The organism is Pseudomonas sp. NPDC090233 (assembly GCF_044772285.1).
In the GTDB taxonomy this organism is placed as follows: Bacteria; Pseudomonadota; Gammaproteobacteria; order Pseudomonadales; family Pseudomonadaceae; genus Aquipseudomonas.
Map to the genome: position 1 here is coordinate 1 of NZ_JBIVYQ010000008.1, position 57,451 is coordinate 57,451.

The following is a 57,451-nucleotide window of genomic DNA, read 5'->3' on the forward strand; positions in this document are numbered from 1 at the left end:
AAGCGTTTATTTTGAAGTTTTTTGCGAGAAACTCGTTTAGCTTCAAACACTTGGCTCGCTGCGATCTCTCGTAGCGGGAGGCGAATTCTACAGCGCTTAGAAGCGCTGTCAACCACCTTCAACCGCTTGCGATCATTCGATCGTAGCCCTTCCAGCACCTTCCGAACTACTTAACTCATTGAATCTCAAGGAGTTTGTTGTTCCGATGTCGCTGGAAGTGGGCGCATTATAAGGGGATTCGAAAGTGCGTCAACCTTTATTTCAAGAATATTTCAAATCGCCCTACCCCGCCCGATTACTCGGGGTACACGCTTGGCGACGGCGGGAATCCGCAACCCCATCAGGACGGAACCAATAGCGGCATAGATCGCCCACTCGCGCAGGTCTGAACGAACGATCCAGAGGAAGTGCAGCAGACCTAAACCAAGAATCACATACACCAGCTTATGCAGCTTCTTCCAGCGCGCCCCCAAGCGGCGCTGACTGTAACGATTGGAGGTCACCGCCAACGCCAGTAAGCCAAGGAAACCTAATGCACCCACAATAATGTACGGCCGCTTGCGCAGCTCGACAGCGAATTGCCCCCAGTCCAGCCCCAGGATGAAGAACAGGTAGCAAAGGATGTGCAGCACTATATAAGCAAAGCACCACAACCCCAGTTGCCGACGCACCACGATCCAGCCCGACCACCCCGACAGCTTTTGCAGCGGAGTCATGCTTAACGTGACTAAAAGGAAGGTCAACGCGCCCAGGCCCAATCGATCCATCAGGATCTTCCCTGGGTCCGGCCCTAGCAGGCTCATCGCCGCCTCATATAGCCACCAGAGCGGAAACAGACAGCCCACGATAAAAATAGCCAAACGCAGCCAGGGATAACGCATCAGTAGTTCTTCCGGAGATCGAGACCGGCGTACAGCGACGCCACTTCATCAGCGTAGCCATTGAACATCTGTGTCTGCCGCACATTCGGACTGAACAGGCCGCTAGGCAATCGCCGCTCACGCGCCTGAGTCCAGCGCGGGTGGTCGACCTCAGGGTTTACGTTGGCATAGAAGCCATATTCATCGGGAGCCAGGCTCTGCCATGTAGTGCGCGGCTGCTCGGCGACCAGGCTGATCCGCACGATCGACTTGATGCTCTTGAACCCGTACTTCCACGGAACCACTAGGCGCAGTGGCGCACCGTTTTGATTGGGCAGTTCGCGCCCATACATGCCGACTGCAAGGATGGCCAGCGGATTCATTGCCTCATCCAGGCGCAAGCCTTCTTCATAAGGCCATTTGATCAACGCGAAGCCCGAACGTTGGCCCGGCATGCTCTGCGGATCCTGCAGAGTCTCGAAACGCACATAGCGTGCCTTCGACGTCGGCTCGACCTGCTTGAGTATCTGAGCCAAAGGAAAACCCAGCCAAGGAATGACCATCGACCAAGCCTCGACACACCGCAGCCGGTAGATACGCTCCTCAAGTTGGAGAGGTTTGACGAAGTCCTCCAGTGCGTAGCGCCCCGGCTTGCCCACCTCGCCATCGACCACCACCGACCAGGGCTCAGTCTTCAGGCTCCCGCCATTGGCCGCCGGGTCGCCCTTGTCAGGCCCGAACTCATAGAAGTTGTTGTAGTGAGTGGCATCCTTGAACGGCGTGATCGCCTCGTCCTTGACCGTAACTGCCTGCCAACGCGTTCCGGCGAGCTTGTCGCTGAACCAGGCAGGCGCAGCGCCCGCCTCGACACCTGCGTAACGCGATGCCTCGGCCGCTCGCGCGGCAAGCGGCACCGCGCCCAGGGCAAGGCCGGCGAGCGACCCACCCAGCAGGGTGCGACGGGAAAGATAGATACCTTCGGGGGTGATCTCCGATGCCTTGCAGTCGGAAGACCGGGGAAGCTTGATGAGCATGGCGGCTCCATAGCACTGGATAACGGATGTACCAGTAAGACTATGGAGCCTGAGGGTTATTCCAGCATTAAATCATTGTCACGCTTTACGGCGACGACCGCGCAACAGGTACTGGATCGGCCCGGATGCCGCGTAGGCAAGGAAGATCAGCAGCAGGATGCGTGGCGGGTCGCTGAACACCACCGCGAACACCAACACCACAGCGAGGATCGCGACAAAGGGAACACGCCCCTTGAGGTCCAGCTCCTTGAAGCTGTTGTACTTGATGTTGCTGACCATCAGCATGCCTGCTGCGGCAACCAACAGCGCCACCAGGAACGACAGCTTGGAACCCTGGATGCCATAGTCACTGAAGGCCCACACGGTACCCGCGACGACACCCGCGGCAGCTGGGCTGGCCAAGCCGATGAAGTAGCGTTTGTCGGCGGTACCGACCTGGGTGTTGAAGCGCGCCAGGCGCAATGCAGCACCGGCCACATAGATGAAGGCGACCATCCAGCCGACCTTGCCCATGTCGCCCAGCGCCCAGCCGAAGGCCAGCAAGGCCGGAGCCACACCGAAGGCGACCATGTCCGACAGCGAGTCGTACTCGGCACCGAAGGCGCTCTGGGTATTGGTCATGCGTGCCACACGGCCATCGAGGCCATCCAGCACCATGGCCACGAAGATGGCGATGGCGGCAAAGGCGAAGTACTTGCTCGCCTCGCGCGGGTCACCCGCACTCAAGGCGCTCTGCGCGCTCATCGAGTTGATGATGGAATAGAAACCGGCAAACAGGTTGGCGGTGGTAAACAGGTTGGGCAACAGGTAGATGCCGCGATGGCGCACCTTGCGCCCTTCGGCGTCATGCCCTTCTTCAACGTGCTCATCGACAGGTAGCAGGCTTTCGGCGTCGGAGGGCTTGTTCGGCTCTTCGGGACGTTCGCTCATGGAGGGTACCTTGCAACAGGATGGAAAATGGTCGAAACGGGCCTGCGAAAACGTTTCTGACGGCAGGCCACTGGTCTGCTTTATACCAGATGCTGACCGCAAGAACGAAAAAACGCGGCCGAAGCCGCGTTTTCGTCATTCGATAAGACTTAGTTCTTGGTCTTGTCGACGATTTTGTTAGCCGAGATCCACGGCATCATCGAGCGCAGTTGCTCGCCGATGACTTCGATGCCGTGAGCGGCGTTGTTGCGGCGCTTGGCAGTCATCGATGGGTAGTTGGTGGCGCCTTCGGAGATGAACATCTTCGCGTATTCGCCGTCCTGGATGCGCTTCAGAGCGTTGCGCATGGCCTTGCGGGATTCTTCGTTGATGACTTCCGGGCCGGTGACGTACTCACCGTATTCGGCGTTGTTGGAGATCGAGTAGTTCATGTTGGCGATGCCGCCTTCGTACATGAGGTCAACGATCAGCTTCAGTTCGTGCAAGCACTCGAAGTAGGCCATTTCCGGCGCGTAGCCAGCTTCGACCAGGGTTTCGAAACCGGCTTTGACCAGTTCAACGGTACCGCCGCACAGAACGGCTTGCTCACCGAACAGGTCGGTTTCGGTCTCGTCCTTGAAGGTGGTTTCGATGATGCCGGTGCGGCCGCCGCCAACGCCCGAAGCGTAGGACAGAGCAACGTTCTTGGCGTTGCCCGAGGCGTCCTGGTAGATAGCGATCAGGTCAGGGATACCACCGCCTTTGACGAACTCGGAACGCACGGTGTGGCCTGGGGCCTTCGGCGCGATCATGATCACGTCGAGGTCGGCACGTGGCACGACCTGGTTGTAGTGAATCGAGAAGCCGTGGGAGAAGGCCAGGGTAGCGCCCTTCTTGATGTTCGGCTCGATCTCGTTCTTGTACAGCGCGCCCTGGAACTCGTCCGGGGTCAGGATCATCACCAGGTCGGCCGCAGCGACAGCGGTGGCAACATCGGCAACTTTCAGGCCGTGGGCTTCTGCCTTGGCAACGGTGGCCGAACCTTTACGCAGACCGACGGTAACGTCTACACCGGAGTCCTTCAGGTTGCACGCCTGGGCGTGGCCCTGGGAACCGTAACCGATGATGGCGACTTTCTTACCCTGGATGATGGAAAGGTCGCAGTCTTTATCGTAGAAAACTTTCATGAAAATACCCCTGGTTATATCTCGGCCCCTGCGGAGCCATCGCTAATTTTTGAATTTAGATGCTGAGCACTTTGTCGCCACGGGCAATGCCGGTGACGCCGCTGCGCACGGTTTCGAGAATCGATGCAGTGCCGATGGCCTGGATGAAGCTGTCCAGTTTGTCGCTGGTACCGCTCAGCTGTACGGTGTACACGCTGGCGGTCACATCGACGATCTGGCCACGGAAGATATCCGTGGTGCGCTTGATCTCGGCACGCTGGGCACCGGTGGCCTTGACCTTGACCAGCATCAGTTCACGCTCGATGTGAGCGCTTTCCGACAGGTCGACAAGCTTGACCACTTCGACCAGCTTGTTGAGGTTCTTGGTGATCTGTTCGATCACTTCGTCATGGCCAACGGTGGTCAGCGTCAGACGCGACAGGGTCGGGTCTTCGGTCGGCGCCACGGTCAGGCTTTCAATGTTGTAGTTGCGCTGGGAGAACAGGCCGACCACGCGGGACAGAGCACCGGGTTCGTTTTCCAGCAGCAGGGAAATGATGTGCCGCATATCAGGTACGCTCCGTCTTGCTCAGCCACATGTCACGCATCGAGCCATCCTTGATCTGCATCGGATAGACGTGCTCGGTACGGTCGACCGCGATGTCGATGAACACCAGGCGGTCCTTCATCGCAAACGCTTCTTCCAGCTTCGGCTTGAGGTCCTTCAGGCTGGTGATGCGGATACCCACATGGCCATAGGCCTCGGCCAGCTTGACGAAGTCAGGCAGCGACTCGACGTAGGAATGCGAGTGACGACCGTTGTAGGCCATGTCCTGCCACTGGCGGACCATGCCCAACACACCGTTGTTCATGTTGACGATCTTCACCGGCAGGCCGTACTGCATGCAGGTGGACAGCTCCTGGATGTTCATCTGGATGCTGCCTTCGCCGGTAACGCAGGCCACGTCCTGATCCGGGAAGTTGAGCTTGATGCCCATGGCCGCCGGGAAACCGAAGCCCATGGTGCCCAGGCCACCGGAGTTGATCCAGCGGTTCGGCTTGTTGAAGCGATAGTACTGCGCCGCGAACATCTGGTGCTGACCGACGTCGGAGGTGACGAAGGCATCGCCATGGGTCACTTCGCAGAGGGTCTCGATCACGGTCTGCGGCTTGATGACACTGCCGTCGCCCTTGTTGTAGGGGAACAGGTCGCCATCGCCACGCCATTCGTCGATCTGCTTCCACCAAGCTTCGGCCGCGGCCTTGTCTGGCTGCTCGCCGATTTCCTTGAGGATGCCGAGCATCTCAGTGAGCACGCTGTCGACCGGGCCTACGATTGGCACGTCGGCTTTGATCATCTTGGAGATCGACGCCGGGTCGATGTCGATGTGGATGATCTTGGCGTTCGGGCAGAACTTGGCCGGGCCGTTGACCACACGGTCATCGAAACGCGCACCGACGGCGAAGATCACGTCGGCATTGTGCATGGCCATGTTGGCGGTGTAGCTGCCGTGCATGCCGAGCATGCCGACGAACTGGCGGTCGGTACCCGGGAAGCAACCAAGCCCCATCAGGGTATTGGTGACCGGCAGGTTCAGCGACTTGGCGATTTCGGTGAGGGCTTCGGAGCCGCCGCCGAGAATCACGCCGCCACCGGCATAGACGATCGGGCGCTTGGCCGCCAGCAGCATCTCGGCCGCCTTGCGGATTTGGCCGGAGTGGCCACGGACCGCCGGGCTGTAGGAGCGCAGCTTGACCTTTTTCGGGTAGACGTATTCGAACTTCTCGGCCGGGTTGGTCATATCTTTTGGAATGTCGACCACGACCGGGCCTGGACGGCCGGATTGCGCCAGGTAGAAGGCTTTTTTCAGAACTTCAGGGATCTCGATGGCACTCTTGATCATGAAGCTGTGCTTCACGATCGGCCGCGAGATACCGATCATGTCGGTTTCCTGGAAGGCATCGGTACCTACCATGGTGCTAGGCACCTGGCCGGACAGGATGACCATCGGAATCGAGTCCATGTAGGCGGTGGCAATACCGGTGATGGCATTGGTCGCGCCCGGGCCGGAGGTTACCAGCACCACACCGGCCTTGCCGGTGGCGCGGGCGTAGCCGTCCGCCATATGGGTTGCGGCCTGTTCGTGACGAACCAGGATGTGCTCGACTTCCGGTTCCTTGAACAGGGCGTCGTAAACATGCAGGAGAGCACCACCAGGGTACCCGTAGATGTGCTTAACGCCTTCGTCACGCAAGAAGCGGACGACCATCTCAGCGCCAGATAAAAGCTCCACGTTGTTCACCTCTAAAACGCCAGAATACCGTCCCTAGTGGACGGGTCTTAATAGGTTTACTGCCAAGCAGAGCATGAGCGAACGTCAGCACTGACTGAGCAAGTATTGGGAGCGCCCCAGAGTGTTGCGGGGTTATCCCACCCAGCGCGAGGTAACGCGTTGCGGGGTGTAACAGGTCGGCGCGGGTGTGCGCCTCATGATCTGCTTAGCGGGTCTGCTTCTGGCAGTCCCTCTACAGCGGAATCTGGATTCTTGTGATTTGGCGGCAACAAGTCAAGAAAAATTATTGCCAATTTTTCCCCAAGATGAATTCCTGCCACCACTAAAAACCCCGTCAGCAGCAGAATCAATACGTTTTTCATAAAAAAGGGCCACAATCTGCGGCCCTTGATGGAAAAAGAGAAGAAATCAGGCGGAAGGAGCGATCAATTGATCAAATGCTGCTAGCAGTCGACGCAGCTCGCGACTCTGCTCCGGCCGGTCGACGAACACGGTTTCCGCCATCACCAGAACGCCGGAGGCGTTGGGGAGTGGATGGCCCAGCTCGATGATGATCTTCATGCGAGGCAGGAAGATCCACTGCAGCCACTCCTCGAAGCTCATCGTATCGACGGCAAACGGCACGGTGCTTGCCAGCGCTTCGTCGCTTGGCGGTTCCTCCTGCCACCAGCCCTGCACGTGCAGCTCTTGCTCAATGAGCAGCAGATGATCGGCGATATCCAGAATACGTTGCTCGATCATCACGAATTGACCCGCGCCTTCTGCCGAGCCAGCGCGGCACCCGCGCTATCGCCCTGCTTTTCGCGCGCCTGGGCGATGGTGTTCCACAATTCGGCCTGCAGGTCGGGGCGACCATTGGCGTAGGTCAGGGCGCGGCGCGCCAGCTGCTCGGCCTGTGCGGCGTCTCCTTGCGACAGACGAACCTGAGCCAGGCGGAACAGCACTTGCGGCTCGCGCGGGGCGATGCGCTGGGCACGCTCCAGGCTCGATGCCGCGCCGTTGAAGTCGCCACTGCCCTGTTGCGACTGGGCGGTGGTCAGCAGCGCCAGCACCGGGCCGTCGAGCTGCTCGTCAGCCGACAGGCCGCCGGATGCCGCACCGCTGCGCGGAATGCCGGTGGGTGCGCTGGCCGCGGCCGGGGCACTGCTCATCGAAGCGATGTCGAAAGGTTCGTCGGCGATCGGGTTGGGATTGGTCGTCATCGGTGCCGAAGCGCCCGGCCCAGTCGTGATCGGTGCGGTGCTGATTGGCGCCGCGCCGTTACCCGCAGGGAAGGTCTGGATGCCCGTGGCACCCGCACCTTGCGGAATCATCACGGTCACACCGGAGTCCTCGGGCAGCGACTGCGCCTGCGAAGTGCCGTTGTTCATGCCGGCCGCCGAACGGTTGGCCGTCACGCGCTCGCTGTTGGACACGCGCGTGCTCGAATCGACCACCGGGATGTTGCCACGCTGAACGCTGGAGCAACCCTGGAGCACCACCAGTGCCGTCACGGCAGGAAACAACCACTTATTCACTTCACACCTCATCAATGCTGCCAGGGCTTAATTCATCCAGCCTTTGACCCAGTCCATGACCGATTCTGCCGGATTTTGCTCGCCGCCACAGGTTGCGCCGGCGGGCGGTTCGCTCCCGCGAATATACGGCATCTGCACCGCTCCCGGACAGCTTCCGTCGGAACCTTGCCCGCTGTATGGGTCGATCCACGCTTGCACCACATTGTCCGGTTGCGGCATGTCCAGCGGCAGCGGGTCAGCCTTCTTCATGAAGCTGGTCCACACCTGCAGGGCCCCGGTAGCACCGGTGAACGGGGTCTTGCCGTTGTCGTCACGGCCCATCCACACCACGGCCAGCAGGTCCTGGCTGAAGCCGGAGAACCAGCTGTCACGCGAATCGTTACTGGTGCCGGTCTTGCCCGCCAGGGTCAGCGAGCTGGGCAGCACGTTGTACACCGAGCGGCCGGTACCTTCGCGCATCACACGCTGCATGGCGTTCTGCACCAGGTAGATGGAGCCCGGGTCGAAGGTCTGCTGGATCTGGAAGGGGTAGCGCTTGAGCGGCTCGCCTTCGGCGGTCAGTACACTGCGGATACCGCGCATCGGCGTGTTGAAGCCGCCGTTGGCGATGGTCTGGTACATGGTCGCGACCTGCATGGGCGACATGCCACCGGCACCCAATAGCATCGCCGGGAAGGCAGGCCAGTCGACGTTCACACCCAGACGCCCGATGGTCTTGATCACGTTGGGCACGCCCACTTCCAGCCCCAGCTTGGCGGTGGAGAGGTTGTAGGAGTTCGCCAGGCCCTGGTACAGGTAAATGGTGCCATGCGGGCGACGGTCGTAGTTCTGCGGGCGCCACACTTGGCCGTTGGCACCTTTGACCGAGAACGGTTCGTCTTGCACCCAACTGGTCAGGGTGTACTTGCTCGGCTGCTCCAGCGCGGTCAGGTAAACGGCAGGTTTGACCAGCGAACCGATAGGCCGCACGGCGTCGATGGCACGGTTGAAGCCAGCGAAACCGGACTGGCGGCTGCCGATCAGCGCCTGCACCTCGCCCGTTTCCGGGTTGGTCACGACCATGGCCGATTCGACGGCATCGGAACCTTTGCGCCCTGCCAGGCGTTTGAACGTCTCGTTCATCGACGTCTCGGCCTTCATCTGCAGGATCGGGTCGAAGCTGGTGAAGATACGCAGGCCTTCTTCGGTCAAGTCTTCATCGCGGTAGTCCTGGCGCAGCTGCCGCTTGACCAGGTCGAGGAAGGCCGGGAACGAGCTATCGGCCAGGCTGCCACGCTTGGTCACGCCCAGCGGCATTTTCTTCGCCGCATCGACCGCTTCCTGGCTGGCCACGCCCTGCTCGGCCACCAGGTCCAGGACCAGGTTACGCCGCGCCAGTGCACGCTCCGGATAACGTCGCGGGTTGTAGTAGGACGGCCCTTTGACCATACCCACCAGCAAGGCGATCTGGTGCAGCTTGAGCTCCGCCAGCGGCTGGCTGAAGAAGAACTGGCTGGCCAGGCCGAAGCCATGCACCGCGCGCTGGCCATCCTGGCCGACGAACACCTCGTTGAGGTAGGCCTCGAGGATTTCGCGCTTGTCGTAATGCATCTCCAGCAGCACGGCCATCATCGCTTCGGTCGCCTTGCGGCTCAGGCTGCGCTCGCTGGTCAGGTAGAAGTTCTTCACCAACTGCTGGGTCAAGGTACTGCCGCCCTGGCGCATGGAGCCGGCTGAGGTATTGACCCACATCGCACGGGCGATGGACTTGGGCGACACACCGAAGTGGCTGTAGAAGTCGCGATCTTCCGTGGCCACCAGGGTTTCGAGCAGGTACGGCGGCACCTGGTCGATCTTGATAAGGATGCGGTCTTCGAGGTTCTTCGGGTAGATACCGCCAATCATCAACGGTTCCAGACGCACCACATCGAGCTTGCCGTTATTGGCACCGGACAGCCCCGCGACGTAATCACCAGAGAAGCGCACGCGCACGAACTGCGCAGGCTCCATGCCCTCGTAGAACTGGAAGCCGCGGGTGTTCAGGTCGACGGTATTGCCATTGACGGCCGCAGCGCCGGGGCCATTGGCCGCGCTTTCACGCCGATAGCCGAGCGCGTCGAGCTCGGTGAGGAAGTCGTTCTTGCTCAGTTTCTGGCCGACGAACAGCTCCAGTGGCCGGGCGTACACCTTGGCCGGGATGGTCCAGCGCTTGCCGGAGAATTTCTCCTGAACGATGGCATCGAGGTAAACCGCGAAGCCGGCGACGATCACCAAACCGACCAGGCTGAGCTTCAAGGCCCAGCCCAGCCAGGCGCGCGAGCGGCCGGTCGGGCGTTTCTGAGGGGTACGGGAATTTCGGGTTCGAGTCATGGCGGCGGATTATACGCACTTTATAAAGGCTGGGCAGGCGCCCTCTGGCGGTAGGCAGGGGCGGCACCATTGACCATAATGTCGCCTTCGAATTCCCTGCCCCCGGAAGGATTTCCCGTGAGCCAAGCCTTGATCACAGCATTGCAGAACCCTGCCCTCTACCCTCACCCCGTGGACGGGTTCCAGCTCATCGAGACGCACATCTCCTGGGTTCTGCTCACCGGCGAGTACGCCTACAAGATCAAGAAGCCGATGAACTTCGGCTTCCTCGACTTCACTGGCCTGGACCAGCGCCAGCATTTCTGTAACGAAGAATTGCGCCTGAACCAACGCCTGACCGAAGGCCTGTACCTCGATGTTTTGCCGATCACCGGCAGCGCCGAAGCCCCGCAGATTGGCGGTGAAGGCGTGGCGATCGAGTATGCGCTGAAGATGCGCCAGTTCCCCCAGGGGCAAATGCTCAACACTCTGCAGGCCAATGGCGAACTGAACGCTGGCCATATCGATCAGCTGGCCAAGCAGATCGCCGAGTTCCACCTGCAGACCCCGGTAGTGCCTGCCGATCAGCCGTTCGGCTCACCAGACAGCGTCATGGCGCCGGTCGAGCAGAACTTCGAGCAGATTCGCCCGTTCCTCACCGACAAGGCCGACCTGCAGCAGCTGGACAACCTGCAGGCATGGGCGCGCAGCAGCTTCGAGCGCCTTGAAGGCCTGTTCGCCGCGCGCAAAGCCAATGGCTTCATCCGTGAATGCCATGGCGACATCCATCTGGGCAATGCCACGGTGATCGATGGCCAGGTCGTGATCTTCGACTGCATCGAATTCAACGAACCGTTCCGCAAGACCGACGTCTGGGCCGACACCGGCTTCCTCGCCATGGACCTCGAAGACCGCGGCCTCAAGTGCCTGGCACGTCGCTTCGTCAGCCAATACCTGGAGCTGACCGGTGACTATGAAGGCCTGGAAGTGCTGAACTTCTACAAGGCCTACCGTGCCCTGGTCCGCGCCAAGATCGCACTGTTCAGCATGCCTGCCAATGCCGACGGCGTGCAGCGCGCCACCAGCCTGCGCACCTATCGCAATTACGCCAACCTGGCCGAAAGTTACAGCGCTATCCCTTCGCGCCTGCTGGCCATCACCCATGGAGTTTCGGCCGTGGGCAAGAGCCATGTGGCCATGCGTTTGGTCGAAGCACTGGGCGCCATTCGCGTACGCTCGGACGTGGAGCGCAAGCGCCTGTTCGGTGAGCAGCAGCAAGCCCAAGCTGGCCAGTTGCAAGCCGGCATCTACGGCGAAGACGCCAGCGCCGCCACCTACCAGCGCCTGCACCAGTTGGCCGCGACCATCCTGCGCGCAGGCTTCCCCGTGGTGCTCGATGCCACTTACCTCAAGCGCGAACAGCGCAAAGCCGCAGCCCAGGTCGCCAGCGAGACCGGCGTGCCGTTCCTGATCCTCGATTGCCAGGCACCAGAAGCGGTTATTGCCAGCTGGCTGGAGCAGCGCCAGGCAGAAAACACCGACCCGTCGGACGCCACCCTGGAAGTGGTCAAGGCACAGCAAGCCAGCCGTGAGCGGCTCGACGAGATGGAGCAGCAGCAGAGCACGCGTGTCGATACCCAGGACGCCGGCAGCATGGACAAAGTGATCGATCAGATCCGTCAGCGCCTGCCAGGCCTGTAAGCTCCACTAAAATTCGGGGCGGCGCTCGGCCGCTCCGAACCCACTCCCCCGCAAACAGGGCATCTCGTCGCCGCCGATGGCAAAAGGCCGCGCATTTTCCAACCCCCGCTACACTCCTTTCTGACCTGCTCGCGATTTAACTCCAAGACCCGTTCAGCCATCGCAAGGAGGCTCGATGAACGATGAATTGCAGCATCTGAAGAATCTTGGCAAGACCTCTGCGCAGTGGTTGCATGCGGCCGGTATCCACAGTGCATCGGATTTGCGTCGGCTCGGCGCGGTGGGTGCCTACCAGGCCGTGAAAACACGAGGATTCCGGGCATCGAAGGTGTTGCTGTACGCCATTGAAGGCGCGCTACTGGACATGCACTGGAACGATTTGCCGGCCGAGCGCAAAGAAGCGCTCAATCAACAACTGGACGCAAAATGCCCAGCGCAAAAAAATATGAAATAAATCCGAATAGGGGATTGACGACGAAATGAGAATCGTTATGATTATCACAACTGGTCGCGAGACTGGTTGGATAACCTGAAAGCCCCTGGTTCGGACTCTCAGATTATCTCCTCATCAGGCTAATCACGGTTATTGACCCGGCAGTTTTGCCGGGTCTTTTTTCCCTGAAATTCGGTAGTAGGTTATTTGCGCAACTGCGCGCAGTAATCCTGCTCCGGTGTCGCTGCCGTGTACCACACGTAGTCGGCCATACCCGCCTCGACTTGCTCACCCACCTCGGCCAGCAACAACACTTTGCTCTGCCCTTTCGCACCCAGATCAGCCAGATGCAATGGCACGCCCAAATCCTTGCGTGCGTGGTACGCGCCGGTCAACAACAATGCCGGCTGAGGCGCTGCCAACAACCGCTCGGCGATACGCCGATCACGCTGCTGCTGCACAGCCAGCATGGCCGGTAGTTGGCTTTCCGGCAGCAGATTGCAATGGCCGGCCCGCACGTGTTCGAGCAGTGCCGCCTTTACCGCAGGCGCATTGGATTGCGCCCCCGACAAGGGTGTCGGCTGCCGATAGGCTTGGCGCATCTCGCTCAGCGACAGGTTGGCCGCCAGCAGTGGAATGTGGGTAGCCAATGCTTCGCGCACGATCGGCCCATACAGCTGCCAGTCCCAGCCCTCCTGCCACGCCAGTGCCTTGGGCAAATCCTCCGGCAACTGGGCCTGGGCCTGGAGCGCGTCGACCTGGGGTTGCTGCTCAGGTTGCAGCATCTCCAGCAGCAGACTCCCCTGGGGGCGCTCGGCCTGCAAGGCGCGCATCAACCAGAGTTGCAGGGCGTGATGGTCGGGGTTGTCATGTTTTTCACCCACCAGCACGCGCGGTACGCCCGCCAATTGCCTGACCATCTGTCCGGGGCTGATGACTTGGCCGCTGGCCAGATCGTGGATTTGCCCCAGTTGGGCGCTGTCGCGCCCCTCACTGCTCTGCCAGGCCGGCAACGGCGGCAAGCTGGCCTGGCAGCCCGCCAATACCAGGCACAACACGAGACCAGACAGCAATGGAGCGCGCATCGACACCTCCTAACGCGTGATGATCAGCGGATGGCCACGCTCCGGGTGAGCCTGAACCAGCACATCGATGCCAAAAACGGCCTTCAATGCCTCGGGCGTCAGTACCTGCTGAGGTGAGGCCTGAGCGTGGCAGCGGCCCTGTTCGAGCAACAGGATACGATCACAGTAGCGCGCCGCCAGGTTCAGGTCATGCAGGATCACCAACACCGCCGCCCCCCGATCGGCAAAGCTGCGCACGGCCTGCAGCGTGGTGTGCTGGTGCAACGGGTCGAGCATCGAGGTTGGCTCGTCGAGCAGCAGGGTCGTGCCCTCCTCGCCCGGCCATAGCTGAGCCAGCACCCGCGCCAGGTGAACCCGTTGCCGCTCACCGCCCGACAGCGCCAGGTAACTGCGCCCCAACAGGTGCCAGGCATCCGCTGCACGCAGTGCCTGCTCGACGATCTCGGTGTCACGCACCTGGCCGCTGTCGTGCGGCATGCGCCCCATGCCCACCACCTCCTCGACCCGGAACGAAAAGCCCAGGCTGGATATCTGCGGCAACACCGCCAGGCGCCTGGCCCGTTCCGGCCCGGCCCAGTCGGCCAACGGCCGGTCCCGCAGCGTCACCCGCCCCTGGCTGGGCGCCAGCTCGCCACACAGCACGCCCAGCAGGCTGCTCTTGCCCGCTCCGTTCGGGCCTAGCACACCGATGACCTGGCCAGGGTGTAACTGCAGGTGGATGTCATGCAGTACTTCATTGCTTCCGCGCCGCAGGTGCAGGCCCTCGACTTGCAACATCAGCTGCGCCCTCGAATCAGCAAAACCAGAAAGAACGGAGCGCCGATAAAGGCCGTAACAATGCCGATTGGCAACTCGGCAGGCGCCAGCGCCAACCGCGCCACGAGGTCGGCGAGCAGCATCAGCACGCCGCCGGCCAGCAGCGATGCGGGCAACACCACGCGGTGATCAGGCCCGGCCAGCAAGCGCACCAGGTGCGGCACCACCAGGCCGATGAAGCCGATCAACCCAGCCGCCGCCACCGCCGCCCCCACGCCCAACGCCGTGCAGAACACCAGTTCGCGCTTGAGCCGCTCCACTTCGATGCCCAGGTGCCGCGCCTCGGACTCTCCCAGCAGCAAGGCATTCAGTGCGCGCGCACGGCGCGGCAACCAGAGCGCTACCCCCGTGGCAATGAGCAGCAACGGCCACAACCGGTCGTAGCTGGCACCGTTGAGGCTGCCCAGGTTCCAGAATGTCAGCGTGCGCAAGGTGGCGTCATCAGCCAGGTAGGAAAACAGGCCCACCGCAGCGCCGCCCAACGCCGTCATTGCCACGCCAGCCAGCAACATCGTGGCGACATTGGTCTGCCCGTCGCGCCGCCCCAGGCGATAGACCAGCGCGGTCACCCCAAGGCCACCGACAAAGGCGCACAGTGACAACAGATAGGGCGCATACGCCTCAGGCATCCCGCCAAACCAGCTGCCGCCAACGATGGCGACTGCGGCACCCATTGCCGCCCCGGCGGACACACCCACCAGCCCCGGATCCGCCAGCGGGTTGCGAAACAGCCCCTGCATGGCCACGCCGGAAAGCGCCAGCACCGCGCCAACCGCCAACCCCAGCAATGTGCGCGGCAAGCGAATCTGGCCCAGGATCATTTCGGCTTGCTGCAGGTCATCACCGGCAATGGGCAGCCCCACTAGCCGAATCCCGGCGCGCAAGGTATCGAACAGCGGTAGGCTGACAGGCCCCAGGGCCAATGACAGCCATACCGCCAATAGGCACAACAGACTAAGACAGACGATCAGTGTTCGTGGCTGGACGCGCTGCTTCATTGCGTGAGGCTTACCTTGGCCGCCGGGTAGAACGCTGCCGCCAGGTCCTGCAGGGCGACCGGCAAGCGCGGGCCCAGGCCGCCGACCAGCAGGGTCGGGTCAAGTGAAACCAGGCGCTTGTCACGTACTGCACGCGAAGCGGTCAGGGCCGGGTTTTCCTTGAGCAGTGCCTGCAGGGCCTGGTCACCGACCAGGGCGCGGTCGGAGAACACCACCACATCCGGATCCAGCGCCGCCAGCGCCTCATTGGAGAAGTTCTTGTAGCCCTGGTGCTCGGCCAGGTTGCGCGCCCCGGCTTGACGCAACAGCCAGTCACCCGCGGTGCCCTGGCCGGCAATCAGCGGCTTGGCCCCCGCATGCCCGACCAGCAGCAACACCCCTGGCGCCTTGTGGCTGGCCTGGGCTTGCTTGACCTGAACCTGCAGTGCTTCGAGCTGCTGATGATATTCCGCAGCCAGCTCTGCAGCCTTCTGCTCGCTACCCAACAACGCCCCCAACTGCTTGAGGTTGGCATCGACGGCAGCCAGTTCAGCCTTGCTGGAGAACAGTTCGACCCGAACGCCGGCTTTACGAATCTGCGCCAGCACCGGTGGCGGGCCCATTTCTTCAGTGCCCACCAGCACATCCGGGCGCAGGCTGAGAATGCCCTCGGCCGACAACTGGCGCTGATAGCCGATGCTTGGCAGGGCCTTCAGCGACTCGGGATGCTGGCTGGTCGTGTCGACCCCCACCAGGCGTGGTTCACCACCCAGTGCGCTGATCCACTCGCTCAACGCGCCGCCAGCGCTGACCCAGCGTTGCGGCAGGTCGTCGGCCAGGGCCTGGGTGGAAGCAACGAGGGCTGCGCACAAGGCGAGCAAGGCAGCAGGACGACGCATCATCGGATTCCTTCTGAAGGCAGGCCCCACGCCTTGTGGCGAGCGGCGGAACTGCGCACCATAGACGGCCGGGCGCAGCGAATGCGGGCAATTTGATAATTATTCGCATTGAAGCGTCAAGCCATCACTTTGTTTCACGAGTCGTCCCTGCAATGCACTTTCTTTGTACTTCCGCAGCACTGGCCGAGGGCCAAAGCCGCGCCTTCAGCGTAGCCGGCATCGAATTGTTCGGCGTGCGTCGCCAGGGCCTGGTGCACCTGTACCACAACCGCTGCCCGCACCGGGGCATCCCGTTGAACTGGCAGGCGGACGCATTTCTCGACGACAGCGCCAGCCTGATCCACTGTGCCCACCACGGTGCGCTGTTCCTGATCGAAAGCGGCGAGTGCGTGGCCGGCCCCTGCGAGGGTGACGCGTTGCAGGCCCTTGGCTGCCTGGAAGACAGCCAGGGCATTTGGCTCAAGGATTGAGCAGTACCGGTAACGGACGCTCGATGACGATCTGCTCGGCATCCAGCCGGGCGCCATAGGCCAATACCTCCACCCCATCTGCCACTGCGGCACGCAGGGCCTGGGCGTAGGCCGCATCGATTTCATCGGCCGGGCGCACGGCTTCGATGCCGGTGAGGTTCACGCAGTACAGCTGTACAGCGCGAATACCCTGTCGGGCCAAGGTCGCCAACTCCCGCAAGTGTTTGGCACCGCGCTGGGTAACGGCATCCGGGAAGGCAGCCACGGCCGTATCCGGATACCCCAGGGTGACGCTCTTGACCTCGACATAGGCCGGTCCGTCAGCGAACTCCAGGCGAAAATCCACGCGGCTGCCCTCTTCGCCATAGGCCACCTCGCGTTTGAGCGTCGTAAAGCCGGCCAATTCGCGGATCACCCCGGCGCGCAGCGCTTCTTCGACCAGCGCATTGGCCCGCCCGGTGTTGACACACGCCAGGCGCCCTTGCGGCGTCTCACTGATTTCCCAGGTGCCCGGCAGCTTGCGCTTGGGGTCGTTGGAGCGGCTGAACCAGACCTGCCCGCCGTCGCGCATGCAATTGAGCATGGAGCCCGTGTTGGGGCAGTGGATAGTCAGTTGCTCGCCGCTGGTCAGTTCGATGTCTGCCAGGAAGCGTTTGTAGCGGCGCAGCAGGCGCCCCTGTTCGAGTAATGGAAAGAACATCACCTACCCCTGCCAGGTCCGCAGGCCACGGGCGATGCGTTGCACCGCCTCCTCCAGGCGCGGCAGGCTCTGGGTGTAGGCAAACCGTACGTGATGACCGGCCAGGTAGCGGCCGAAATCCAGGCCCGGGGTGAAGGCCAGGTGCTCGGTTTCCAGGAAGTGCCGGCAGAAAGCGAAGGCATCACCGCCAAAGGCGCTGATGTCGGCATATAGATAGAACGCGCCTTGAGGTTCCACGGCGATGCGGAAGCCCAACTCGCGCAGTGCGGGCAGCAGATAGTCACGGCGACGGGCGAACTCGGCGCGGCGTGCTTCGAAAATCGCCAGGGTTTCAGGCTGGAAGCAGGCCAGCGCGGCGTGCTGGGCCATGCTAGGGGCGCTGATGTATAGGTTCTGCGCCAACTTTTCCAGATCAGCGACGGCATCAGGCGGGGCGACCAACCAGCCAAGGCGCCAACCGGTCATGCCGAAATACTTGGAAAAACTATTCAGGACGAACGCCGAGTCGTCCACTTCCAGGACACTGGGGGCATCCATGCCATAGGTCAGCCCGTGGTAGATCTCATCCACCACCAAGTGGCCATTGTGTGCGCGGGTCGCCTTGGACAGGTTGGCAAGCTCATCGCGATCGAGCACCGTGCCGGTCGGGTTGGCCGGCGAAGCCACTAGAGCACCGACGGTGTCCTGGTCCCAGTGACGGCCGACCAGCTCGGCGGTCAGTTGGTAGTTCACTTCAGGCCCCACCGGCACCAGCTGCGCACCGCCCTCGACCAGGCGCAGGAAGTGGCGGTTGCACGGGTATCCCGGATCCGCCAGCAGCCAGTGCTTGCCTGGGTCAACCAGCAGACTACTGGCCAGCAACAGCGCGCCAGAGCCGCCGGGGGTGATCAGGATGCGTTCCGGGTCGACCGCAACGCCGTAGCGCTGATCATAAAAGCCCGCGATTGCTTCACGCAGCGCCGGCAGGCCGCGTGCCGCCGTGTAACGGGTATGCCCGGCAGCCAGCGCGGCCTGGCCGGCCTCGACGATCGGCGCTGCGGTGGTGAAGTCCGGCTCGCCGATTTCAAGGTGGATCACATCGTGCCCGGCCGCCTGCAGCTCGTTGGCCCGCGCAAGCAACGCCATGACGTGGAAGGGTTCGATGGCGCGGCTGCGCGCACTGTAGGACTGAGCCATGGGCCTTCTCTCAATTGGGTCTAAACTGGTGATTCTACCGCTGCAACCGACCGAACGTGTGGCCAGGGCCGCTGTCAATACGGAGGATTGGACGGGCTAGCGCACCCCCGATCTATCTGGTAAGTTCGGCGGCTCGCAGTCGCAGGGCCGGCGGTCGCCGGAGATGGAGCATCCTGCGCATTGGATCAGATGAGTGAGAGGCGGTCTATTCATGTCCACCGTAGAAAAGCAAAAAACCAACCAGACCATGTACGGTGTAGAGCCCTATAAAGAGACCAAGGGCGAAGAGTACATGGGTGAGCCCATGCGCAAGCATTTCACCAAACTTCTGGGCGCCTGGAAGCTTGAGCTGATGACGAGCGTGGACCAGACCGTGACGCATATGAAGGACGAAGCGGCCAACTTCCCCGACCCGGCCGACCGTGCCAGCCAGGAAGAAGAATTCGCCCTGGAACTGCGCAACCGCGATCGCGAGCGCAAGCTGATCAAGAAGATCGACAAGACCCTGCAGAAGATCCAGGACGAAGAGTACGGCTGGTGCGACTCCTGTGGCATCGAAATCGGCCTGCGTCGCCTGGAAGCCCGTCCCACTGCGGACCTGTGCTTCGACTGCAAGGAAATCGCGGAGAAAAAGGAAAAGACAGTCGGCAAAGGCTGAGTCTTCTTCCCATCCGAACGGGGCGCATCAGGCGCCCCGTTTCATTTTCAGACGTACCCACAGCCATGAACGACTCGCGCTACATCGGACGCTTCGCCCCCACTCCCAGCGGATTTCTGCACTTCGGCTCGCTGGTCGCCGCCCTCGCCTCCTGGCTCGACGCTCGCGCGGTCGATGGCCGCTGGCTACTGCGCATGGAAGACACCGACCCGCCTCGGGAAATGCCCGGTGCTCGCGATGCGATCCTGCAGACCCTGGAGCGCTACGGGCTGGAATGGGATGGCGAGGTAGTGTTTCAAAGCCAACGCCATGACGCCTACGGCGCGGTAGTAGACCGCCTGTTCAGCATGGGCCTGGCCTACGCCTGTACCTGCTCACGCAAACAGCTGGAGGACTACAACGGCATCTATCCGGGCTTTTGCCGAAACGCCGGGCATGCCCGTGAAGGTGCGGCTATCCGCCTGCGAGTGCCGGAACTGATCTACCGCTTCAACGATCGAGTTCAAGGTGCATTCGAACAGCACTTGGGCCGCGAAGTGGGTGATTTCGTGATTCAGCGCCGTGACGGGCTTTATGCCTACCAATTGGCAGTGGTACTGGACGACGCTTGGCAGGGTGTCACCGACATCGTGCGCGGCGCCGACCTGCTCGACAACACGCCACGCCAGTTGTACCTGCAAGAGCTGCTGGGCTTCTCCCAGCCGCGTTACCTGCACATACCGCTGATCGTTCAGCCCGATGGGCACAAGTTGGGCAAGTCATACCGTTCACCGCCGCTTGAAGCGGGTCAGGCAACGCCACTGCTGTTGCGCGCCTTGCGGGCGTTGGGCCAGGAAGCCGACCCGGAGTTGATGACTGCCACTCCCGCTGAAGTGCTCGCGGTAGCGCGGCAACAGTGGCGGCCAGAGGCGATTGCGCAACGGACGACAGTGCCAGAGGCTGATCTTCGCTGAAACCCTTCGCGGCTAAAGCCGCTCCCACTGCGGTACTGGTAGGAGCGGCTTCAGCCGCGATGAGGCCAGCACAGGCAACACACCTCTCAAAACAAAAGCCCAATACTTTCAAACCCTTGGCTAACCCCACCGATTCCCGCTAGCATCGCCCCAGCCATTTGCGCCAATAATAAGTCCAAGCCCGCAGCGCCCAACCATCGAGGCCAGCATGTACATCTATCGTTTGGTCCTGCTTCTGGTCGTGGGGATCTACCTGTTCTCCCCGGCCATCATGGACTGGTGGATCGAACCGACCGGAGCCTGGTACCGCCCCTACCTGCTCTGGCTGATCCTGATCGTCGTCACCTTCATCCTGCAGAGCCAACGAGATGCCGATGAGCTTTAGCCTGACCCAGATGATCCTGATCAGCGCCGGGTACCTGATGGTGCTGTTCGGCGTGGCCTGGATCAGCGAGCGTGGGCTGATCCCCCGTTCGATCATTCGCCACCCACTGACCTACACCCTGTCGCTCGGCGTCTATGCCAGTGCCTGGGCCTTCTATGGCTCGGTGGGCCTGGCCTATCAATATGGGTACGGTTTCCTCGCCTGTTACCTGGGGGTATCCGGGGCGTTTCTGCTGGCGCCCGTATTGCTCTACCCGATCCTCAAGATCACTCGCACCTACCAGCTGTCGTCGCTGGCAGACCTGCTGGCCTTCCGCTTTCGCAGCACCTGGGCCGGCGCACTGACCACGATCATCATGCTGATCGGCGTACTGCCCCTGCTGGCCCTGCAAATCCAGGCGGTGGCCGACTCGATCAGCATTCTGACCGGCGAGCCGGTCAAGGCCCGGGTGGCGTTTGCCTTCTGCGCGCTGATCATCCTGTTCACCATCTTCTTCGGCTCACGCCATATCGCCACGCGCGAGAAACATGAAGGCCTGGTGTTCGCCATCGCGTTCGAGTCGGTGATCAAGCTGCTGGCCCTGGGTGGCATCGGGCTTTATGCCTTGTATGGCGTGTTCGGCGGCCCGCATGAGCTGGAAGTGTGGCTGCTGCAGAACCAGACCGCCCTGGCGGCGCTGCACACGCCGCTGCAGGAAGGCCCATGGCGCACCCTGCTGCTGGTGTTCTTCGCCTCGGCCATCGTCATGCCGCACATGTACCACATGGCCTTCACCGAAAACCTCAACCCGCGCTCGCTGGTCAGCGCCAGCTGGGGCCTGCCGCTGTTCCTGCTGCTGATGAGCCTGGCCGTGCCCCTGGTGCTGTGGGCCGGGCTGCGCCTGGGCGCCAGCACCAACCCCGAGTACTTCACCCTGGGGCTGGGCATCGCTGCCAACAACAAGGCGTTGGCGCTGTTGGCTTACGTCGGTGGCCTGGCGTCCGCCAGCGGGCTGATCATCGTCACCACCCTGGCGCTGTCGGGCATGGCCCTCAACCACCTGGTGCTGCCGCTGTACCAGCCGCCTGCCGAGGGCAACATCTACCGCTGGCTGAAGTGGACCCGCCGCGCGCTGATCGTCGCGATCATCACCGCCGGTTTCATGTTCTACCTGACCCAGAACAACCACCAGAGCCTGGCCAACCTGGGCATCGTCGCCTTTGTCGCCACCTTGCAGTTCCTGCCTGGCGTGCTATCGGTACTGTACTGGCCGACCGCCAACCGACGCGGCTTCATCGCGGGCCTGCTGGCCGGCACGTTGGTGTGGATGGTGACCATGCTGCTGCCGCTGCTGGGCAACCTGCAGGGCTTCTACATCCCACTGCTGGACATGATCTATGTGCTCGACGACACCAGCTGGCACATGGCGGCGATCGCCTCGCTGGCAGCCAACGTGCTGTTGTTCACGCTGATTTCGCTGTTCACCAACGCCAGCAGCGAAGAAGTCAGCGCCGCCGAGGCGTGCGCAGTGGACAACGTGCGCCGCCCGCAGCGCCGCGAACTGCACGCCGCTTCGCCGCAGGAATTCGCCACGCAATTGGCCAAGCCACTGGGCGCAAAGGCCGCGCAAAAAGAGGTGGAACAAGCGCTGCGTGACCTTTACCTGCCGTTCGACGAACGCCGCCCCTATGCCTTGCGCCGCCTGCGCGACCGCATCGAGGCCAATCTTTCGGGCCTGATGGGGCCGAGTGTGGCCCAGGACATGGTGGAGACATTCCTGCCCTACAAGTCCGGTAACGAAAATTACGTCACCGAAGACATCCACTTCATCGAAAGCCGCCTGGAAGACTACCACTCACGCCTCACCGGCCTCGCCGCCGAGCTCGATGCCCTGCGCCGTTACCATCGCCAGACCTTGCAAGAACTGCCCATGGGCGTCTGCTCACTGGCCAAGGATCAGGAAATCCTGATGTGGAACAAGGCTATGGAAGAACTGACCGGGATTGCCGCCAAACACGTAGTCGGTTCCCGTCTGGTGACCATCGGTGAGCCCTGGCGCGGCTTGCTGCAGGGCTTTATCGACGTGCCCGATGAACACTTGCACAAGCAGCGCCTGGCACTGGATGGTCAGCCACGCTGGCTGAACCTGCACAAGGCGGCCATCGACGAGCCGTTGGCACCCGGTAACAGCGGCCTGGTGCTACTGGTCGAAGACCTCACCGAAACCCAGGCCCTGGAAGACAAGCTGGTGCACTCCGAGCGCCTGGCCAGCATTGGCCGCCTCGCCGCTGGCGTGGCCCACGAAATCGGCAACCCGATCACCGGCATCGCCTGCCTGGCGCAGAACCTGCGCGAAGAACGTGAAGGCGATGGCGAGATCACCGAGCTGTCGAGCCAGATTCTCGAACAGACCAAACGGGTATCGCGCATCGTCCAATCGCTGATGAGCTTCGCCCACGCCGGCGGCAGCCACCAGAACAGCGAAGAGCCAGTGTGCCTGGCCGAAGTGGCGCAGGATGCCATCGGTCTGCTGGCGTTGAACCGGCGCAATTTCGAAGTACAGTTCTACAACCTCTGCGACCCGGACCACTGGGCCGAAGGTGATCCACAGCGCCTGGCCCAGGTGCTGATCAACCTGCTCTCCAATGCCCGCGACGCATCAAAGCCTGGCAGCGCCGTGCGTGTGCGCAGCGAGGCGAACGATCACACCGTCGACCTGATCGTCGAAGACGAGGGCAGCGGCATACCGAAAAACATCATGGACCGCCTGTTCGAACCTTTCTTCACCACCAAGGACCCGGGCGAAGGAACCGGACTGGGGCTCGCTCTGGTCTATTCCATCGTGGAAGAGCATTATGGGCAAATCACCATCGACAGCCCGGCCGACATCGAACGGCAACGTGGCACACGGATCCGCGTGACCCTGCCCCGGCATGTCGTAGCGACGTCCCCTGAAATTCGAGACCGTCGAGAGAATTGAATCAATGCCGCATATTCTGATCGTCGAAGACGAAACCATCATCCGCTCGGCCCTGCGTCGCCTGCTCGAGCGGAACCAGTACCAGGTCAGCGAAGCCGGCTCGGTCCAGGAAGCCCAGGAACGCTTCAGCATTGCCACCTTCGACCTGATCGTCAGTGACCTGCGCCTGCCCGGCGCGCCTGGCACCGAGCTGATCAAGCTCGGCCAGGGCACTCCGGTGCTGATCATGACCAGTTACGCCAGCCTGCGCTCGGCGGTCGACTCGATGAAAATGGGCGCGGTGGACTACATCGCCAAGCCGTTCGACCACGACGAGATGCTCCAGGCCGTGGCACGGATCCTGCGCGACCGGCAGAACGCGCCAGCACCGGCGCCGGTTGCCGAGCCTCGCGGCAATGGCAAGGCGGCGCCAGCCGAAAAGGCCAGCCCGGCATCGGCCAATGGCGAAATCGGCATCATCGGTTCGTGCCCGCCGATGCAGGATATGTACAGCAAAATCCGCAAGGTCGCGCCTACCGACTCCAACGTGTTGATCCAGGGTGAGTCGGGCACCGGTAAAGAGCTGGTTGCCCGCGCCCTGCACAACCTGTCGCGGCGCGCCAAGGCGCCGATGATCTCGGTGAACTGCGCGGCCATTCCTGAAACCTTGATCGAGTCGGAACTGTTCGGCCACGAAAAAGGCGCGTTCACCGGCGCCAGTGCCGGCCGTGCCGGCCTGGTGGAGGCTGCGGACGGCGGCACGCTGTTCCTCGACGAAATCGGCGAGTTGCCCCTCGAAGCCCAGGCCCGCCTGCTGCGGGTGCTGCAGGAAGGCGAAATCCGCCGAGTCGGTTCGGTGCAGTCGCAAAAGGTCGATGTACGCCTGATCGCCGCCACCCACCGAGACCTGAAGAACCTGGCCAAGGCCGGGCAATTCCGCGAAGACCTTTATTACCGCCTGCACGTGATCGCCCTGAAGTTGCCTGCTCTGCGTGAGCGTGGCAGCGACGTCAACGAGATCGCCAGCGCCTTCCTTGCCCGCCAGAGCGCACGCATCGGCCGCGACGACCTGCACTTCTCCGCCGAAGCCGAGCAAGCCATCCGTCACTACAGCTGGCCAGGCAACGTGCGCGAGCTGGAGAACGCTGTGGAGCGCGCGGTGATTCTCAGCGAGAGTGCGGAAATTTCCGCCGACCTGCTGGGCATCGATATCGAACTGGGCGACCTGGACGACGATGACCTGCTCGACAGTGCCCTGGTCGCGGCCAGCGCCAACAGCGCCAGCCATGAGCCGACCGAAGACTTGTCGCTGGAGGATTACTTCCAGCATTTCGTGCTCGAGCATCAGGACCACATGACCGAGACCGAGCTCGCGCGCAAGCTGGGTGTCAGTCGCAAGTGCCTTTGGGAACGCCGCCAGCGCCTGGGCATTCCACGGCGCAAAAGCAACGCTACCAGCGAATGAGCCACTGGGGCCGCCAAGGCCCCAGGTAACACATCAGTTCCCGCAAAAATCTGTTACCCACGCCGCCCAGGCGTAACAGTTGCCGAGGCGTACGGTAACGAAATTTCTACATTTTCGACTGCGCCGCCAGCCCTGATTCTCCGCAAACCCCTGATTTTACTGGGTTTCGAAAAGTTGGCACGCCATCTGCTACATGCTTAGTACAAGAACAATAACAAGCACTGCAACTCAGAATAAGAACAAGACGAAACGGCTCACGCACAATAAAAACAAGACGGCGGAGGCGCAGCTAACTGATTCTTTTGGAGAGGATGCGTGTTTGGGGCTTGCCCCACGACCAGGCAGAGAACAACAAAAACTGCACTAAAAAGCAGCGCCTGAACTGGTTGGATCGAAAGGTCAACGTGACATCAGCGGCCAAAGCAATCCGTTTGCTCTTTACCCCTGGATTGGGGGTCGTCCACAAGCTTTGAGATTTGTGGGCAGGGCACTCAACAAAAACAAGAAGCCCGGCAAAAAAACAATAAGAGCACGCAACGACTTCTTGGGGAGCTTAGGCTCCCCTTGTCGTTTCTCCCTTCCGGCAGGCTATCCTGCTACCGCCTACACCATTCCCCGAGTAAATGCTAGAATCCCCGCCCATCATGCGGCCATTCTCCTATTCTTGGCCGAACATTCCTTCACACAGTGCATCCCATGCTGAAGAAGCTGTTCCAGTCTTTCCGCCCCCCCGTAGCGGGCCAGCACCACAAGCGCACCACGCCTGAGGTGATCAACAAGAGCCAACATTCGCTGCAGCGCCACCAGTTCAGCCGCCATGCGGTGAATATTGTCGAGCGGCTGCAAAGCGCGGGCTACCAGGCCTACCTGGTCGGTGGCTGTGTCCGCGACCTGATGCTGGGTATTACACCCAAGGACTTCGACGTCGCCACCAGCGCCACGCCCGAACAGGTGCGAGCGGAGTTTCGCAATGCGCGCATCATTGGCCGCCGCTTCAAGCTGGTCCACGTGCATTTCGGCCGTGAGATCATCGAAGTCGCGACCTTCCGCGCCCCCCACTCGGATGACGATCAGGGCGACAGCCACCGTTCGTCGCACAATGCCAGTGGCCGCATCCTGCGCGACAACGTGTACGGCACCCTGGAAGAAGACGCGCAACGCCGCGACTTCACCATCAATGCCCTCTACTACGACCCGGTCAGCGAGCGCATCCTCGATTACGCCAACGGCGTGCACGACATCCGCAACCGCCTGCTGCGCCTGATCGGTGACCCGACCCACCGCTACCAGGAAGACCCTGTGCGCATGCTGCGCGCGGTGCGTTTTGCCGCCAAGCTCGACTTCGGCATCGAGAAGCACACCTTCCAGCCGATTCGTGGCCTGGCCCCGCTGCTGCGCGAAATCCCGCCAGCGCGCCTGTTCGAGGAATGCCTCAAGCTGTTCCTCAGCGGCCAGGGCGCCATCGCCTTCGAGATGCTGGTCGACCTGGAGCTGTTCGAGCCACTGTTCCCTGCCAGTGCACATGCCCTGGAAGAACGCCCGACCTACACCCATACCCTGATCAGCCAGGCGCTGAGCAACACCGACCTGCGCGTCAAGCAAGGCAAGCCGGTGACCCCGGCCTTCCTCTTCGCCGCGCTGCTCTGGCCAGCCCTGCCAAGCCGTGTGCTGCACCTGCAGAACCAAGGCGTGCCGCCGATCCCGGCCATGAATGGCGCGGCCCACGACCTGATCGCCGAACAGTGCGCACGAATCGCCATTCCGAAGCGTTTCACCCTGCCGATCCGCGAGATCTGGGACATGCAGGAACGCCTGCCGCGCCGCAGCGGCAAACGCGCCGACATGTTGCTCGACAACCCGCGTTTCCGCGCCGGCTATGACTTCCTGCTGCTGCGCGAGAGCGCCGGCGAAGAGACCGACGACCTCGGCCAATGGTGGACCGACTACCAGGACGCCAACGACAGCCAACGCCGCGAGATGATCCGCGAGCTGGGCAGCCGTGATGAAGGGACCGGTGCCGGCCCGCGCAAACGCAAGCGCAGCCCCAACAAGCGCAAACGTAGCGGTGACGAGGCGTTCGAGTGACCACCCGCGCCTACGTCGGCCTGGGCAGCAATCTGGATGCACCCGCCGAGCAACTGAACAGCGCCCTGCAGGCGCTGGATCAGGTCGCGGGCACGCGCCTGGCCGCAGCTTCGGCGCTGTACACCAGTGACTCCCTGTTGCCGGGCCAACCGCGTTACACCAACGCGGTCGCCGCGCTGGACACCTCGCTCGCCCCCCTGGCCCTGCTCGACGCCCTGCAAGCCATCGAGAACGGCCAGGGTCGCGTGCGCAAAGAGCGATGGGGCCCGCGCACGCTCGACCTGGATATCCTGTTGTTCGGTGACCAGGTCATCGACGTGCCGCGCCTGCAGGTGCCGCATTACCACATGCACGCCCGCCCCTTCGTGCTGTACCCGCTGGCCGAACTGGTGGCAGATGACTTCCAGCTGGCCGATGGCCGCGCCCTCGCCGAACTGCTCGCCGCTTGCCCGTTCGTCGGCCTGGAACGCCTGTAATACGGGCGTTTCGGCTTAAGGTAACGCCAGTAACACCCTGTTAGTAACAATGCGGTAACAGGTGATTGACTTCCCCCCCCTCGCTCACGACTATAGGCGTCCCGTGTGGCACCGTGCCGCACACCCGTATTTAGGCCGGACGGACCTGTGCCCGAACATCACGCGCGATGATGTGCCGCTCCGGAAGATGACTACACGCGTTGTTTGCAGTCGTTTTTCACAGCGCCTGAACGAGGATATTTCTACATGCCTGAAGTAACCCTGACCACCCTTCACGGCCTCAAGGCCAAGGGTGAAAAGATCACCATGCTGACCTGCTACGACGCGACCTTCGCCAAGGCCGCCAGTCTGGCCGGTGTCGACGTGTTGCTGGTGGGCGATTCGCTGGGCATGGTCCTGCAGGGCCATGACAGCACCCTGCCCGTCACCACGGCGGAAATGGCCTACCACACGGCCTGCGTCAAGCGCGGCAATGATGGCGCGCTGATTCTCGCCGACCTGCCGTTCATGGCCCACGCCACACCCGAGCAGGCCTTTGCCAACTGCGCCACGCTGATGCAGGCCGGCGCCCACATGATCAAGCTCGAAGGCGCCGCCTGGCTGGCCGAGACCATCCGCCTGCTGGCCGAACGTGGCGTGCCGGTGTGCGCGCACATGGGCCTTACCCCGCAGACCGTCAATGTGCTGGGCGGGTATAAAGTGCAGGGGCGCCAAGAGGCGCAGGCGCGGCAGATGCGCGCCGACGCCATTGCCCTGGAACAAGCCGGCGCGGCCATGCTGCTGCTGGAGTGCGTACCTAGCGAACTGGCGGCCGAGATCACCCAGGCAGTCAGCATTCCCGTAATCGGCATTGGCGCAGGAAGCGCTACCGACGGCCAGGTGCTGGTGCTGCATGACATGCTGGGGCTGTCGTTGACCGGGCGAGTACCTAAGTTCGTGAAGAACTTCATGGCTGGCCAGCCTGACATACAGAGCGCCCTCGTTGCCTACGTCAAGGCGGTCAAGGACGTCACTTTCCCAACGAGTGAACACGGATTCAGTGCATGAATACAGTCAAGACCGTCCTGGAGCTGCGTGCTGCCGTCGCACGCGCCCGTAGCGAAGGCAAGCGTATAGCCTTCGTGCCGACCATGGGCAACCTGCACAGCGGCCACGCTGCACTGGTGACCAAAGCGGCCCAACGGGCCGACTTCGTCGTTGCCAGCATCTTCGTCAACCCGCTGCAGTTCGGCGCCAACGAAGACCTCGACAAGTACCCGCGCACCCTCGCCGCCGACCAGGAGCGCTTGCTTCAGGCGGGCTGTAATCTGTTGTTCGCACCTACTGTCGAGGAAATGTACCCGGGCGGCATGGGTGTGCAGACCCGCGTCAGCGTGCCAAACCTTTCCGAAGGCCTGTGCGGCGCCAGCCGCCCGGGGCATTTCGAAGGCGTGGCGACCGTGGTCAGCAAGCTGTTCAACATGGTGCAGCCGGACCTCGCGGTCTTTGGCGAAAAGGACTACCAGCAATTGGCAGTCATTCGCGCCATGGTGCGTGACCTGAACATGCCAATCCAGATCATCGGCGAGCCGACCGTGCGCGCAGAAGATGGCCTGGCGCTGTCGTCGCGCAACGGTTACCTGACAGCCGAACAGCGTGCTACCGCGCCTGTGGTTTATCAGACCCTGAAACAGATGGGTGCAGCGATTGCTCAAGGTCGAGTGGACTTCTCGGCCCTGGTCGAGGACGGGAAAGAAGTGCTGAAAGCAGCAGGCCTGCGTCCGGACTATCTGGAAGTTCGCCACGCGGTGAGTTTGCGCCCCGCAACGTTCGGCGACCGTGATCTGGTGATCCTCGTTGCCGCCTACCTCGGTAACACTCGTCTGATCGACAACCTCTACCTGCAGGTGGAAGAACAGACTGCATGACCATTCGGGGGCTGCCTTGCGGCCCCCAAAATCCATTCCCCGCCCCATTCCCAGCTGCAAACCATTGCCTATAATGATGGCCAGCCTGAACCCGGCAACTGCTGCCCTGTCCAAGCATCACCACGCATTAAGGAACTCTGCGCAATGGCGTATTACCGTACACCCCACGATGTTACGGCCCTGCCTGCCTGGCAGGCCCTTCAGCAACACCGCGACGCCATGCAAAGTTTCAGCATGCGCGACGCCTTCGCCGCCGACGCCAAGCGCTTCGATCAGTTCTCACTGAGCAGCTGCGGCCTGTTCCTCGATTATTCGAAAAACCTGATCAACGAAGAAACACGCAACCTGCTGGTGAACCTGGCCGAACAAGTCGGCTTGCAGGATGCGATCCAGTCGATGTTCAGCGGCGAAATCATCAACGGCTCGGAAGGCCGCCCGGTGCTGCACACCGCCCTGCGCCGTCCGGTGGGCGACAAGCTGAGCGTCAACGGCGTCAATGTGATGCCGGAAGTGCACAAGGTGCTCAACCAGATCACCGAGCTGGTCGGGCGCATCCACGACGGCCTGTGGCGCGGCTACAGCGAAAAGCCGATCACCGACGTGGTCAACATCGGCATCGGCGGATCGTTCCTCGGCCCCGAGCTGGTCTCCGAAGCCCTGCTGCCTTACGCCCAGCGTGGCGTGCGTTGCCACTACCTGGCGAACATCGACGGCAGTGAGTTCCATGAACTGTCGGCCAGCCTGCGCGCCGAAACCACCTTGTTCATCGTTTCGTCGAAGTCGTTCAATACCCTCGAAACGCTGAAGAACGCCATGGCCGCACGTACCTGGTACCTGGCCCAGGGCGGATCGGAAGCCGAGCTGTATCGCCATTTCATCGCCGTTTCCAGCAACAAGGCCGCCGCCGTGGCGTTCGGCATCCGTGAAGAGAACATCTTCCCGATGTGGGACTGGGTGGGCGGGCGTTACTCGCTGTGGTCGGCAATCGGCCTGCCAATCGCCCTGGCCATCGGCACCGCCAACTTCAAGGAGCTGCTGTCGGGCGCCTACACCATGGACCAGCACTTCCAGACCGCGCCGTTCGACAAGAACATGCCGGTGCTGCTGGCCTTGCTTGGCGTGTGGTATGGCAACTTCTGGGGCGCACGCAGCCACGCGATCCTGCCGTACGATCATTACCTGCGCAACATCACCAAGCATTTGCAGCAGCTGGACATGGAGTCCAACGGCAAGAGCGTGATGACCGATGGCACGCCAGTGAAGACCGATACCGGCCCGGTAATCTGGGGTGGCGTCGGCTGCAATGGCCAGCACGCCTACCATCAGCTGCTGCACCAGGGCACCCAGCTGATTCCAGCGGACTTCATCGTCCCGGTGGTGAGCTTCAACCCGGTCGCCGACCACCACCAGTGGCTGTACGCCAACTGCTTGTCGCAGAGCCAGGCACTGATGCTCGGCAAGACCCGCGAAGAAGCCGAGACCGAGCTGCGCCAGAAAGGCCTGAACGAAGCAGACATCGAAAAGCTCGCGCCGCATAAGGTGATCCCGGGCAACCGCCCGAGCAACACCCTGGTGGTCGAGCGCATCAGCCCCCGTCGCCTCGGCGCGCTGGTGGCGATGTACGAGCACAAGGTCTTCGTGCAAAGCGTCATCTGGGGCATCAACGCCTTCGACCAGTGGGGTGTGGAGCTGGGCAAGGAGCTGGGCAAGGGCGTGTACCAGCGTATCGTCGGCAGCCTGGAAGACAGCGCCGAAGATGGCTCGACCCAGGGCCTGATCAACTACTTCCGCGGGCGTCACCGCGGTTGATCCCTCAGTCTGCACCGGCCTCTGTGGGAGCGGGTTCACCCGCGAAGAGGCCAGTGCAGACTGAACACTCCCTCCAGCTACACTGTCCATCGAATAGCCGCTGCAGTCCCTCGCCCCTCACAAGAGCAGGACCCCCGCCATGTTCGATATCAAGCAGTATCCTCAGGCTCTGGCCGTCAGCCAGTCCGCCACCCCCTCAGCCGACGATTATCAGCGCCTCTACCGCCAGTCGGTCGACGACCCCGACACTTTCTGGGCCGAACAGGCCAAGCGCCTGGACTGGATCAAACCCTGGTCCAACGTTCAACAATGCGACCTCAAGACCGGCGCGGCGCGCTGGTTCGACGGTGCCCAACTCAACGTCAGTTACAACTGCATCGACCGCCACCTGGCCCAACGCGGCGAGCAAACCGCCCTGCTTTGGGAAGGCGATGACCCGAAGGATTCCAAGGCCATCACCTACCGCGAACTGCACCGCCAGGTTTGCCGTTTAGCCAACGCCCTGAAGGCACGCGGTGTGAAAAAAGGCGACCGGGTGTGCATCTACATGCCGATGATCCCTGAAGCCGCCTACGCCATGCTCGCCTGCACGCGCATCGGCGCTGTCCACTCGGTGGTGTTCGGCGGCTTCTCCCCGGATGCCTTGCGCGACCGCATCCTCGACGCCGACTGCCGCACCGTGATCACCGCCGATGAGGGCGTGCGCGGCGGCAAGCGCGTTCCGCTCAAGCAAAATGTCGACAAGGCGCTGGCCAGTTGCCCGAACGTCAGCAGTGTTTTCGTGGTGCGTCGCACGGGTGGCGACGTCGCCTGGAGCGAGGGCCGCGACCTCTGGTACGACCAAGCCACCGATAACGTCGATGATGACTGTCCGCCTGAGCCGATGGAGGCGGAAGACCCGCTGTTCATCCTCTATACCTCCGGCAGCACCGGCAAACCCAAAGGCGTGCTGCACACCACTGCAGGGTACCTGCTGCAGGCCGCCATGACTTTCAAGGTGGTGTTCGACTACCGCGACGGCGAAGTGTTCTGGTGCACCGCTGACGTCGGCTGGGTCACTGGCCACAGCTATATCATCTACGGCCCGCTGGCCAACGGTGCCATCTCGTTGATGTTCGAGGGCGTGCCCAACTACCCGGACACCTCGCGCTTCTGGCAAGTGGTGGACAAGCACCAGGTGAACATCTTCTACACCGCCCCCACCGCCCTGCGTGCGTTGATGCGTGAAGGCTCGAGGCCGTTGCAGAGCACCTCCCGCAAAAGCTTGCGCCTGCTCGGCAGCGTCGGCGAGCCGATCAACCCGGAAGCCTGGGAATGGTACTTCGAGGAAGTCGGGCAAAAACGCTGCCCCATTGTCGACACCTGGTGGCAGACCGAAACCGGCGGCATCATGCTCACCCCGCTGCCCGGCACACAGAAGCTCAAGCCCGGCTGTGCAACCCAACCCATGTTCGGCGTGCAACCGGTGCTGCTGGATGAAAAAGGCAAGCTGATCGAAGGCCCCGGTGCCGGCCTGCTGGCGATCAAGGCGAGTTGGCCAGGGCAGATCCGTAGCGTCTACGGCGACCACCAACGCATGGTCGACACCTACTTCAAACCCATGCCCGGCTACTACTTCACCGGCGACGGCGCCCGCCGCGATGCCGATGGTGACTACTGGATCACCGGGCGCATCGATGATGTGATCAACGTGTCCGGCCACCGCATCGGCACCGCCGAAGTGGAAAGCGCGCTGGTGCTGCACGACAGCGTGGCCGAAGCTGCCGTGGTCGGCTACCCCCATGACCTCAAAGGCCAGGGTGTGTACGCGTTCGTCACCACCATGAACGGCGTGACCCCGGACGATGCGCTCAAGGCCGAACTGCTGGCACTGGTCAGCAAGGAAATCGGCAGCTTCGCCAAGCCCGAGCTGATCCAGTGGGCACCCGCCTTGCCCAAGACCCGCTCGGGCAAGATCATGCGGCGTATACTGCGCAAGATCGCCTGCAACGAGCTCGACAACCTGGGCGATACCTCGACCCTGGCCGACCCGAGCGTGGTGCAGGGCTTGATCGACAAACGCCTCAATCAATAGCCGGCGGCCTCTGTGGTCGCCCTGAACTGCAGGTCGCCATGGAAGCCTTACGCCGCCGTATCGAAACCCAGGTCATGAGCCTCACCGGGCTGGCCCTCGGCCAGCTCGACCTGGAATTTCCCAAAGGTGACCCCGGCCTGTTCGGCCCCCACAGCATCAGCTGGCGCGTGCATGGCGACTTCCCCAGCATGCTGGTTGGCGGTATCAGCGCATTGATGCTGCAAGTGCTGCACCCGTTGGCGCTGGCGGGCGTGTGGGACCATTCCAATTTCCGCCAGGACCTGCTCGGCCGCCTGCGGCGCACCAGCCAGTTCATCTCCGGTACCACCTTCGGTTCAACCCGCGACGCAGAGTGGCTGATCGAAAAAGTCCGCACCATTCACCTGCAGGTGACCGGGACCGGGCCGGACGGCCGCCCCTATGCCGCCAGTGACCCTGATCTGCTGACCTGGGTGCACGTGGCCGAAGTCAGCAGTTTCCTGGCAGCCCACCTGCGCTATCGCGATCCACTGCTGCCTCGCGCCGATCAGGACGCCTACTACGACGAGATCGCCCTGATCGCCGAACGCCTCGGCGCCCGCGACGTACCGCGCTCGTGCAAACAGGTCGAGGACTATCTGCAACGCATGCGCCCACAATTGCACTGCGATGCACGCAGCCTGGAGGTGGTGCAGATCCTGCTCGAAGCCCCTGCCCCAAGCCGGCTTGCCGAACCGGTCGGCAAGCTGATGCTCAACGCGGGCATCGACCTGCTGCCCACTTGGGCTCAAGCGATGCTCGGCCTGCACCAGGGCCCGCTGCAGCAGCGCATGATCCGCATGGGCCTCAAACGCACGGCACCGGTGTTGCGCTGGGCCATGCGCGACGGTTCGGCGCATCGGGCCAAGCGGCGCATGGGGATCGAGTAGGCGCAAATGATCGGCCCTGCGGAACCGATTTAACCTGCCATACTCCAAGCACTCCGGCTTAGACAGACGAAGCGACACATGTACAAAGGATTGACTCGCGCCCTCGGCGCCCTGCTGGCTCTCATGGCCCTCTACAGCCTGCTTGGCTTCCTCATTCTTCCCGGTGTCGGCTTGCGCATCGCCAACCAGCAACTGGCGCAATACGCCAGCGTGCCGGCGCACCTGCAGCGCATCGAACTCAACCCGTTCAGCCTCGAACTGACCCTGTGGGGCCTGCAGATTGGTGAACCGGGCAAGGAGCAGGTCGGCTTCGAGCGGCTGTACGCCAATCTGGCGCTGGACAGCCTGTGGACCCGGGCGCTGCACCTGACCGCCGTGGAGCTCGACAAACCGCGCAACGAAGTGCTGTTCGCCAAGGACGGCACGCTCAACCTCACCCAGCTGTTCAAACTGCCGCCCAGCGAAGCCAAGCCCGACGAGCCGCCCAGCGACCCGTTCCCGCTGCGCATCGGCAGCATCAAGCTCAATGGCGGCTACCTGCACTTCGAGGACCAGCGCCCGAGCGAACCGATCGTCTTCCTGTATGACGACATGAACCTGGAACTGAAGAACCTCAGCACCTTGCCGGATGACAATGCCGACATGACGCTGGTGGCCAACGGCCCCAACGGCGGGCGCATCGACTGGAGCGGCACCCTGAGCTTGTCGCCCATCGCTTCCGAGGGCACGCTGAAAGTCACCGACGGCAAGATGAAGCTGTTCTGGCCCTATGTGCGCGACGCCGTGCCGCTGGTGCTGGAAGAAGGCGTGTTCAACCTCGATACCCACTACACGTTGAACTTATCCAAAGCCACCGAGCTGTTGCTGGACAACACCTCGCTGCGCGTCGCGCCATTCGCCATCAAGGCACCAGATGGTCGCCAACTGGCGCGCCTGGCCAGCCTGGACGTCAGCGAAACCAGCATCGACTTGGCCAAGCAACTGGTCACCGTCGGCAAGATCCGCAGTGAAAAGCTGGAAACCTGGGCGGCCCTGGAACAGGACGGCCAGCTCGATTGGCAGAAGCTGTTCGCCAGCCAGCCGGCCAAGGCCACGCCGAAAGAGAAGCAAGAACCCGCAGCTGCCGAGCCTACTCCTGAAGAACAGGCAGCCAAGGAGCCGAGCAAACCCTGGCAAGTACTGCTCAAGGACGTGCAACTGCGCAACTATCAAGTGCATCTGGCCGACCGTAGCCAGAAAGAGCCGGTAGCGCTGGACGTCGGCCCGTTGAACCTGGATATGCAGGGCTTCGACAGCCTCAACCAGTCACCTTTCACGCTCAAGCTAGACACCGGCGTTGGCAAGCAGGGCAAGCTGCAGGCGGCCGGCGAGGTCAACCTGGCGCCGGTCACCGCCAAGCTCGATGTCAGCACGCGCGACATCGACCTGCGTGTCGCCCAGGCCTATATCAGCCCGTTCATCCGCCTGGAACTGCGCAGCGGCATGCTGGCCAGTGACCTCAAGGTCGACTTGAAGAGCACCGAGCCGCTGGCCTTCACCGTGGCAGGCAAAGCGCAGGTCAACCAATTGCACACCCTGGACACCATCAAGGACCGCGACTTCGTCAAATGGCAGCAGGTGAACGTGGATGGCCTGTCCTACGTACATGGCGATGCCCTGTCGATCGACAAGGTGACCCTGCTGCAGCCTTATGCCCGCTTCATCATCAATGAAGACCGCACCACCAACGTCGATGACCTGCTGATCCCGCAGCCCGCCGACGCGCCCGCTGCCAGCCAGGCCAAGCCAGCCGCCGCAGCCAGCAGCAAGCCGCTGGGCATCCGCATCGGCCAGATCAGCATCAACGACGGCTCGGCCAACTTCGCCGACCTCACCCTGACCCCCAACTTCGCGACGGCGGTGCAGCAGTTGAACGGCCAGATCGGCACCATCGACAACCGCAAGCCAGCGCCGGCCAAGGTGGATATCAAAGGCAAGGTCGACCGTTACGCGCCGGTCACCATCAAAGGCGCGCTCAACCCGTTCAACCCCATGGCCAGCCTGGATATCGCCACCAGCTTCAAGCGCGTCGAGCTGACCACGCTGACGCCCTACTCCGGCAAGTTCGCCGGTTACCGCATCCGCAAGGGCCGCCTCAATCTTGACCTGCATTACCTGATCACCAATGGTCAGCTAAAGGCTGAGAACAAGCTGGTGGTCGAACAGCTGCAACTGGGTGAAAAGGTTGATAGCCCGGATGCCGTCGACCTGCCGATCCGCCTGGCAGTCGCGCTACTCAAGGACACCGAAGGCAAGATCTCCATCGAGCTGCCGGTGACCGGCGACCTCAACAACCCGCAATTCAGCGTCATGCCGATCGTCTGGCAGACCCTGCGCAACCTGGTGCTGCGCGCCGCGCAGGCACCGTTCAAGTTCATCGGCGGGCTGATCGCCGGGGGCGGCTCGGAGGATCTGGGCAATGTCTCGTTCGCTGCGGGCTCCAGCGAGCTCAGCGGCGATGCGCAGTCGGCCCTGGACAAGCTCGCTACGGCCCTCAAGGAACGCCCTGAATTGCGCCTGGAGATCGAAGGCACCAGCGCCCAGAGCAGCGATGGGCCGCTGATCGCCCAGCAGCGCCTGGAGCGCGAATACCAGGCCACCTGGTACAAGATCCTGCAGCGCCGTGGCGACAAGGTGCCAGCCAACGCCTCGATGCTGGTGGTCGACGACAGCGACAAACCGGCCATGCTCGAAGGTATCTACCGGACGCGCCTGAAGCAGCAGCCGCCGGCTGAGTGGAAAGAGCTGAGCGACGAAGAGCGCGCCGGCAAGCTGCGTGACGCGGTTATCAAATCGTGGGCCGAGAGTGCGCCGTTGCTGCGCGCCTTGGGGCAGGAGCGGGCCAGCAGTATCAAGGATTATCTGGTCGACAAGGGCAAGCTGGAAGATGACCGGGTTTACTTCATTGATACAACGCTGGGGCAGGCTGAGAAAGATGGTCGGGTGATTACGCCGATGCATTTGGATGCTGAGTGATCTCGGTTGGCAGGTCCGGCCTCTCGCGGCTGAAGCCGCTCCTACAGGTACCCCGCAGGCCTGTAGGAGCGGCTTCAGCCGCGAAGGGCCGGTACAGGCTCAACCCAATCGCTGCCCCGACACCGCCGGGTGATACAGCGGCTGCACCTTGTTCCCCGCCGGGTCCAGCAAATGGAAACTCCGCGCCCCGTCTCCATGATTGAAAGGCCGGTCGAGCAACGTCACCCCACGCGCCTTGAAGTACTGATACCAGGCCTCCAGCTCTTCCACCGTATCAACGATGAACCCGTAGTGATCCAACGTTTGCAGCCCATTTGCAGCCCCTGCCCCGCGCCCCAGCGACAGGTTGTCGTTGCCACAGGTCAGGTAAACCAGGTCCTCGTTGGCCCGATTCAACACTTCCATTCCCATCACGTCGACATAGAAGCGCTCGCACTCTTCCAGATTCGGCACCAACAGGGCGATATGGCGCAGGCCATTCAGGCGACCGGGACGGGCAGGTAATTCAGACATAAGCGCGGCTCCATTTTTGTATACAATTCAAAATAGAATTTAAAACAAAAGGAGCTATTTGTGTACAGTCTATTCATCAAGACCCGCGTCAAGCCAGGCTGCGCGGAAGCTTTTCTCACCGCCATCAAGGTCAATGCCGCGGCTTCCGTGGCTACCGAACCGGGCTGCCTGGTGTTCGATGTGTCCCAGGACCGGGCCGATCCGGATGTCATCTATCTGTACGAGATCTACCGTGACGATGAAGCTTATGAAGCGCACACCCGCACGGCGCACTTTCGCGACAGCCGCCCACTCGTGGAACCACTGATCGCGCATCAAGAATACTTCGAAAGCGACGTCATCGCCCGCAATCCGGTGTTCTGAGCCCCCATGAAAAAGCCCTGGCCGAAGCCAGGGCTTTTTGTAGAAAGGTGGCCAAATCCGTTTGGCCGACGGGACAATCCTTATTCGGCTTTCAGGCCGTCAGCCGAAACGGCTTTCACGCCTTTGATCTTCTTGGTGATGGCAACGGCCATCTCTTTCTGCGAATCAGTTACAGCGGTGGTCGAAGACAGCGATACCACGCCTTTGTTGGTCTCTACTTTGATGTCAGAGCCTGGGATGCCTTTCTCGGTCATCAGGTCTGCTTTGACCTTGGTGGTGATCCAGGTATCGGAAGTAGCTTCTTTGGCTTCAGTCACTTCACCGGCAGCCAGCGTCATTGGGGCCTGGGCGGACTGCTGGGCGAATGCCGCGTTAGCCATGGTCAGGGTCAGAGCGGTAGCAGTAGCGGCAGCAATGGCGAACTTCTTCATGTGGGTCACTCCTGTTTATTCGAAAGGTCTGCGCCGTTAGTCCTGGCGGCAGGTATGAATATAGTTGCAGGGGTTGTGCCAGCTTTTCCGCTTCGCTTGATTCCTTATAAATCAATGACTTAGGTGTAATTGGTAATCTCATCAGTCGTGCAATTTGCAAGCCCGGGGAAAAATCTGCGTGCAAGATGCAAGTCCGCAAAAGGTTCCTTGCAGGCAATAAAAAAGGGCCCCATCAAGGAGCCCTTTCCTACAGCGTTATCAGTCGCTTAGACGCCCGAGGCCTTGGCCGCGGCAACGTCTTTGATCGACAGCTTGATACGGCCGCGGTTGTCCACGTCCAGTACCAGTACTTCGACTTCCTGACCTTCTTTCAGAATGTCGGTGACCTTCTCTACGCGCGCATCGCTGAGCATGGAGATGTGCACCAGACCGTCTTTGCCCGGCAGGATGTTGACGAAGGCGCCGAAGTCGACGATACGCTCGACCTTGCCGACGTAGATCTTGCCGATCTCGGCCTCGGCAGTGATACCCAGAACGCGCTGGCGAGCTGCCTCTGCCGCTTCCTTGGTTTCGCCGAAGATCTTGATCGAGCCGTCGTCTTCGATGTCGATCGAAGCCTTGGTTTCTTCGCAGATGGCGCGGATGGTGGCGCCGCCTTTGCCGATGACGTCACGGATCTTGTCGGTGTCGATCTTCATCGCGATCATGGTCGGCGCGTTGGCCGACAGCTCGGTACGCGATTGACCGATGATCTGGTTCATCTGGCCGAGGATGTTCAGGCGCGCTTCCAGGGCCTGGCCCAAAGCGATTTCCATGATCTCTTCGGTGATGCCGTTGATCTTGATGTCCATCTGCAGTGCGGTAACGCCTTTGGCGGTACCAGCAACCTTGAAGTCCATGTCGCCCAGGTGGTCTTCGTCACCGAGGATGTCGGTCAGGATCGCGAACTTCTCGCCTTCTTTGACCAGGCCCATGGCGATACCGGCAACCGGCGCCTTCATCGGTACACCGGCGTCCATCAGAGCCAGGGAAGCACCGCAGACCGAAGCCATGGAGCTGGAGCCGTTGGATTCGGTGATTTCCGAAACCACGCGGATGGTGTACGGGAACACGTCAGCGGCAGGCAGCATGGCCTGGACCGAACGACGGGCCAGACGGCCGTGACCGATTTCGCGACGGCCAGCACCGCCCATGCGGCCACACTCGCCTACCGAGAACGGTGGGAAGTTGTAGTGCAGCATGAAGGGGTCTTTCTTCTCGCCTTCGAGGGTGTCCAGCAGCTGTGCGTCACGCGCAGTACCCAGGGTCGCGACGACCAGGGCCTGGGTTTCGCCACGGGTGAACAGGGCCGAACCGTGAGTTTTCGGCAGCACGCCGACTTCGATGTTCAGCGGGCGCACGGTCTTGGTGTCACGACCATCGATACGCGGCTTGCCGTTGACGATGTTTTCGCGAACGGTGCGGTATTCGATCTCGCCGAAGATTTCTTTCACTTCGCCGGCCGATGGCTGGCCTTCCTCACCGGAGAACTTGGCGATCGCCTGATCGCGCAGCTCGCCCAGGCGCGCATAGCGGTCGGCCTTGACGGTGATGGTGTAGCCCTGGGAAACAGCCTCGCCGAATTCAGCGCGGATGGCGTTGAACAGCTCGGTGTTGGCAGCGGCAGGTTTCCAGTCCCAGGTCGGCTTGGCAGCTTCGGCAGCCAGCTCTTTGACAGCCTGGATAACAGCCTGGAATTCGTCGTGGGCGAACAGTACGGCGCCCAGCATCTGGTCTTCGGTCAGCTCTTTGGCTTCCGATTCAACCATCAGCACGGCATCGGCGGTACCGGCAACGACCATGTCCAGGCTCGAAGCAGCCAGTTGCTCGTAAGTTGGGTTCAGCAGGTAGCCGGTGCTCTCGTGGAAGGCAACGCGGGCAGCGCCGATCGGGCCTTCGAACGGAATCCCGGAGATCGCCAGGGCAGCCGAGGTACCGATCATCGCAGCGATGTCCGGATCGGTCTTCTTGCTGGTGGAAACGACGGTGCAGACAACCTGCACTTCGTTCATGAAACCTTCAGGGAACAGCGGGCGGATCGGACGGTCGATCAGGCGCGAAGTCAGGGTTTCTTTTTCGGATGGGCGGCCTTCACGCTTGAAGAAGCCACCTGGAATCTTGCCTGCGGCGTAGGTCTTTTCCTGGTAGTGCACGGACAGCGGGAAGAAGCCTTTGCTCGGGTCGGCATGCTTGGCACCGACCACGGTCACCAGCACGGTGACATCGTTGTCGACGGTGACCAGCACGGCGCCGGAGGCCTGACGGGCGATGCGGCCCGTTTCGAGCGTAACGGTCGACTGACCGAACTGGAATTTCTTGATTACCGGGTTCACGGTTTCCTACCTTCTTCAGTGGCTCTGGGGGAACTGGTTTCTTGCGAATTCTTGGGCAGAACAGGGAATCGGCCCCGTTGACCGTCCAGATACAACACGAGGCTGGGAGCCTGGCGTCGAGCGGAAAATCCGCTCAACATTGCCAGGCTGCCAACCTCGAAGATACGCGTGGCGTGTCCGACACAAGTGCTGCAAAGCAGCCCTTGCGAAGCCTGCGACACGCCATGCACACCACTGACCAGGCCGCTATTAGCGACGCAGGCCCAGGCGACCGATCAGGGCGCTGTAACGAGTGGTGTCTTTGCCCTTCAGGTAGTCCAGCAGCTTACGACGCTGGTTAACCATGCGGATCAGGCCACGACGCGAGTGGTGGTCTTTACCGTTGGCCTTGAAGTGGCCTTGCAGCTTGTTGATGTTCGCGGTCAGCAGAGCGACCTGAACTTCCGGGCTACCAGTGTCGCCAGCAGCTTGCTGGTAGTCGGTAACGATTTGAGCTTTTTCTTCAACGCTGAGGGCCATGAGGCTTCTCCTGATAACGGAACCCGCGAACGGGTCCAATAGGCCAGGGACAAATCCCTGTATTAATAAAAAAGGTGTGACCGTGCCTACTGACAGCCACCCTTGTATCCGCAGGCTTGAACCGAAGCCCTGACCCGCGGGTTCGGTCATTCCGACCGAATCAGTCGACGCGGCGCAATGCGCCCGTCTTCGCTCACTTCACCGATACCGATGAAACGACCGTTGTGATCCTGCACCCGGACCATGCCGAACTGCGGCGCGTCTGGGGCGCGTACTGCCTGGCCATGCAGCCAGTAGAACGCACTGTGCTCGGACAGGCCAACCAGCGGCCAATCCTGCAGGCCACTGTCGGAAGGCATCAGGAAGCGATCGAGCGCTTCGTTGCCACCTTCGGCGTGGGCCTGTTCAAGTTCTTCGAGGGTTACGGTCTGGGCCAGCTCGAAGGGCCCGGCGTGGGTCCTGCGCAGCTCGGCAACATAGGCGCCGCAGCCAAGGGCCTCGCCGATATCCTCCACCAGGGTGCGGATATAGGTGCCTTTGCTGCAACCTACGCTCAGCCGTGCACGGGTGCCTTCGCACTCGAGCAACTCCAAGCGGCCAATAGTAACAGAACGCGGCTCGCGCTCCACTACCTCTCCTGCACGCGCCAGTTTGTAAAGCGGCTGGCCATCACGCTTGAGCGCCGAGTACATCGGCGGTATCTGGCTGATCGGGCCGCGAAAACGTGGCAGCAGCGCCTCGATGTCGGCACGACCAACGGTCACCTCGCGGGTCTGCAAAACCTCGCCTTCAGCGTCGGCAGTATTGGTAGTCTGCCCCAGCTGCATGACGGTTTCGTAGCCCTTGTCGGAATCGAGCAGGTACTGCGAGAACTTGGTCGCCTCACCGAAGCACAGCGGCAGCACGCCGGTGGCCAATGGGTCGAGGCTGCCGGTGTGGCCGGCCTTTTCTGCGTTGAGCAACCAGCGGACTTTCTGCAGGGCGGCGTTGGAGGTGAACCCCAGTGGCTTGTCGAGCAGGATGATGCCGCTGACATTGCGGCGGATACGTTTGACCTGGGCCACCGCTTACTCCTTGGTGTCCTGCTCGTCGGCATCCTTGTGCAGGCGGTCTTCGGCCACCGCACGCTCGATCAGCGCCGACAGGTGAACACCACGGCTGACGCTTTCATCGAAGTGGAAGTGCAGCTGCGGCACGCTGCGCAGCTGCATCGAGCGGCCCAGGTGCAGACGCAGGAAGCTGGCAGCGCTGTTCAGCGCCTTGAGCGACTGCTGTACGGCGTCCGGGGTTTCTTCGCCCATGACGGTGATGAAGACCTTGGCATGGCCCAGGTCGCGGCTGACGTCCACGGCGGTGATAGTCACCAGGCCGACGCGGGGATCTTTGACTTCACGGCGGATCAGCTCTGCCAGCTCGCGCTGCATCTGATCACCGATACGTTGGGTACGGCTGTATTCTTTGGCCATTCTTGCTACCTGTAACTTAAAGCGGCAAACGCCCGGTCAGGCTGAAGCCTGACCGGGCGCTACCTACTGAGGCGCTGCCCACCGCCCTGCGGCGGGGGCTGGCGCCATGCCCGCCCTTAAAGGGTACGAGCAACCTGGACTTTCTCGAAGACTTCGATCTTGTCGCCGACCTTGACGTCGTTGTAGCTCTTGACGCCAATACCGCACTCCATGCCCGAACGCACTTCGGAAGCGTCGTCCTTGAAGCGACGCAGCGATTCCAGCTCGCCTTCGAAGATCACAACGTCGTCGCGCAGTACGCGGATCGGACGGTTGCGGTATACGGTACCCTCGATGACCATACAGCCAGCGATGGCGCCGAACTTCGGCGAACGGAACACGTCACGCACTTCGGCGACACCCAGGATGTTCTCGCGAACATCGCTGCCGAGCATGCCGGTCAGGGCTTTCTTGACGTCTTCGATGATGTCGTAGATTACGTTGTAGTAACGCATATCCAGACCTTCCTGCTCGACGATCTTGCGCGCACCGGCATCGGCACGCACGTTGAAGCCGAACAGCACCGCGTTGGACGCCAGCGCCAGGTTGGCATCGCTCTCGGTGATACCACCGACGCCGCCACCGATGACGCGAACCTGAACTTCGTCGTTGCCCAGGCCGCCGAGCGAACCCTGCAGTGCTTCCAGGGAACCGCGCACGTCGGTCTTGAGGACGATGTTGAGGGTCTTCTTCTCTTCCTGACCCATGGTCTCGAAGATGTTTTCCAGCTTGCCGGCGTGAGCACGGGCCAGCTTGACCTCGCGGTACTTGCCTTGACGGAACAGGGCAACTTCGCGGGCTTTCTTCTCGTCGGCAACCACGGACAGCTCGTCACCGGCTTCCGGGGTACCGTCGAGGCCGAGGATCTCGACCGGGATCGACGGGCCGGCTTCCTTCACAGGCTTGCCGTTCTCGTCGAGCATGGCACGTACGCGGCCATAGTTGGAACCGCACAGGACCATGTCGCCCTGACGCAGGGTACCGTCCTGAACCAGGATGGTCGCCACTGGGCCACGGCCCTTGTCCAGACGCGATTCGACGACCACGCCACGACCTGGAGCGGTCGGCGTAGCGGTCAGTTCGAGAACTTCGGCCTGCAGCAACACGGCTTCAAGCAGCTCGTCGACACCGGTACCCATCTTCGCCGAAACCTTGACGAACGGCGTGTCACCACCCCATTCCTCGGAAGTCACGCCTTCGACGGACAGCTCGTTACGGATGCGATCGAGGTCGGCACCCGGCTTGTCGATCTTGTTCACTGCAACGACCAGCGGAACGCCAGCTGCCTTGGCATGCTGAACAGCTTCACGGGTCTGCGGCATCACGCCGTCGTCCGCCGCCACCACCAGGATGACGATGTCGGTCGCCTTGGCACCACGGGCACGCATCTGGGTGAATGCAGCGTGGCCTGGGGTATCGAGGAAGGTGACCATGCCGCGGTCGGTTTCCACGTGGTAGGCACCGATGTGCTGGGTGATACCACCGGCTTCGCCAGCGGCAACCTTGGCACGACGGATGTAGTCGAGCAGCGAGGTTTTACCATGGTCAACGTGACCCATGACGGTAACGACCGGGGCGCGCGATTCGGCTTTGCCTTCGAACTTCAGCGATTCGGCCAGAGAGTCTTCCAGGGCGGTGTCGCTGATCAGCGTGACCTTGTGGCCCAGCTCTTCTGCGATCAGCTGAGCGGTTTCCTGGTCGAGCACCTGGTTGATGGTGACCGGAGTACCCATCTTGAACATGAACTTGACCACTTCAGCGCCCTTGACGGACATCTGGTTGGCCAGCTCGGAAACCGTGATGGTCTCGCCGATGGTCACGTCACGGATGACGGGGCCGGTCGGGTTCTGGAAGCCATGCGCGTTACGCTTTTTCAGCTTGCTCTTGCCACCACGACCACGACGACCGCCATCGCTCTCTTCGTCGGTAGTGCGCGGAGCGGCACGTGGAGTCGGCGCCTTTTCCTTCTCCTTGACTTTGACCTTGATCGACACACGCGGGGCCTCACCACGGCGACGGTCGTCATCGCGAGTGCGGCTTTCGTTGCGACGGGTCTCGTCCTTTTTGCGCTCTGCGGCACGGGCAGCGGCGTCTTCCGACGCAGGTGCGTCAGCGACTACCGGAGCCGGGGCAGCGGCAGGGGCCGGAGCAGCCTTGGCAGCCGGCGCTGGTGCAGCGGCAGCAGCTTCGGTCGACTGGCGACGGGCCTGCTCTTCGTTGCGCTCACGCACTTGCGCTTCGACCTTGTCGCGAGCGGCATTTTCAGCCGCGCGGCGCTCGTCCTGCTCACGCTTCTGCTCAGCCTGGATTTCTTCCGGGCTGCGCTGAACGAATACTTTCTTCTTGCGTACTTCTACGCTGATGCTTTTGCTACCGGCGACACGCAGGGTGCTGGTGGTCTTGCGCTGCAAGGTAATCTTGCGCGGCTCTTCCGCCTTGCTCTTGTGGCTGCTCTTCAAATGAGTCAGCAGCGTCTGCTTCTCATTGTCGGTCACTACCTGACCGGCGTCGGTGTGCGGCAGACCTGCCTCACGCATCTGCTGCAGCAGGCGCTCAACCGGTGCCTCGACCTCTTGGGCCAGTTCTTTCACCGTGACTTGCGTCATGCACTTCTCTCCTCAGGCCGCGCCTAATTACTCGAACCAGTGGGCTCGGGCGGCCATGATCAACTTGCCGGCACGCTCTTCGTCGATGCCGTCGATGTCGAGCAGGTCGTCAATCGACTGCTCGGCCAGGTCTTCGCGGTTAACCACGCCGCGCACCGCCAGTTCCGCCGCCAGGTCCTTGTCCATGCCCTCGAGGGAGAGCAGGTCTTCGGCCGGATGGGCGTCTGCCAGTTTTTCTTCGGTAGCGATGGCCTTGGTCAACAAACGGTCCTTGGCTCGAGCGCGGAGCTCATTGACGATATCTTCGTCAAAGCCATCGATGTTGAGCATTTCTTCCAACGGTACGTAGGCAATTTCTTCGAGGCTGGTAAAGCCTTCGTCGACCAGCACTTGGGCCAGCTCCTCGTCGACTTCCAGTTCATCGATGAAATTGCGCAGGATGTCACCGGTTTCTGCCTGCTGCTTGGCCTGGATGTCCTTCTCGGTCATCACGTTCAGGGTCCAGGCAGTCAGTTGACTGGCCAGACGAACGTTCTGACCGCCACGGCCAATGGCCTGGGCCAGGTTGTCCTCGGCGACGGCGATGTCCATTGCATGGGCATCTTCATCAACGATGATCGCCGCGACTTCGGCCGGCGACATGGCGTTGATGACAAATTGCGCCGGGTTATCGTCCCACAGGACGATATCCACACGCTCACCACCCAACTCTCCGGATACGGCCTGGACGCGCGAACCACGCATGCCGATACAGGCACCTTGCGGATCGATACGCTTGTCCTTGGAGCGGACGGCGATCTTGGCACGCGACCCCGGATCACGGGAGGCGGCCATGACTTCGATGAGGCCTTCGGCGATTTCCGGCACTTCGATGCGGAACAGCTCGATCAGCATCTGTGGCGCAGTGCGCGACAAGATCAGCTGTGGACCACGGTTCTCGGTGCGGATCTCCTTGAGCAGCGCGCGCAGGCGCACGCCAACCCGGAAGGTCTCACGTGGAATGATGTCTTCGCGGGCCAGCAGCGCTTCAGCGTTGTTGCCCAGGTCGACGATGACGTTGTCGCGGGTGACCTTTTTCACGGTGCCGGAGATGATCTCGCCAACGCGTTCGCGGTAGGCGTCGACCACCTGGGCGCGCTCGGCCTCACGGACCTTCTGCACGATGACCTGCTTGGCGGTCTGGGCGGCGATACGACCGAACTCGATGGACTCGATCTTTTCTTCGATCACATCACCCACTTTCGCTTCCGGGTGAGTGTCCTTGATCTTGTCCAGCCAGGTTTCGATCGCCGGATCGTCCAGGTCGTTCTCGTCGACCACGGTCCAGCGACGGAACGTCTCATAGCTACCGGTGTGGCGGTTGATTTCCACACGCAGATCGACTTCGTCTTCAAAACGTTTTTTGGTTGCAGTAGCCAGGGCCACTTCCAGCGCTTCGAAAATGACGCCGGGCGGTACACCTTTTTCGTTGGATACCGATTCAACAACCAGCAGTACTTCTTTGCTCATCGTACGCCTCGCCTTGCGCAAGCCATTGGGCCCGGATAGTCCGCCGGGCCCGGCACGTCTCAGTCAAAACTGGGAATAATATTGGCCTTGTCGATCGAGTCGATCGGCAACAGGAACTCTTGATTGTCCACCTGGACCACCACATCCTGCTCCTCCACACCGCGGAGAAGACCCTGGAAGTTACGACGACCCTCGAAGGGTGAGCGCAGCTTGATCTTTACTTGTTCGCCGGCATGCGAGGCAAACTGTTCCAGTGTGAACAGTGGGCGATCCATGCCAGGAGAGGACACCTCAAGGGTGTATTCACTGCTGATCGGATCTTCCACATCGAGAATGGCGCTGGCCTGTCGGCTGACCGCTTCGCAGTCTTCCACCAGGATGCCGCCTTCCTTGTCGATGTAGATGCGCAATACCGAATGCTTACCCTGGGAAACGTACTCGATCCCCCAGCACTGATAGCCCAGACCCTCGACAACCGGGGCCAACAAGGCCTGCAACTGTTCTAGCTTGCTCGACACCTGAACCCCCTCGTGCATGCTGTGCAAATGAAAAATGGGCGAAGCGCCCATCCCTGAAAGCGCCGTTGGACAACGACGCCGAAAACTGTTCGGCTAGCAAAAAGCCCCTGAAAAGGGGCTCCGCTGAAGCTGGTTGCGGGGGCTGGATTTGAACCAACGACCTTCGGGTTATGAGCCCGACGAGCTACCAAGCTGCTCCACCCCGCGACAAAGCTGGGGCGAAAGTATAAGACCGAACCCATTGCCGGGTCAATCCAACCTCCACCTGCAAGAAAGCCCGCTAAAGCGGGCTCTCAAGCTTTAATTGGTACCGAGAAGGGGACTCGAACCCCTACACCCTATGGGCACAACCACCTCAAGGTTGCGTGTCTACCAATTCCACCACCTCGGCAATACTACATTTGAAACCCGTTACTTCTGCTCTTCTGCCGGAGGAGGTACATCACCAGAGTTGGTGGTTTCACTCTTCTGCTGCTGGAGCACCGGTACATCATCATTGACTGCCGGCTTTTGCTCTTTCACTTCCAATACCGCGGGATCTGGAAGACCTGCTTGGCTAAGCTGGTGAGCTTGTTGCTTCGCGAAGTATCCTAACCCAAGTGCTGTCAAAAAGAAAGTGGCAGCGAGTATTGCAGTGAATTTACTTAGGAACGTTGCCGAGCCTTGACTTCCGAACACAGTATTAGAAGCACCTGCGCCGAAAGATGCACCCGCTTCCGCACCTTTACCCTGTTGCAACAGCACCAGCACTACAAGCGACAGCGCTGCCAACAGATGAAAAACAACGATGACTGTTTCCAGCATTTGTTCAGTTTCCTGCGGCGCGACAAATTGCACCGAATTCGTCTGCGTTCAGGGATGCTCCACCAATGAGCCCCCCATCGATATCCGGCATGCCGAACAGTTCGGCCGCATTGGCCGCCTTCACGCTACCACCGTAGAGAAGCTGCACGTTTTCTGCAACTTCGGCGTCTTCGGCCGCCAACTGTGCCCGAATGGCTGCATGCACATCCTGAGCTTGTTGAGGCGAAGCCGTCAAACCTGTGCCAATGGCCCAAACCGGCTCATAAGCAATAACTGCATTGGCAAAAGCCTTAACACCGCACGCGTCGATGATACTGCTTAGTTGACGCCCGACAACTTCAAGCGTCTTGCCCGCCTCGCGCTCTTCGAGAGTTTCCCCTACGCAGAGCACCGGCATTAAACCACTCCGTTGAGCGGCTGCAAACTTGTCTTTCAGCACTTCTTCACTTTCACCAATAATCTGGCGGCGCTCGGAGTGGCCAATCAACACCAACTTGCAACCTGCTTCAACCAGCTGACTCGGCGCAACTTCACCAGTCAACGCGCCCTGCTCGGGCTGTACCGCAGAATTCTGTGCTCCGACAGTAATTCCCTTACCCTGCAGCCCATCAACAACCTGATTGATGAACAGTGCGGGCGGAAACACCGCGACTTCAACACCGTGTGGCACGGACATATTGCCCAAACCCTGGATCAGCTCAGCGACGCTGGCGCGGGTACCGTGCATCTTCCAGTTACCAGCTACCATGGGGCGACGCATGCTTTACCTCGTCGGTCAAAGTGGGCGCAGATCTTACCCAACCCGATCTGCGCTGGCAAGCCCAATTCAGATACAAACTTCAGCGACCAGCTTGGCCAGGGCTTCGGCATGCCCGCGCACCTGATTTTCGTCGTCGCCTTCGACCATCACCCGCACCAGTGGCTCGGTGCCTGACTTGCGCAACAGCACGCGCCCACGCCCCGCCATGTCCTCGGTCGCCTTGGCACTGGCTTCCTTGACCGCCGGATGCTCCAGCGGGTCGACCTTGCTCGCGCCGAAGCGCACGTTGATCAGCACCTGTGGGCACTTGCGCAGAGCCTGGCGGGCCTGTGCCAGAGTTTCACCACGGCGCTTCAGGGCCAGTAGTACCTGCAGCGCGGCGATAATCGCGTCACCGGTGGTAGTGTGATTGCAGCACACGACATGCCCTGAGTTTTCGCCACCCACCAGCCAGTTGCGCTCAAGCAGCTCAGCCATGACGTAACGGTCGCCGACCTTGGCCCGCACGAACGGGATATCCAGGTCCTTGAGCGCCAGTTCCAGCCCCAGGTTGCTCATCAGCGTGCCGACCACGCCACCCTGCAGTTTGCCCCGCTCGTGCAGGTCGCGGGCGATGATGAACAGCAACTCGTCGCCGTCGACGATGGCGCCGGTATGGTCGACCATCAGCACCCGGTCGCCATCACCGTCGAAAGCGATGCCCAGATCGGCATGCCCCACCAGTACGGCGGCCTGCAACGATTCGATATGGGTCGATCCACACCCCTCGTTGATGTTGAGACCGTCGGGCTGCGCATGCAGCACCGTGACGTCCGCGCCCAGCTCACGGAACACGCTCGGCGCGACCTTGTACGTTGCGCCATGGGCGCAATCGACCACCAGCTTGAGGCCCTCGAAGCTGGTGCTGGTCGGCACACTGCTCTTGCAGAATTCGATGTAGCGGCCAGCGGCATCGTTGATACGCGAAACCTTGCCCAGCTTGCTCGAATCGACAACCGTCATCGGCTGATCGAGCAACTCCTCGATCATCAGCTCAACTTCGTCCGGCAGCTTGGTCCCCTGCCCCGAGAAGAACTTGATGCCGTTATCATCGTGCGGGTTGTGCGAGGCACTGATGACAATCCCTGCCTCAGCATGGAAAGTGCGAGTCAGGTAGGCGATGGCCGGGGTCGGCATCGGCCCAAGCAGCATCACGTCAGCGCCCGCAGCAGAAAGGCCGGCTTCAAGCGCGGACTCGAACATGTAACCGGAGATTCGCGTGTCCTTGCCCACCAGCACGCGGCAATGACCCTGCTTACGGAAAGCCATACCGGCCGCCCAGCCCAGCTTCAGCATGAAGTCCGGGGTGATCGGATATTCGCCGACGCGGCCACGAATGCCGTCGGTACCAAAATATTTTCTGCTCATAGGGACTCCAATGTTCTTATTCGGCGTTCTGTACTGCGGCAATCATGCGCACGACATCGGCGGTTTCAGCCACATCATGGACGCGCAGGATGCTAGCGCCTTTGGTCATGGCCAATGCCGCCAGCGCGAGACTGCCGTACAGTCGCTCACCGACCGGACGATCCAACGTCAGGCCGATCATGCTCTTGCGTGAAACGCCCACCAGCAGTGGGCGCCCAAGGCGATAGAGCGCTTCCATGTGTTTGAACAGGCTGAGGTTGTGCGCCAAGGTCTTGGCGAACCCGAAGCCTGGGTCGAGAATGATCCGTTCGGCACCGATGCCCGCCGCTGCGCACGCGACCATCCGCTGTTCAAGATAGCGTGTTACATCAACGGTTACATCTTCGTAGTGCGGATCGTCCTGCATATTTCCCGGCTCGCCACGCATGTGCATCAGGCACACAGGCAGGCCGGTATCGGCTGCGGCATCCAGGGCGCCGTCGCGCTCCAGGGCGCGCACATCGTTGATCAGGCCGGCACCTAGCCGGGCCGATTCACGCATGACCGCAGGGGTTGAAGTATCGACCGAGATAACCACATCGAGGCGACTATTGATGGCCTCGACCATCGGCGCTACGCGCTCTAGCTCCTCGGTTACGGACACTGCCCGCGCACCGGGGCGAGTCGACTCGCCACCAATGTCGATCAATGTCGCCCCTGCCGCAACCATCGCTTCGGCATGACGCAGCGCCTCGTCGCGTTGACTGAAGCGCCCACCGTCGGAGAAGGAATCAGGCGTGATATTGAGGATACCCATGACATGGGTACGGGACAAATCAAGAACCCGGTTGCCGCAAAGCAACCGGGCAGGGTACAACGTGGAGCTCATATACGCCCTTAGTGTTGAGCCGCTGGGCCGCCAATCGGCGATTCAGGACGATCATTCTGGGCAGCAGGCGTACCCGAGTCTTTGTCGTCATCCCAGTCACGCGGTTCGCGCGGCGTACGACCGGCCATGATGTCGTCGATCTGATCGGCATCGATGGTCTCGTACTTCATAAGCGCTTCGGTCATTGCTTCGAGCTTATCGCGGTTGTCGATCAGCAGCTGCTTGGCCGTGGCATAGCACTGGTCGATGATGCTGCGCACTTCGGAGTCGATCAGCTTGGCCGTCTCGCCGGACACGCTGGCGTGTTGGCTGCCAGCGCTGCGACCGAGGAATACCTCACCCTCTTCTTCTGCATACATCAGCGGGCCGAGCTTTTCGGACAGGCCCCACTTGGTGACCATGTTCCGGGCAATCTGGCTGGCGCGCATGATGTCGTTGGAGGCACCGGTGGTAACACCGTCGAAGCCCAGGGTCATTTCTTCGGCGATACGGCCACCGTACAGCGAGCAGATCTGACTGATCAGCGCACGCTTGGAGAGGCTGTAGCGGTCCTCCTCGGGGAGGAACATGGTTACACCCAGAGCACGACCACGAGGAATGATCGAAACCTTGTAGACCGGATCGTGCTCAGGCACCAGGCGGCCGACAATGGCGTGACCGGCCTCGTGATAGGCGGTGTTTTTCTTTTCTTTCTCGGACATGACCATGGTCTTGCGCTCGGCACCCATCATGATCTTGTCTTTTGCCAGTTCGAATTCTTTCATCTCGACCAGGCGCTTGTTGGAACGCGCGGCAAACAGCGAAGCCTCGTTGACCAGGTTGGCCAGGTCGGCACCGGAGAAGCCAGGAGTACCACGGGCAATGACCGCCGGGTTGACGTTCTCGCCAACCGGCACCTTGCGCATGTGCACCTTGAGGATCTGCTCACGGCCACGAATGTCCGGCAGGCCCACCACAACCTGGCGGTCGAAGCGACCGGGGCGCAGCAGTGCCGGGTCGAGAACGTCAGGACGGTTGGTAGCTGCGATGACGATGATGCCATCGTTCATTTCAAAGCCGTCCATCTCTACCAGCAGCTGGTTGAGGGTCTGCTCACGCTCGTCGTGACCGCCGCCCATGCCGGCGCCACGGTGGCGACCGACGGCGTCGATTTCGTCGATGAAGATGATGCATGGCGCGTGCTTCTTGGCCTGCTCGAACATGTCGCGGACGCGGCTTGCACCGACGCCGACGAACATTTCGACGAAGTCCGAACCGGAAATGGTGAAGAACGGCACCTTGGCTTCACCGGCGATGGCCTTGGCCAGCAGGGTTTTACCGGTACCGGGCGGGCCGACCATCAGCACGCCGCGCGGGATGCGGCCACCCAGGCGCTGGAACTTGCCCGGATCGCGCAGGAATTCGACCAACTCGCCGACCTCTTCCTTGGCTTCGTCGCAACCTGCAACGTCAGCCAGGGTGGTCTTGACCTGGTCTTCGGACAGCAGGCGCGCCTTGCTCTTGCCGAAGCTCATCGGCCCGCCCTTGCCGCCTGCACCGCCTTGCATCTGGCGCATGAAGAACATGAACACGGCGATGATCACCAGGATCGGGAAGCTTGCCACCAGCAGCTGAGTCCAGATGCTCTGCTGTTCTGGCTGCTTGCCTTCGACGACCACATGGTTGTCGACCAAATCGCCGATCAGGCCGTTATCGGTGATGGCCGGGCGAACGGTCTTGAAGTTGTCACCGTCGGCACGCTTGCCGGTAATGATGTAGCCGTCGACGGTCACACGCTCGACCTTGCCATCCTTGACCTGCTGGATGAAGTCGGAGTAGTTGAGGGTCTGCGGCTCGTTAGGGCTGGAGAAGTTGTTCATCACTGTCACCAGGACAGCTGCGATGATCAACCACAGGATCAGATTCTTTGCCATGTCGTTCAATTCGCTACCCTCTGAGGCCGGCGCACGACGCAGCCGTGCCTCGCATGATATTCATCGCCCTAACTTACTACATTACCTACGCATCCGCAGGCACCGTCTGTAACCCTTTGTGAAACCTAGACTACACGAAGTTCGGACGATCCAGACGGGACTGCCGATTGGAAATAACTATCGGCCACCCCGTAGCACGCCTTTCATACGCCTTTGAAGCCCTTGCCCAGCAGGTACTGTTCACGCGAACGATCACGCGAAGAGGACGGTTTGCGCATCTGCACCTTGTCGAACTTGGTACGCACGTCCTTCAGGTACATGTCGAAGCCTTCGCCCTGGAAAATCTTGATGAGGAAGTCACCACCCGGCTTGAGCACGCGAGTTGCCAGGTCAAGTGCCAACTCACAGAGGAACATGGCGCGCGGCATGTCCACTTCAGGCGTACCACTCATATTGGGGGCCATGTCGGAAATCACAAGGTCTACGTGCGAATCACCGACAGCTTCGAGGATCTGCTGCAGCACTTCGTCCGTGGTGAAGTCGCCCTGAATGAAGGTCACGTCCGGAATCGAGTCCATTTCCAGGATGTCGGAGGCGATCAACCGGCCTTGGCCACCAATCAGACGACTGGTCACCTGCGACCACCCGCCCGGGGCCGCGCCCAGGTCGATCACACTCATGCCAGGGCGGATCAGGCGGTCTTTTTCCTGGATCTCCAGCAGTTTGTAGCTCGCGCGCGAGCGGTAGCCATCCTTCTGCGCCTGTTTTACAAAAGGGTCATTGAAATGCTCGCGCAACCAGTTTGCGCTGCTTTTGGAACGTTGTACCACGGGGCACCTCGATGATATGCGTCGTGATTGACTGGGCGGAGCCGGTGGCCCTCGGGTAAAATGCCGGTCAATTTTACAGAATCAGACGGAAAGGGTCAGATTATGCCGCTCAATAACGAGCAGAAGAAGCAATACAAGTCCATTGGTCATGACCTGAAGCCGGTCCTGATCGTTGCTGGCAACGGTTTGAATGAAGGCGTGATCGGCGAACTGGAACGCGCCCTGGTGGACCATGAGCTGATCAAGGTCGAAATTCGTTCGGAAGATCGTGAAGAGCGCGCCGAAACCATCGCAGCTCTGTGCAAGGCTGGCCGCGCCGAGCTGGTGCAGACCATCGGCAAGAAAGCGCTGATCTATCGCAAGAACCCACAGCCGAACAAGCAGCTGTCCAACATCCACCGCTACAAGTAAGGGTGGCGCCGATCAGTGGCGCGCCTTGCGCGCCCTGACCGGTACCGGTTGGGCCACCAGCACGATGCCGGAAAAACCCAGCACCAGGAAACAGAACATCTGCCAGCGCTCGCCGACCGAAATGCCGTAGCGCAAAGTGTAATACCCCACGCAGGCTGCAAACCCGAGCAGCAGCATCTGGCCGCGAAATTGCCGCCACCAGGCCGCCAGGCCATCCACCCTTGCCAACACGGCCATTTGGGTCAATAACCCCAACAACGCCACACCAATCAACCAGCGGTCGATCTGCCCGGCGATGTCCTGCACCAGCAAGGGTGCCAGGCCACTGACCTTGAGCGCAGGCACCAGCCCAACATGGAACACCCACAGGCCGCCGACCCAGAAAACCTGGGCCAACTGCCAGAGGATCCCCTCGAGGGATGGCGCCCGCAAGCGCCTGTCAGATGTGCTGGACTTCGACAATCTCGTACTCGACCGTGCCACTTGGCGTCTTGATGACGACGACGTCGCCTTCTTCCTTGCCGATGATCGCACGGGCAATAGGGGCGCTGCTCGAAAGCTTGCCCTTCTTCACGTCGGCTTCATCTTCACCGACGATCTGGTATTTCACCCGTTCGTCGGTCTCGGTGTTAGCCAGCTCCACAGTGGTACCGAAGATGACCTTGCCGGTATGGGCAATGGTGGTCACGTCGATCACCACCGCGTTCTGCAGGCGGCCTTCGATATCACGGATACGCGCCTCGACCATGCCCTGCTCTTCACGAGCGGCATGGTATTCGGCGTTTTCCTTGAGGTCGCCCAGCTCACGCGCCTCACCGATAGCCTGGCTCAGGCGCGGGCGCTCGGTCTTGCTCAGGAACAGGTGCTCCTCTTCCAGGGCGCGAGCGCCCTGGACGGTCATCGGGTACTTGGTAATGCTCATGCTTTGAGTCCTGCATGCAGATCCTGCAAGCGACGAACGGTCTTTTCAGGGCCGAATTTCAACGCTTCGCAGATGGCTTCACCGGCCGCAATAGTAGTGGTGCAGTAGATCTTGTGCTGCAGCGCATTGCGACGAATCGAGTAGGAATCGGCGATCGACTGGCGACCTTCGGTGGTGTTGATGATCAGCGATACTTCGTCGTTCTTGATCATATCGACCACGTGCGGGCGACCTTCGGTCACTTTGTTCACGCGGCGCACTTTCAGGCCGGCCGCCTCGATCACCTTGGCGGTACCTGCAGTGGCAACCACTTCGAAGCCCAGGGCGATCAGGTCGCGGGCAACGCCAGCCACTTGTGGCTTGTCGTCGTCACGCACGCTGATGAACGCGGTACCGCCAGTCGGCAGCACTTCGCTGGCACCCATCTGGGCCTTGGCGAACGCTTCACCGAAGCTGTCGCCGACACCCATGACTTCACCGGTCGATTTCATCTCAGGGCCGAGGATCGGGTCAACCCCTGGGAACTTGGCGAACGGGAAGACGGCTTCCTTGACGCTGTAGAAGTTCGGGATGATTTCCTGGGTGAAGCCCAGCTCTTTCAGGGTCTTACCCGCCATCACGCGGGCAGCGATCATGGCCAGCGAGGTGCCGATGCACTTGGAAACGAACGGCACGGTACGCGAGGCGCGCGGGTTGACTTCGATCACGTAGATCTTGTCGCCCTGCAGGGCCAGCTGCACGTTCATCAGGCCGACAACGCCCAGCTCCAGGGCCATTTTCTTGACCTGGTCACGAACCTGGTCCTGAACATCCTGGCTCAGCGAGTACGGCGGCAGCGAGCACGCCGAGTCACCGGAGTGAACGCCGGCCTGTTCGATGTGCTGCATGATCGCGCCGATCACCACGTCGGTGCCGTCGCAGACCGCATCCACGTCCATCTCGATGGCGCAGTTGAGGAAGTGGTCGAGCAGTACCGGGCTGTCGTTGGACACTTGTACGGCTTCACGCAGGTAGCGCTTGAGTTCGTCCAGCTCGTAGACGATCTCCATGGCACGGCCGCCCAGTACGTAGGACGGGCGAACCACCAGCGGGTAACCGATGCCGCCGGCAGCGCGGATGGCTTCGTCTTCGCTGCGCACGGTAGCGTTTGGCGGCTGCAGCAGGTTCAGGCGCTGAACCATCTGCTGGAAGCGCTCACGGTCTTCGGCACGGTCGATGGCATCCGGGCTGGTACCAATGATCGGTACGCCGGCTTCTTCCAGGGCGCGAGCCAGTTTCAGCGGGGTCTGGCCGCCGTAGTGGACGATCACGCCCTTCGGCTTCTCGACGCGGCAGACTTCCAGCACGTCTTCCAGGGTCAGCGGCTCGAAGTACAGGCGGTCGGAGGTGTCGTAGTCGGTAGAGACGGTTTCCGGGTTGCAGTTGACCATGATGGTCTCGTAACCGTCTTCACGCAGCGCAAGGGCTGCGTGTACGCAGCAGTAGTCGAACTCGATGCCCTGGCCGATACGGTTAGGGCCGCCACCCAGGATCATGATCTTGTCGCGGGTCGACGGGTTGGCCTCGCACTCTTCCTCGTAGGTGGAGTACAGGTAGGCGGTGTCGGTGGCGAACTCGGCGGCGCAAGTGTCGACGCGCTTGTAGACCGGGAACACTTCCAGCTTGTGGCGGTGACGGCGCAGGTTCTTGTCGGTGATGCCGAGCAGAACGGCCAGGCGCTGGTCAGAGAAACCTTTGCGCTTGAGGCGCAGCATCATGGCCTTGTCGATAGCCGACAGCGCCAGGGTCTTGACCTTTTCTTCTTCCTTGATCAGATCTTCCATCTGCACCAGGAACCACATGTCGATGCCGGTCAGGGCGAAGATCTCTTCGCAGGTCATGCCCGAACGCATGGCGTCGGCCACGTACCAGATACGCTCGGCACCCGGCACAGTCAGCTCGCGCTTGAGGATGCTGGCAGCTTCTGGGCTGGCCAGGTCGACTTTCGGGTCCAGGCCGCAGGCACCGACTTCCAGGCCGCGCAGGGCTTTCTGCAGGGATTCCTGGAAGGTACGGCCGATGGCCATGACTTCACCGACAGATTTCATCTGGGTGGTCAGGCGGGCGTCGGCTTTCGGGAATTTCTCGAAGGCGAAGCGCGGCAGCTTGGTGACGACGTAGTC

At 61.5% G+C, this 57,451-nt stretch carries 52 protein-coding genes and 2 tRNA genes (1 of these 54 cut by a window edge); 18 read left to right on the plus strand and 36 right to left on the minus strand.

The genetic code is table 11. The features are described 5' to 3' along the window. Window positions 1-272 precede the first annotated feature (272 nt). The 10 genes from msrQ to mrcB form a co-directional block, all read right to left on the minus strand. Complete coding sequence (gene msrQ / locus ACIQUF_RS21795; RefSeq protein ID WP_403135345.1) at window positions 273-881, minus strand: protein-methionine-sulfoxide reductase heme-binding subunit MsrQ; 609 nt, start codon at window positions 879-881, stop codon at window positions 273-275. After that, a complete protein-coding gene (msrP, locus tag ACIQUF_RS21800) occupies window positions 881-1,894 on the minus strand; it encodes a protein-methionine-sulfoxide reductase catalytic subunit MsrP (protein ID WP_403135347.1) in 1,014 nt (337 codons plus the stop codon). Before msrP ends, msrQ begins: the two co-directional genes overlap by 1 nt. A gap of 78 nt (window positions 1,895-1,972) precedes the next feature. Then, window positions 1,973-2,824: a CDP-diacylglycerol--serine O-phosphatidyltransferase gene (pssA, locus tag ACIQUF_RS21805; protein ID WP_400798398.1), complete on the minus strand. Its 852-nt coding sequence runs from the start codon at window positions 2,822-2,824 to the stop codon at window positions 1,973-1,975. 149 nt (window positions 2,825-2,973) lie between these two features. Beyond that, window positions 2,974-3,990, minus strand: a complete 1,017-nt coding sequence (gene ilvC, locus ACIQUF_RS21810) for a ketol-acid reductoisomerase (protein ID WP_012312686.1) — start codon at window positions 3,988-3,990, stop codon at window positions 2,974-2,976. A 55-nt stretch (window positions 3,991-4,045) separates the two neighbouring features. Further along, window positions 4,046-4,537 carry an acetolactate synthase small subunit gene (ilvN, locus tag ACIQUF_RS21815; RefSeq protein ID WP_003250040.1) on the minus strand — a complete coding sequence of 164 codons (492 nt, stop codon included), beginning with the start codon at window positions 4,535-4,537 and terminating at the stop codon, window positions 4,046-4,048. A 1-nt stretch (window position 4,538) separates the two neighbouring features. Further along, entirely contained in the window at window positions 4,539-6,263 is a 1,725-nt protein-coding gene (locus tag ACIQUF_RS21820; RefSeq protein WP_403135352.1) for an acetolactate synthase 3 large subunit, read from the minus strand. A gap of 194 nt (window positions 6,264-6,457) precedes the next feature. Beyond that, window positions 6,458-6,625, minus strand: a complete 168-nt coding sequence (locus ACIQUF_RS21825) for a hypothetical protein (protein ID WP_403135353.1) — start codon at window positions 6,623-6,625, stop codon at window positions 6,458-6,460. A 46-nt stretch (window positions 6,626-6,671) separates the two neighbouring features. Continuing rightward, the gene (locus tag ACIQUF_RS21830; RefSeq protein WP_403135355.1) at window positions 6,672-7,004 is read right to left on the minus strand and encodes a YqcC family protein; all 333 of its coding nucleotides are present in this window, start codon (window positions 7,002-7,004) and stop codon (window positions 6,672-6,674) included. Continuing rightward, window positions 7,004-7,792, minus strand: a complete 789-nt coding sequence (locus ACIQUF_RS21835) for a tetratricopeptide repeat protein (protein ID WP_403135357.1) — start codon at window positions 7,790-7,792, stop codon at window positions 7,004-7,006. Before ACIQUF_RS21835 ends, ACIQUF_RS21830 begins: the two co-directional genes overlap by 1 nt. A gap of 15 nt (window positions 7,793-7,807) precedes the next feature. After that, window positions 7,808-10,129 (minus strand): penicillin-binding protein 1B, encoded by a 2,322-nt coding sequence (mrcB, locus tag ACIQUF_RS21840; protein WP_400798410.1) that lies wholly within the window; start codon window positions 10,127-10,129, stop codon window positions 7,808-7,810. A gap of 117 nt (window positions 10,130-10,246) precedes the next feature. Here mrcB and ACIQUF_RS21845 point away from each other — a divergent pair, with 117 nt between their 5' ends. Together ACIQUF_RS21845 and ACIQUF_RS21850 are read left to right on the plus strand one after the other, a co-directional pair. Then, window positions 10,247-11,809 carry an AAA family ATPase gene (locus tag ACIQUF_RS21845; RefSeq protein ID WP_403135359.1) on the plus strand — a complete coding sequence of 521 codons (1,563 nt, stop codon included), beginning with the start codon at window positions 10,247-10,249 and terminating at the stop codon, window positions 11,807-11,809. A gap of 175 nt (window positions 11,810-11,984) precedes the next feature. Further along, the gene (locus tag ACIQUF_RS21850; RefSeq protein WP_400798416.1) at window positions 11,985-12,263 is read left to right on the plus strand and encodes a TfoX/Sxy family protein; all 279 of its coding nucleotides are present in this window, start codon (window positions 11,985-11,987) and stop codon (window positions 12,261-12,263) included. Window positions 12,264-12,445: 182 nt separating this feature from the next. Here the strand turns inward: ACIQUF_RS21850 and ACIQUF_RS21855 are convergent, their stop codons facing one another. Genes ACIQUF_RS21855 through ACIQUF_RS21870 form a run of 4 tightly spaced genes read right to left on the minus strand, consistent with a single transcriptional unit; the run spans window position 12,446 to window position 16,022 of the window. After that, the gene (locus tag ACIQUF_RS21855; protein WP_403135360.1) at window positions 12,446-13,327 is read right to left on the minus strand and encodes a ChaN family lipoprotein; all 882 of its coding nucleotides are present in this window, start codon (window positions 13,325-13,327) and stop codon (window positions 12,446-12,448) included. Window positions 13,328-13,336: 9 nt separating this feature from the next. Then, complete coding sequence (locus tag ACIQUF_RS21860; protein ID WP_403135363.1) at window positions 13,337-14,104, minus strand: heme ABC transporter ATP-binding protein; 768 nt, start codon at window positions 14,102-14,104, stop codon at window positions 13,337-13,339. Beyond that, window positions 14,104-15,141: a FecCD family ABC transporter permease gene (locus ACIQUF_RS21865; RefSeq protein ID WP_403135365.1), complete on the minus strand. Its 1,038-nt coding sequence runs from the start codon at window positions 15,139-15,141 to the stop codon at window positions 14,104-14,106. Before ACIQUF_RS21865 ends, ACIQUF_RS21860 begins: the two co-directional genes overlap by 1 nt. Next, the gene (locus tag ACIQUF_RS21870; RefSeq protein WP_403135368.1) at window positions 15,138-16,022 is read right to left on the minus strand and encodes a hemin ABC transporter substrate-binding protein; all 885 of its coding nucleotides are present in this window, start codon (window positions 16,020-16,022) and stop codon (window positions 15,138-15,140) included. The genes ACIQUF_RS21865 and ACIQUF_RS21870 overlap by 4 nt, the downstream gene beginning before the upstream one ends. A 149-nt stretch (window positions 16,023-16,171) precedes the next feature. Between ACIQUF_RS21870 and ACIQUF_RS21875 the strand changes: the two genes are divergently transcribed. Continuing rightward, on the plus strand, window positions 16,172-16,489 hold the full coding sequence (locus ACIQUF_RS21875) for a Rieske (2Fe-2S) protein (RefSeq protein WP_403135370.1): 318 nt from the start codon (window positions 16,172-16,174) through the stop codon (window positions 16,487-16,489). On the opposite strand, the gene sfsA is transcribed toward ACIQUF_RS21875, so the two are convergent. Together sfsA and ACIQUF_RS21885 are read right to left on the minus strand one after the other, a co-directional pair. Beyond that, window positions 16,479-17,189 (minus strand): DNA/RNA nuclease SfsA, encoded by a 711-nt coding sequence (gene sfsA, locus ACIQUF_RS21880; protein ID WP_403135371.1) that lies wholly within the window; start codon window positions 17,187-17,189, stop codon window positions 16,479-16,481. The two genes, ACIQUF_RS21875 and sfsA, sit on opposite strands and share 11 nt — an antisense overlap. Before the next feature lie 3 nt (window positions 17,190-17,192). Further along, window positions 17,193-18,365 carry a pyridoxal phosphate-dependent aminotransferase gene (locus ACIQUF_RS21885; RefSeq protein WP_403135373.1) on the minus strand — a complete coding sequence of 391 codons (1,173 nt, stop codon included), beginning with the start codon at window positions 18,363-18,365 and terminating at the stop codon, window positions 17,193-17,195. Between the two features lie 211 nt (window positions 18,366-18,576). Between ACIQUF_RS21885 and dksA the strand changes: the two genes are divergently transcribed. The 13 genes from dksA (at window position 18,577) to ACIQUF_RS21950 (ending at window position 37,038) form a co-directional block, all read left to right on the plus strand. Then, window positions 18,577-19,023 carry an RNA polymerase-binding protein DksA gene (dksA, locus tag ACIQUF_RS21890; protein ID WP_054892595.1) on the plus strand — a complete coding sequence of 149 codons (447 nt, stop codon included), beginning with the start codon at window positions 18,577-18,579 and terminating at the stop codon, window positions 19,021-19,023. 65 nt (window positions 19,024-19,088) lie between these two features. After that, window positions 19,089-19,976 carry a tRNA glutamyl-Q(34) synthetase GluQRS gene (gene gluQRS, locus ACIQUF_RS21895; RefSeq protein WP_403135375.1) on the plus strand — a complete coding sequence of 296 codons (888 nt, stop codon included), beginning with the start codon at window positions 19,089-19,091 and terminating at the stop codon, window positions 19,974-19,976. Window positions 19,977-20,184: 208 nt separating this feature from the next. Then, a complete protein-coding gene (locus ACIQUF_RS21900) occupies window positions 20,185-20,361 on the plus strand; it encodes a hypothetical protein (protein ID WP_003250005.1) in 177 nt (58 codons plus the stop codon). After that, on the plus strand, window positions 20,345-23,320 hold the full coding sequence (locus ACIQUF_RS21905) for a sensor histidine kinase (protein ID WP_403135377.1): 2,976 nt from the start codon (window positions 20,345-20,347) through the stop codon (window positions 23,318-23,320). The genes ACIQUF_RS21900 and ACIQUF_RS21905 overlap by 17 nt, the downstream gene beginning before the upstream one ends. 4 nt (window positions 23,321-23,324) lie before the next feature. Then, the gene (locus tag ACIQUF_RS21910) at window positions 23,325-24,764 is read left to right on the plus strand and encodes a sigma-54-dependent transcriptional regulator (protein ID WP_403135379.1); all 1,440 of its coding nucleotides are present in this window, start codon (window positions 23,325-23,327) and stop codon (window positions 24,762-24,764) included. 696 nt (window positions 24,765-25,460) lie between these two features. Further along, window positions 25,461-26,849: a polynucleotide adenylyltransferase PcnB gene (locus ACIQUF_RS21915; RefSeq protein ID WP_400798445.1), complete on the plus strand. Its 1,389-nt coding sequence runs from the start codon at window positions 25,461-25,463 to the stop codon at window positions 26,847-26,849. After that, entirely contained in the window at window positions 26,846-27,325 is a 480-nt protein-coding gene (folK, locus tag ACIQUF_RS21920; protein WP_403135382.1) for a 2-amino-4-hydroxy-6-hydroxymethyldihydropteridine diphosphokinase, read from the plus strand. The genes ACIQUF_RS21915 and folK overlap by 4 nt, the downstream gene beginning before the upstream one ends. Window positions 27,326-27,571: 246 nt before the next feature. Then, window positions 27,572-28,372 (plus strand): 3-methyl-2-oxobutanoate hydroxymethyltransferase, encoded by an 801-nt coding sequence (gene panB / locus ACIQUF_RS21925; protein WP_403135384.1) that lies wholly within the window; start codon window positions 27,572-27,574, stop codon window positions 28,370-28,372. Further along, entirely contained in the window at window positions 28,369-29,232 is an 864-nt protein-coding gene (gene panC, locus ACIQUF_RS21930) for a pantoate--beta-alanine ligase (protein WP_403135387.1), read from the plus strand. The genes panB and panC overlap by 4 nt, the downstream gene beginning before the upstream one ends. 144 nt (window positions 29,233-29,376) lie before the next feature. After that, the gene (pgi, locus tag ACIQUF_RS21935) at window positions 29,377-31,041 is read left to right on the plus strand and encodes a glucose-6-phosphate isomerase (protein WP_403135389.1); all 1,665 of its coding nucleotides are present in this window, start codon (window positions 29,377-29,379) and stop codon (window positions 31,039-31,041) included. A gap of 139 nt (window positions 31,042-31,180) precedes the next feature. Beyond that, a complete protein-coding gene (gene acs, locus ACIQUF_RS21940) occupies window positions 31,181-33,115 on the plus strand; it encodes an acetate--CoA ligase (protein ID WP_403135391.1) in 1,935 nt (644 codons plus the stop codon). Between the two features lie 38 nt (window positions 33,116-33,153). Beyond that, window positions 33,154-34,023 carry an oxygenase MpaB family protein gene (locus ACIQUF_RS21945; RefSeq protein WP_403135393.1) on the plus strand — a complete coding sequence of 290 codons (870 nt, stop codon included), beginning with the start codon at window positions 33,154-33,156 and terminating at the stop codon, window positions 34,021-34,023. 78 nt (window positions 34,024-34,101) lie between these two features. Continuing rightward, window positions 34,102-37,038, plus strand: a complete 2,937-nt coding sequence (locus ACIQUF_RS21950; RefSeq protein WP_403135395.1) for a DUF748 domain-containing protein — start codon at window positions 34,102-34,104, stop codon at window positions 37,036-37,038. Between the two features lie 99 nt (window positions 37,039-37,137). On the opposite strand, the gene ACIQUF_RS21955 is transcribed toward ACIQUF_RS21950, so the two are convergent. Further along, complete coding sequence (locus tag ACIQUF_RS21955) at window positions 37,138-37,551, minus strand: VOC family protein (protein ID WP_400798467.1); 414 nt, start codon at window positions 37,549-37,551, stop codon at window positions 37,138-37,140. 60 nt (window positions 37,552-37,611) lie between these two features. Here ACIQUF_RS21955 and ACIQUF_RS21960 point away from each other — a divergent pair, with 60 nt between their 5' ends. Next, a complete protein-coding gene (locus ACIQUF_RS21960; RefSeq protein ID WP_403135399.1) occupies window positions 37,612-37,914 on the plus strand; it encodes a putative quinol monooxygenase in 303 nt (100 codons plus the stop codon). 80 nt (window positions 37,915-37,994) lie between these two features. Here ACIQUF_RS21960 and ACIQUF_RS21965 read toward each other — a convergent pair whose 3' ends face one another. From ACIQUF_RS21965 to rlmE, 16 genes are all read right to left on the minus strand, one after another. Further along, window positions 37,995-38,345 (minus strand): BON domain-containing protein, encoded by a 351-nt coding sequence (locus tag ACIQUF_RS21965; RefSeq protein ID WP_403135402.1) that lies wholly within the window; start codon window positions 38,343-38,345, stop codon window positions 37,995-37,997. Between the two features lie 266 nt (window positions 38,346-38,611). Further along, a complete protein-coding gene (pnp, locus tag ACIQUF_RS21970) occupies window positions 38,612-40,717 on the minus strand; it encodes a polyribonucleotide nucleotidyltransferase (RefSeq protein WP_400798474.1) in 2,106 nt (701 codons plus the stop codon). Between the two features lie 249 nt (window positions 40,718-40,966). Beyond that, a complete protein-coding gene (gene rpsO / locus ACIQUF_RS21975) occupies window positions 40,967-41,236 on the minus strand; it encodes a 30S ribosomal protein S15 (protein WP_016489163.1) in 270 nt (89 codons plus the stop codon). A gap of 146 nt (window positions 41,237-41,382) precedes the next feature. Next, window positions 41,383-42,300: a tRNA pseudouridine(55) synthase TruB gene (gene truB / locus ACIQUF_RS21980; protein WP_403135403.1), complete on the minus strand. Its 918-nt coding sequence runs from the start codon at window positions 42,298-42,300 to the stop codon at window positions 41,383-41,385. Window positions 42,301-42,303: 3 nt separating this feature from the next. Beyond that, window positions 42,304-42,702, minus strand: a complete 399-nt coding sequence (gene rbfA, locus ACIQUF_RS21985) for a 30S ribosome-binding factor RbfA (RefSeq protein WP_400798480.1) — start codon at window positions 42,700-42,702, stop codon at window positions 42,304-42,306. Between the two features lie 116 nt (window positions 42,703-42,818). Beyond that, the gene (gene infB / locus ACIQUF_RS21990; protein WP_403135405.1) at window positions 42,819-45,347 is read right to left on the minus strand and encodes a translation initiation factor IF-2; all 2,529 of its coding nucleotides are present in this window, start codon (window positions 45,345-45,347) and stop codon (window positions 42,819-42,821) included. A 27-nt stretch (window positions 45,348-45,374) separates the two neighbouring features. Continuing rightward, a complete protein-coding gene (gene nusA, locus ACIQUF_RS21995; protein WP_403135406.1) occupies window positions 45,375-46,856 on the minus strand; it encodes a transcription termination factor NusA in 1,482 nt (493 codons plus the stop codon). Window positions 46,857-46,915: 59 nt separating this feature from the next. Continuing rightward, window positions 46,916-47,374: a ribosome maturation factor RimP gene (gene rimP / locus ACIQUF_RS22000; RefSeq protein WP_012274245.1), complete on the minus strand. Its 459-nt coding sequence runs from the start codon at window positions 47,372-47,374 to the stop codon at window positions 46,916-46,918. A gap of 130 nt (window positions 47,375-47,504) precedes the next feature. Then, window positions 47,505-47,581: transfer RNA gene (locus ACIQUF_RS22005), tRNA-Met, on the minus strand. A gap of 98 nt (window positions 47,582-47,679) precedes the next feature. Beyond that, window positions 47,680-47,765, minus strand: a tRNA-Leu gene (locus ACIQUF_RS22010). Between the two features lie 20 nt (window positions 47,766-47,785). Next, entirely contained in the window at window positions 47,786-48,178 is a 393-nt protein-coding gene (secG, locus tag ACIQUF_RS22015) for a preprotein translocase subunit SecG (RefSeq protein ID WP_400798488.1), read from the minus strand. 4 nt (window positions 48,179-48,182) lie between these two features. After that, on the minus strand, window positions 48,183-48,938 hold the full coding sequence (gene tpiA / locus ACIQUF_RS22020) for a triose-phosphate isomerase (protein WP_403135411.1): 756 nt from the start codon (window positions 48,936-48,938) through the stop codon (window positions 48,183-48,185). 66 nt (window positions 48,939-49,004) lie between these two features. Next, entirely contained in the window at window positions 49,005-50,345 is a 1,341-nt protein-coding gene (glmM, locus tag ACIQUF_RS22025) for a phosphoglucosamine mutase (protein ID WP_403135414.1), read from the minus strand. Window positions 50,346-50,361: 16 nt separating this feature from the next. Further along, the gene (gene folP / locus ACIQUF_RS22030) at window positions 50,362-51,213 is read right to left on the minus strand and encodes a dihydropteroate synthase (protein WP_403135415.1); all 852 of its coding nucleotides are present in this window, start codon (window positions 51,211-51,213) and stop codon (window positions 50,362-50,364) included. 8 nt (window positions 51,214-51,221) lie between these two features. Then, the gene (ftsH, locus tag ACIQUF_RS22035) at window positions 51,222-53,126 is read right to left on the minus strand and encodes an ATP-dependent zinc metalloprotease FtsH (RefSeq protein ID WP_159408802.1); all 1,905 of its coding nucleotides are present in this window, start codon (window positions 53,124-53,126) and stop codon (window positions 51,222-51,224) included. Window positions 53,127-53,329: 203 nt separating this feature from the next. After that, window positions 53,330-53,956 carry a 23S rRNA (uridine(2552)-2'-O)-methyltransferase RlmE gene (rlmE, locus tag ACIQUF_RS22040; RefSeq protein WP_400798500.1) on the minus strand — a complete coding sequence of 209 codons (627 nt, stop codon included), beginning with the start codon at window positions 53,954-53,956 and terminating at the stop codon, window positions 53,330-53,332. A 102-nt stretch (window positions 53,957-54,058) separates the two neighbouring features. On the opposite strand from rlmE, the gene yhbY reads away from it, so the two are divergent. Continuing rightward, window positions 54,059-54,367 (plus strand): ribosome assembly RNA-binding protein YhbY, encoded by a 309-nt coding sequence (yhbY, locus tag ACIQUF_RS22045; protein WP_403135419.1) that lies wholly within the window; start codon window positions 54,059-54,061, stop codon window positions 54,365-54,367. Window positions 54,368-54,379: 12 nt separating this feature from the next. Here the strand turns inward: yhbY and ACIQUF_RS22050 are convergent, their stop codons facing one another. The 3 genes in view from ACIQUF_RS22050 to carB are tightly spaced (each overlapping or abutting the next) and all read right to left on the minus strand, a layout consistent with a single transcriptional unit that may run on beyond the window. Beyond that, window positions 54,380-54,829, minus strand: a complete 450-nt coding sequence (locus tag ACIQUF_RS22050; RefSeq protein WP_403135421.1) for an MFS transporter — start codon at window positions 54,827-54,829, stop codon at window positions 54,380-54,382. After that, window positions 54,807-55,289 (minus strand): transcription elongation factor GreA, encoded by a 483-nt coding sequence (greA, locus tag ACIQUF_RS22055; RefSeq protein WP_400798502.1) that lies wholly within the window; start codon window positions 55,287-55,289, stop codon window positions 54,807-54,809. The genes ACIQUF_RS22050 and greA overlap by 23 nt, the downstream gene beginning before the upstream one ends. Continuing rightward, window positions 55,286-57,451, minus strand: the 3' portion of a protein-coding gene (gene carB, locus ACIQUF_RS22060) for a carbamoyl-phosphate synthase large subunit (RefSeq protein WP_403135423.1). Its footprint extends 1,056 nt past the window's final position; 2,166 of the gene's 3,222 nt are visible here — the last part of the coding sequence; its start codon lies beyond the right edge, outside the window — the gene reads right to left on this strand; the stop codon is at window positions 55,286-55,288. The genes greA and carB overlap by 4 nt, the downstream gene beginning before the upstream one ends.

Bases quoted from the DNA above. Each gene is read 5' to 3' on its own strand.
- msrQ (WP_403135345.1), bottom strand. From the start codon at position 881: ATGCGTTATCCCTGGCTGCGTTTGGCTATTTTTATCGTGGGCTGTCTG.
- msrP (WP_403135347.1), bottom strand. From the start codon at position 1,894: ATGCTCATCAAGCTTCCCCGGTCTTCCGACTGCAAGGCATCGGAGATC.
- pssA (WP_400798398.1), bottom strand. From the start codon at position 2,824: ATGAGCGAACGTCCCGAAGAGCCGAACAAGCCCTCCGACGCCGAAAGC.
- ilvC (WP_012312686.1), bottom strand. From the start codon at position 3,990: ATGAAAGTTTTCTACGATAAAGACTGCGACCTTTCCATCATCCAGGGT.
- ilvN (WP_003250040.1), bottom strand. From the start codon at position 4,537: ATGCGGCACATCATTTCCCTGCTGCTGGAAAACGAACCCGGTGCTCTG.
- ACIQUF_RS21825 (WP_403135353.1), bottom strand. From the start codon at position 6,625: ATGAAAAACGTATTGATTCTGCTGCTGACGGGGTTTTTAGTGGTGGCA.
- ACIQUF_RS21830 (WP_403135355.1), bottom strand. From the start codon at position 7,004: ATGATCGAGCAACGTATTCTGGATATCGCCGATCATCTGCTGCTCATT.
- ACIQUF_RS21835 (WP_403135357.1), bottom strand. From the start codon at position 7,792: ATGAGGTGTGAAGTGAATAAGTGGTTGTTTCCTGCCGTGACGGCACTG.
- mrcB (WP_400798410.1), bottom strand. From the start codon at position 10,129: ATGACTCGAACCCGAAATTCCCGTACCCCTCAGAAACGCCCGACCGGC.
- ACIQUF_RS21850 (WP_400798416.1), top strand. From the start codon at position 11,985: ATGAACGATGAATTGCAGCATCTGAAGAATCTTGGCAAGACCTCTGCG.
- ACIQUF_RS21855 (WP_403135360.1), bottom strand. From the start codon at position 13,327: ATGCGCGCTCCATTGCTGTCTGGTCTCGTGTTGTGCCTGGTATTGGCG.
- ACIQUF_RS21860 (WP_403135363.1), bottom strand. From the start codon at position 14,104: ATGTTGCAAGTCGAGGGCCTGCACCTGCGGCGCGGAAGCAATGAAGTA.
- ACIQUF_RS21865 (WP_403135365.1), bottom strand. From the start codon at position 15,141: ATGAAGCAGCGCGTCCAGCCACGAACACTGATCGTCTGTCTTAGTCTG.
- ACIQUF_RS21870 (WP_403135368.1), bottom strand. From the start codon at position 16,022: ATGATGCGTCGTCCTGCTGCCTTGCTCGCCTTGTGCGCAGCCCTCGTT.
- ACIQUF_RS21875 (WP_403135370.1), top strand. From the start codon at position 16,172: ATGCACTTTCTTTGTACTTCCGCAGCACTGGCCGAGGGCCAAAGCCGC.
- sfsA (WP_403135371.1), bottom strand. From the start codon at position 17,189: ATGTTCTTTCCATTACTCGAACAGGGGCGCCTGCTGCGCCGCTACAAA.
- ACIQUF_RS21885 (WP_403135373.1), bottom strand. From the start codon at position 18,365: ATGGCTCAGTCCTACAGTGCGCGCAGCCGCGCCATCGAACCCTTCCAC.
- dksA (WP_054892595.1), top strand. From the start codon at position 18,577: ATGTCCACCGTAGAAAAGCAAAAAACCAACCAGACCATGTACGGTGTA.
- gluQRS (WP_403135375.1), top strand. From the start codon at position 19,089: ATGAACGACTCGCGCTACATCGGACGCTTCGCCCCCACTCCCAGCGGA.
- ACIQUF_RS21900 (WP_003250005.1), top strand. From the start codon at position 20,185: ATGTACATCTATCGTTTGGTCCTGCTTCTGGTCGTGGGGATCTACCTG.
- ACIQUF_RS21905 (WP_403135377.1), top strand. From the start codon at position 20,345: ATGCCGATGAGCTTTAGCCTGACCCAGATGATCCTGATCAGCGCCGGG.
- ACIQUF_RS21910 (WP_403135379.1), top strand. From the start codon at position 23,325: ATGCCGCATATTCTGATCGTCGAAGACGAAACCATCATCCGCTCGGCC.
- ACIQUF_RS21915 (WP_400798445.1), top strand. From the start codon at position 25,461: ATGCTGAAGAAGCTGTTCCAGTCTTTCCGCCCCCCCGTAGCGGGCCAG.
- panB (WP_403135384.1), top strand. From the start codon at position 27,572: ATGCCTGAAGTAACCCTGACCACCCTTCACGGCCTCAAGGCCAAGGGT.
- panC (WP_403135387.1), top strand. From the start codon at position 28,369: ATGAATACAGTCAAGACCGTCCTGGAGCTGCGTGCTGCCGTCGCACGC.
- pgi (WP_403135389.1), top strand. From the start codon at position 29,377: ATGGCGTATTACCGTACACCCCACGATGTTACGGCCCTGCCTGCCTGG.
- acs (WP_403135391.1), top strand. From the start codon at position 31,181: ATGTTCGATATCAAGCAGTATCCTCAGGCTCTGGCCGTCAGCCAGTCC.
- ACIQUF_RS21945 (WP_403135393.1), top strand. From the start codon at position 33,154: ATGGAAGCCTTACGCCGCCGTATCGAAACCCAGGTCATGAGCCTCACC.
- ACIQUF_RS21950 (WP_403135395.1), top strand. From the start codon at position 34,102: ATGTACAAAGGATTGACTCGCGCCCTCGGCGCCCTGCTGGCTCTCATG.
- ACIQUF_RS21955 (WP_400798467.1), bottom strand. From the start codon at position 37,551: ATGTCTGAATTACCTGCCCGTCCCGGTCGCCTGAATGGCCTGCGCCAT.
- ACIQUF_RS21965 (WP_403135402.1), bottom strand. From the start codon at position 38,345: ATGAAGAAGTTCGCCATTGCTGCCGCTACTGCTACCGCTCTGACCCTG.
- rpsO (WP_016489163.1), bottom strand. From the start codon at position 41,236: ATGGCCCTCAGCGTTGAAGAAAAAGCTCAAATCGTTACCGACTACCAG.
- rbfA (WP_400798480.1), bottom strand. From the start codon at position 42,702: ATGGCCAAAGAATACAGCCGTACCCAACGTATCGGTGATCAGATGCAG.
- infB (WP_403135405.1), bottom strand. From the start codon at position 45,347: ATGACGCAAGTCACGGTGAAAGAACTGGCCCAAGAGGTCGAGGCACCG.
- nusA (WP_403135406.1), bottom strand. From the start codon at position 46,856: ATGAGCAAAGAAGTACTGCTGGTTGTTGAATCGGTATCCAACGAAAAA.
- secG (WP_400798488.1), bottom strand. From the start codon at position 48,178: ATGCTGGAAACAGTCATCGTTGTTTTTCATCTGTTGGCAGCGCTGTCG.
- tpiA (WP_403135411.1), bottom strand. From the start codon at position 48,938: ATGCGTCGCCCCATGGTAGCTGGTAACTGGAAGATGCACGGTACCCGC.
- glmM (WP_403135414.1), bottom strand. From the start codon at position 50,345: ATGAGCAGAAAATATTTTGGTACCGACGGCATTCGTGGCCGCGTCGGC.
- folP (WP_403135415.1), bottom strand. From the start codon at position 51,213: ATGAGCTCCACGTTGTACCCTGCCCGGTTGCTTTGCGGCAACCGGGTT.
- ftsH (WP_159408802.1), bottom strand. From the start codon at position 53,126: ATGGCAAAGAATCTGATCCTGTGGTTGATCATCGCAGCTGTCCTGGTG.
- yhbY (WP_403135419.1), top strand. From the start codon at position 54,059: ATGCCGCTCAATAACGAGCAGAAGAAGCAATACAAGTCCATTGGTCAT.
- greA (WP_400798502.1), bottom strand. From the start codon at position 55,289: ATGAGCATTACCAAGTACCCGATGACCGTCCAGGGCGCTCGCGCCCTG.